The organism is Streptomyces asoensis (genome assembly GCF_013085465.1).
Classification (GTDB): Bacteria; Actinomycetota; Actinomycetes; order Streptomycetales; family Streptomycetaceae; genus Streptomyces; species Streptomyces cacaoi_A.
Genome location: NZ_CP049838.1, coordinates 8,181,569 through 8,238,895 on the forward strand (window position 1 = coordinate 8,181,569; position 57,327 = coordinate 8,238,895).

The window sequence follows — 57,327 nt, forward strand, 5'->3', positions numbered from 1 at the left end:
CTGGAACCAGGTCACGACCCCGTACTGGGGCCTGCCCCAGTCGAGCGTGGACCGGATCGCCGGCGGGGGAGTGCAGGCGGAGGTGGACTGGGTGCGGGTGGAGCAGAAGGGGTAGCCGCGGTCGATTCCGGACGCGGCGTCGACAGGACGCTTCTGCCACCACGAGCGGTGAGCCGGTGGACCCGCCGGAGGAGGTGCGTCGTGCTGACGAACGCCTGGCCGACGAAGTCGCCGTCCTCGTCGAAGCCGTTCACGATCATGGCGTAGTCGGCCGGCTCGTCGCCCTCGTTCGTGATCTTGCTCCTGGTCGGTGAGGCTGGTGCCGGGGAGTCGGCGGGGGGAGGGGGGTGGTGGATCAGCTGAAGGGGGTGGTCGTCCGGCCTTCTCCGCGCTGCCGCACCTTCCAGCGCAGATGGGCCCCCGTCACGAGCAGTGAGGCGGCGAGGACGGACGTGACACAGGCGACCAGGAACACGTCGGACTTCTCGTCCGCGAACATGCCGGCGGCGGTGAGGGCGAGAAACACCCCGGAGGCTTGCGGGCCCGTCCCGGAGGGCATCGGGCTCGGCGTCCGCCAGTTCCTGCGGGGGATCCACAGGCGCAGCAGTTCCGCGGTGGCCGCGAAGGCGAAGAGCCTGGAGCAGATCATCAGCGCCGGGGGAGCGGTGTTGTCGCCCAGTTCGCCCACGCCGACGAGGGTCGTGAAACCGAAGTAGAGGATCGGCAGCAGCCAGCCGAGGCTTGCCCGGGTGCCGGGGGTGGGCGGCGTGGCCGTGCTCATGGCCGTGCCCATGCGCGTGCCCGTGCCCATGCGCGTGGCCATGCGCGTGGCCGTGCCCGCCTTGGTGAGGTCGACGGGTGTACGCGGAGCCGGGATCACTGCGGGGATGGGCGCGCTCTCCGGGAGAGGACGCAGCGCTCGCGTCTGGGCGCGGCGGATGCGGCGGCCGGCGTCGCCGTGCTGGTCCATGTGGGCGGACAGTTCGGCCTGGAGGGTGAGCAACTGCTCCGCCATCGCGTCGAACTCGGCTCGGCGTTCGGCGGCGAGGTGCGCGGCCTCGCGTTCGGCGTCGGTGAGGCGTTCGACGGCCTCGGCGTGGAGCTGTGCGGCCTCCGCGCGGGCGGCCTCTGCTGTGCTGGGCGCCTGGGCCAGTTCGCCTTGCAGGCGGGTGCGTTCGGCCTCGATGATCTCGGCGATGCGATGACGTTCGTCCGGCGGGAGCTCGCGCGGGGCGCGGGCCTCGGCGCGGGCGAGAGCGGCTCGGCGCCACTCCATCAGCGGTCGACCCCGGTGCTCGCCGATGCCGTTGATGTGCACCTTACGGCCGTGGGCGCGGTGGATGTAGAGGACCTCACCGCCCTTGCCGTTGGGCGCCTTGCCCCAGCTGACGCGGGTGAAGTCCGCGGCCGTGGTGATGCCTTGGGCCGCGAGGGCGCGAACGAGGCCGCTGCCGATGCCGTTCACCTCGCTTGCGGTGAGGCGGCTGCCGTTGAGTGTGCGCTGGACGGACTCTCGGCGCAGGACGGCGAGGGCCTGTCTTTCCTGATGGTCACGTTTGCCGTCGAGGCCGTTCAGCCGGCGTGAGAGGGAACGCTCTTGGCGTATCTGCTGCTCGAGGATGCGTTGCAGTGACTTGCCGTGGGTGGCTTCCGCGCGGCCTCGGTTCCTCGCCTCGTGGTTCAGGCGGCGACGGTCGGCGAGCTCGAAGGGGCGGCGCCTGTCGAGGAGGCGGCGGAGGGCACGGATGGCTTCGATCAGTCGGCGTCGGTCCGCACGGACGTCGGGGAGGGCGGGAGGGACGGATGCGAGCCCGTCTCGGTGGGAGTGGTGGGAAGTCGTGCTGTTGATCAACGGGGACTCACTCGGAGGACGGGGCGTCGGGGCCGTGGCCCGCGGCGGGCTGTGCGGTCGGGGCGAGTCGGCCCGCAGGGGCCTGCCTGTTCAGGACGTGCGCGTACATATAGACGCGGACTCTCCGGATGTGGGAAAGGTTGCATGAAACCGTGAAGGAAATGCGTGCATGTGTGCGAGCGGGGTCTCGGCTTCGAACGGTCGAATCCGCTTGTTCCGCGCTCACCGCCCTGAAACGCTCCGGCGCATGGTCACCTTCACCGCCCGCGACGGAACCCGCCTCGCCTACCACGAGTCGGGAGACGGGCCGCCTCTGGTCTGTCTGCCCGGCGGGCCCATGCAGTCCGCCGCCCACCTGGGTGACCTGGGCGGGCTCACCTCTCACCGCCGACTGATCGGGCTGGATCCGAGGGGCACGGGGGAGTCGGCGATTCCGAGGGACACGTCTCCGCGGGGCTGACCCCCGCCGGGCCGACCGTCGCCGGGCCGACCGTCGCCGGGCCGGCCGCCGCCGGACCGACCGTGAGGGGGATCCGGTCGGCCCGACGGCTGGGCGAATCAGCAGTCCCGCAGTTCCGCCGACTGGTTCAGTACCTGCGCCCGCGTCGAGGTGAACCGCGCGTACGTGGACCCGCTTCGTGCCTCCGGGCGGAAGGCCGCCACCCGGTGGCAGTTCTGGAAGGCCAGGGTCACGTCGAAGTGGCGTTCCAGGCTGCCGCGGATGGCGTCGCTGGCGAGGGCGCGCAGGAGTTGGCCGCGCTCCTGCTCGGACGGGGGAGGAGTCTGATTGTCGGTGAACTCGCCGATACCGGCGTGCAGTTCGGTGGCGAGACCGGCGATGAGGCCGTAGGCGTAGGGGAGGGATGCGCGGATCGTGTCCACGAAGTCCTCTTCGCGGATGTCACCGGCCTCGGCCTCGGAGAGGAGCTTCGGGGAGACGTCGAGAGACATGGGTGTCCTGTTCCTGTGGAGGGTGGGGTTCTTGTGGAGGGTGGGGCAGGGGCCGCGCCCGCCTCGACGCGCGCGGGGTCTTCTCAGGTCAGTGACACCGGGCCCGGGACGAACTCCGGGTCCACCTGGGCGGCCAGGTCCTGACCGGTCGCCGCGTCCGCCCAGGCGCCGGCGTTGCGGAGGTGGAACTCCACGGCGTGGCGGTGGAGGGCCGGCCAGTTCTTCTCGCGGGCGTCGACCGTCTCGCGCAGGAGGTTGAGGGCGTGACGGTTGGCTTCTTCCAACTCACCCTGGGGATTGCCCCGTTCGGCCGAGCGGACCCAGGGGGAGAGGCCGAGGTGGGTGAGGAGGTCGTCGCCCACCTCCTCCTTGAGGAAGAGCAGGTCGTCCTCGCCGGTCACCTTGTTGCCGACCACGGCGAGAGGGATGCCGAACTCGCGGGCGTGGTCGCGGTACTGGCGGTAGACGGAGACGCCCTTGCGGGTGGGTTCGGCCACCAGGAACGTCATGTCGAAACGGGTGAACAGGCCGGAGGCGAAGGCGTCCGCGCCGGCCGTCATGTCCATCACCAGGTATTCGCCGGGGCCGTCCACCAGGTGGCTCAGATAGAGCTCCACCGCGCCCAGTTTGGAGTGGTAGCAGGCCACTCCCAGGTCGCTCTCGTCGAACTCGCCCGTCACCATCAACGGCACGCCACCGACCCGCTGGACGTGACGCGTGTGCAGTTCGTCGTCGCCCAGCAGGCGCAGCAGCCGGGAGCCGCGGCCCGGTGGGGTCGTCTTGACCATCGCCTCGCGGGAGGTGATCCGCGCGTTGGTGCCGCGCAGCAGGTCCTTGATGTCGCCCAGTCGCGCGGCCAGGGGCGGGGCCGTGAAGGGCGTCGTGCCCGCCGTGGGGTCCAGGGCCTCGGACAGATGCTGGTTGATGTCGCCGTCCACGGCCAGTACCGGTGCGCCGGATCGCGCCAACTGCCGGGCGAACAGGGCCGACAGAGTCGTCTTGCCGCTGCCGCCCTTCCCCACGAACGCGACGCGCATCACAGCACCCCCTTGTTGAAAATGAATGTCATGTGGCTAGATTTAGGGGCGCGCTGCGATCTCTGTCAAATCCGGGAGTGGTGGTTAAGTGATCAACTTGTTTCGCTTAATGCATATGATGCGCAAGTGCGTGACTACTGCATCAGGCCCGCGGGCCCCGAGGACCTCGACGGCGCCCGAGCCGTCATGCTCGACACCGTCTACCGCGATTTCGGTACCGGTTACGTGCCTCGGTGGCACGGCGACATCATCGATCCCGTCGCCGCCTACCTCGCCCCGGCCCGCCACACCCTGCTGGTCGCGCTCGACGGCGAGGACGGCGAGGTCGTCGCCACCGCGGCCCTGGACTCCCGGGGTCCCGCGCACCCGCCGAACCCGCGCCATGTCGCCGAGCGCTACCCCTCCGGCACGACCGCGCAACTGCGCCGCGTCTACGTCCGCCGGGAGCACCGCCGGCGCGGCCTCGCCCGGCGGCTGGTGGCCGAACTCCTCGCCTTCGCGGCCGCGGACGGCGGCTATCGATCCGTCTATCTGCACACGGACCCGGCCGTGGAGGGGGCCGAGGGGTTCTGGCGGTCGCTCGGCACGGTCGTGCACGACGAGCGGGAAGAGGCGACCGGTGGTCAGGGCATCGTGCACTTCGACGTCTCCCTCGACGTCTCCCTCGTCGTCCTCCTCCCCGCCGCTCCCTCCCTTTTTGCTCCGTCCGTCCCCTCCGTCCCCTCCGTCCCCTCCGTCCCCTCCGCCCCTTCCTCCTCCCGCTCTCGTCCCACAGGCCGGTAACTCCATGCGCTTCCCCCGCCGTCCCCGCCGTCCCCGTCCTCCCCGGCTTCTCGCCGCGGTCCTCCTCACCCCGCTGCTCGCCGGCTGCTTCGCCTCCTCCGGTGGCGACGGCGGTGCGGCCTCCGGCGCCGACGACGGCTCCCGGCTGCGGGTCGTCCTCGCCTTCCCGCCCGCCGAGAACCTCTCCCCCCACGGCGCCGACGCGACGATCCTCAGTCGTCTCGGGGTCACCGAAGGGCTGACCGCCCTCGACGCCAACGGCGCCGCCGCCCCCGCACTCGCCGCGTCCTGGCGCCGCGAGGACGACCGCAACTGGTTGTTCACCCTGCGCGAGGCCGTATTCCAGGACGGTACGGACGTCACGCCCGCCGCCGTAGCCGCCTCCCTCACGCGCGCCACCGAGGCCGAGCCGGTCCCGGCCGCGCTCTCCGGTGTCACCCTCACGGCGAAGGCGGAGGGCAGTACCGGCGTACGCGTCACCACCGCCGCCCCCGACCCGGTCCTGCCCCTGCGGCTGTCCAGCCCCGGCCTCGCCGTCCTCGCCCCGAAGGCCTACAAGAAGAAGGGCGCCGTCGACCCGGTCGGCACCGCCACCGGACCCTTCGAACTCACCGAGGTCACCGGCGCCACAGCCGCCGATCTCGACCGTTTCGACGACTACTGGGGCGGCCGGGCCCAGGCCTCCGGCGTCGATGTGCGCTTCATCGCCGACGGCACCGCCCGCGCCAACGCCCTGCGCACCGGACAGGTCGACCTCGCCGAGGCGATACCCGTCGCCCAGGCGGCCACCCTCGACGCGGACACCCGCCGCGAGACCGCCACGACCCGCACCACAAGCCTGCTGCTCAACGTGAAGTCGGGCGTCTTCAAGGACCCGGCCCTGCGCGCCGCAGCCCGCGCGGCCGTCGACACCTCCGCCCTCGCCACGGGCGTCTACGAGGGTCACGCGGACGCGGGCGCCGGTATCTACGGCCCCGCCGTCACCTGGGCCGAGGGCAAGCGCGTCCGGCCCGCCGGGCGAGCGAGGGCCGGTAGTCCCGGCGGCGCCTCGCTCACCCTGGCCACCTACGACAACCGGCCCGAACTCCCGGAAGTCGCCCAGGTGTTGAAGCAGCAGTTGGAGAAGGCCGGATTCAAGGTGAAGCTGGAGGTGCGTGAGTACTCGAGGCTGGAGAGCGACGCGCTCGCGGGGAAGTTCGACGCCTTCGTCGGCGCCCGCAACAGCCTCCTCGACACCGGCGACCCCGTCTCCCTCCTGGCCGGCGACTTCACCTGTGACGGCGGCTACAACCTCGCCCTGCTGTGCGACAAGGGCGTCGACCGGGCGGTCGCCAAGGCGCAGACGGTGGCAGACACCGGCGAGCGACAGGACGCCGCCCTGGCCGCCGAGGCCGCGATCCTCGGCACCGACGCCGTCGTCCCGCTGGTCCACCAGCGCGTCATCACCGGCGTCGGCGCCAAGGTCAGCGGTGTGCTTCTCGATCCGTACGAGCGCACGCTCGTCGGCACCGGGACCCGGCGCTGACGGCATGAGGAGCAGGCTGGGCGCGCTGCTGTGGCGTGCCGTGCTGGTCGCGCTGCTGGTGTGCGGCATCGGGCTGCTGCCCTGGCTGTCGCACACCGACCCGGCGCTGACCGTGTTGAAGGCGCGGTCCGCCGACCGTGACGCCACGCCCGAGGTGCTGGCCGACATCCGTGCCCAACTCGGTGTGGACGACGGCCCGTTGCACCTGCTCGGGCAGTGGCTCGCGGGGTTGCCGCGCGGGGACGCCGGACGGTCGTGGATCTCCGGAGCCGACGTCCTGCCCGGCGTCCTCGAGGCACTCGGCGCGTCGCTGCTGCTGATGGTGGTGGCGTTGGCGGTCGCCCTGGTCACCGCCGCCGGCGTGTGCGCCCGCACCCTGTACCTCGGCGCGCGGCGGCGGCTGGAGGGCCGGCCCGCAGGCGGCTCCGGTTCCGCAGTGCTCGCCGCGCTGCCCGAGTTCCTGACGGCTTCCGTGCTCGCCACCGTCGTCGGTGTGCAGTGGGGATGGCTGCCCGCTCTCGGCTGGTACGGCCCGCAGTGGACGGTGCTGCCCGCGCTCGCCCTGGGCCTGCCCGCCGGTGCGGTGCTCGGGCGCCTTCTCGACGACCAGTTGCCGGCCGCCTTCGTCGAGCCCTGGGCGCTGGCCGCCGCCGCGCGCGGACTGCCCGGCCGGAGCATCGCCCGCAAGGCGCTGCGCCGCTGTGTGCCCGGACTGCTGCCCAACCTCGGGCTGTTCCTCGTGGGGCTGACCGGCGGGTCCGTCGCCGTGGAGCAGATCTTCGACATTCCCGGGCTCGGCCGGACCACCCTCCAGGCCGCGATCGCGCAGGACCTGCCCGTCCTCCAGGCCGGCACCCTCGTCCTCGTCGCCCTCGCGGCCGTCACCACCGGCGGCGCCCGGCTCGCCGCCCGGCTGCTCATCGGCCCCGCGCTGCGCGACGGCGCATTGCATACACTCCACCGGCCATCGCCGCCGGTCCGCAGGATCCTGCCTATTGCATACGGTCTTCTGCTGTCCGTGGTCATCTCCCTCGGGCTGCCCCGTGATCCGCTCGCCCTCGACACCGCGGCCCGCCTCCGACCCCCCTCCACCGCCCACCCGTTCGGCACCGACGCGCTCGGTCGCGACGTCCTCGCCCGGGTCGCGCACGGCGCCCTCGACACCCTGCTCCTCGCCCTCGCCATCAGCGCGATCGCACTGACGGCCGGCGTACTGCTCGGGCTGCTGCCCCGGTTGTCCGGGCCGCTCGTCGACACCGTGAACGCCGTACCGCCGGTGCTCGCCGCGCTCCTCGTCGCCGCGGTCTGGGGCAGCGGGCCCACGACGCCCGTTCTCGCCGTGGCCGTCGTGGCCTGGGCGCCGCTCGCCGCGCACACCTCCGCGCTGCTGCGGCAGGAGCGGGCCACCCTCCATCTGACCGCCACCCGCGCCCTCGGCGCCGGCCCCGGACATCTGCTGAGGAGCGAGCTCCTGCCCGCCGTCCTCCCGCCCGTGGCCCGGCACGCCCTCCTGCGCCAGCCCGGCATCGCCCTCGCCCTGGCCTCCCTTGGCTTCCTCGGTCTCGGAGCCCAGCCGCCGTCCCCCGAGTGGGGCCTGCTCCTGGCCGAGAACCAGCCCTACGCCGAACGCGCCCCCTGGGCCGTCCTCGCTCCCGCCACCGTCCTCGCCGTCCTCGGCGCACTGGCGGTGACCGCGGCGGGCGGACTGCGACGACCGCGGCCACGGCGACCTCGTACGGCAGACCCGCTCGCCGACGATCAGCCGTCCACACAACCGGAGTTGGTGGGCGCCCGATGACGGTGACGCACCTTTCCCCGCGCCGCAGCCCGCAGGGGGCGCCTCCGCTCCCGCCGCTCCTGCGCCTGCTGATCCTCACTCAACTCGCCTTCAACATCGGCTTCTTCGCGGTCCTGCCCTTCCTCGCCGAGCATCTGGGCGACGCGGTCGGCATGGCAGGCTGGCTGGTCGGGTTCGTGCTGGGGCTGCGGACCTTCAGCCAGCAGGGGCTGTTCGTGGTCGGCGGAGCGCTCGCCGACCGCTACGGCGTCCGGCCCGTCGTCCTCGCCGGATGCGCGCTGCGCATCGCCGGGTTCGGCTGGCTCGGTTACGCCGAGCGGACCTGGACGGTCGTCGGGGCGGTGCTGCTGACCGGGTTCGCTGCCGCGCTGTTCTCACCCGCCGTCGAGTCCGAGGTGGCGCGACAGGCCGTCGTGCACGAGGAGTCGGGCGGTGGGCCGCGGACCCGGGTGCTCGCGCTGTTCACGGTCGCCGGGCAGGCCGGGGCGTTCGTCGGGCCGGTGCTCGGCGCGCTGCTCCTCGCCGTCGACTTCCGCGCGGTGTGTCTGGCCGGAGCCGGCGTCTTCGTCCTCGTCCTCGCCGGTCACGCCTGGCTGCTGCCACAGCACATCCCCGGCCGCTCCCGGGTCCATGTACGCGGCGGTGTCGGCCCGTTGCTCCGCAACCGCCGCTTCCTCGCCCTGTGCTGCGCGTACGGCACCTATCTCCTCGCCTACAACCAGCTCTACCTCGCCCTGCCCGCCGAGGTGGAGCGGGCGGCCGCCTCGCAGGCGTCGTTGGCCTGGCTGTTCGCGCTGTCGTCGCTGCTGGTCGTGACGGCCCAGTTGCCGGTCACCCGGTGGGCGGGGGAGCGGCTCGGCCCCCGCCGCTCCATGGCGGCCGGGCTCGCGCTGATCGCCGCGGGATTCGCCGTCGTGGCCGTCGCCCTGCCCGCCGGGCGGACCGGGACGGCCGGGCTGCTGCCCGCGGCCGGCTTCGTCCTGCTGCTCACGCTCGGTCAGATGCTCGTCGTGCCCGCCGCCCGCGCCTGGTTGCCCGACCTCGCCGAGGAGGGCCGGCTCGGCCTGTACACCGGGGCACTGTCCTCGGTCTCCGGGCTGATCGTGCTGCTCGGCAGCGCGGCCACCGGGAGTCTCCTGGACGCCGGGCTGCCCCCGGCCGTCCCCTGGCTCCTCCTGGCCGCCGTGCCGGCCGCGGCTGTCGCGCTCCTTCCCGGCAGGGGGAACGCGGGAGCGCATGGACACGGGAGCGCATGGACACGGGAGCGCATGAGCGCGGGAGAACGTGAACGCGGGAGCGGCGGTCGACGTATCAGTCGCACGTGGGAGGATCCGTCACCATGAGTGCGTCCCCGGCCGTCCGGAGTCTGCGCGCCGCGGTGTTCGCCGCGGTGTGCGTGCTGCTGGCCGCCGCCGGGCACGGGCTCGCCACGGGTGACACGCCGCCGCCATGGGCGGACGGCGCCGGTTTCCTGGCCGTCTTCGCCGCCGGGTGGCTGCTCGGCGCCCGGGAACGCGCACTGCCCGGGATCGGCGCGGCCATGCTGGCCACCCAGGCCGGCCTGCACGTCGCCTTCGACGCGGCCCGCTCCCGTACGGCCGTGCAGACCATGCCCGCGATGCCCATGACGTCCGCGCACGGTATGCATGCGTACGGTATGCACGCGCACAGTATGCACCTGCACGCCCACACCGTCACGGCCATGACGCCGCACGCGACAGCGGCCCATGTCCTCGCCGCGCTGGCCGCCTCCTGGTGGCTGCGGCGCGGAGAGGCCGCCCTGTGGTCGCTGCTGCGCTGGGCGGTCGCCTTCCTGCCGGGCCTCGCGGCCTGGTGGCGGGGGACCCCTGCCCCGCCGCCCGTGCCGTCGGTCCACCCCGCCGCCCCGGCTCCCGTCCCGCTCCGGCAGCTGCTGCTGCGCCACGCGGTGAGCCGCCGCGGACCGCCCGCCCCGATCCCGTACGCGATCTGACCCCGAGCCGGCCCCGAGCCGGACCCCATCCTTCCGGTACGGAGATCACCCACTCATGTCCACGACACACCCCGCCCTGCGCCGCGCCGGTCTCGGCACCGTGCTCGCCGCGGCCGCGGTCCTCGCCGCCGCCGGTGCCGCCTCCGCACATGTCACCGTGCACCCCGAGAGCTACGCCAAGGGCGCCACCGACGGCGTCCTCAGCTTCCGGGTCCCCAACGAGGAGGACACCGCGAGCACCACCAAGGTCCAGGTCTTCCTCCCCACCGACCACCCCGTGCTCGGCGTGCTGGTCCACCCGCAGGACGGCTGGACGGCGAAGGTGACGACCACGAAGCTCAAGACGCCCGTCAAGACCGACGACGGCACGATCACCGAGGCCGTCTCCGAGATCACCTGGACCGGCGGGAAGATCGGCGCCGGCCAGTACGAGGACTTCGACGTCGCCTTCGGTCAGCTCCCCGACGACGCCGGTCAGCTGGCCTTCAAGACCCTCCAGACCTACTCCGACGGGAAGACCGTCCGCTGGATCGAGGAGGCCGAGGCGGGCGCGGACGAACCGGAGAACCCGGCGCCGGTGCTGAAGCTGACGGCGGCCGCGGCGGACGACGGCGACAGCACCTCCGACACGGCCTCGAAGAGCACGGACGGCACGGACGGCACCAAGAGCGGCACGGTCCAGGTCACCGCCACCGACGCCAGTGACTCCACCGCCCGAGGGCTGGGCATCGCGGGGCTGGTCGTCGGTGTGCTGGGGCTCGCGGCCGCCGCCCTCGCCGTCGTACGGACGCGGTCGGCACGGTCGTAACCACGCGGGGAGCCCATGGGGCAGGGCCCGGACCGTGAAACCCGGTCCGGGCCCTGCCCCATGGGAGAGGGGAGCTACACGAGCTCCAGGACCTTCGGCGCCGGAGCCTGCGTCGCGATCCGCGAGGTCCGCCGCAGCCACAGCACGTCCCGGCCGAAGGACCACACCAGCGAGCCCAGCGCCAGCAGGACGACGGCGAAGTTGGCCGCGTACGGCAGCAGGTTCGCGCCCGCCAGCAGCAGCAGGACGCCCTGGAGCGCGGCGACCGTCTTGCGGGCGGTGCTCGGCGGGAGCGGGGCGTTGAGCCAGGGGGCGACGCGGGCCGCCGCGACGAACACGTAGCGCATGCCGCCGATCAGCAGGACCCACGGTCCGAGCGCCATCGAGACGTACACGCTGAGCACCAGGATCAGGAACGCGTCGACCTCCATGTCGAAGCGGGCGCCCAGCGCGGTCGAGGTGCCGGTACGACGGGCGACCTTGCCGTCGACGCCGTCGAGGATCAGGGCCACGGCCGTCAGGCCGACCAGCAGCGTCACCGGAGGCGTGCTCTCGAAGGAGTCCGCGACCAGCGCGGTCACCCCGCCGACCAGGGTCGCCCGGCCGAGCGTGACCCGGTTGGCCGGGCCGAACGAGCGCAGGCTGGAGCGGTGCAGCGCCCGGGAAAGAACCGCCCAGGTGGCGATGGCGAAGACGAGACCGGTCACCCAGCCCGCCGGCCCCAGGCCGATCGCCGAGCCGAGCAGAGCCAGCAACAGGATCTGAACGCCCGCTCCCACAGCGGTCTCCTGCTGGACCAGCCTTGCGTCGTAAGTGTTGTTCAGGGCCACCGCACATTCCTCCGGCCAGATGACAAAGATGATCAGTGCCGCGTACTGTGCGCGGACTGTGCACACCTCGGTACGTGGGCCGGTTGCCGATCGTTCAGGAGGATGCCGATGTCTGTCACCGCTCGTGCGTTCTGGGTCAGCTCTCCGGGTGAGGGGGAGATCCGCGAGGTCGTCGTTCCCGACCCGGCCGGGGACGAGGTGCTGGTGCGCTCGCTGTGGTCCGGCGTCAGCCGTGGCACGGAGACCCTCGTCTTCCGTGGCGGGGTGCCCGAGAGCCAGCACGCGGCGATGCGGGCGCCGTTCCAGGAGGGCGACTTCCCGGCGCCCGTGAAGTACGGCTACCTCAACGTCGGGGTGGTGGAGAAGGGACCGGCGGCGCTGGTCGGGCGCACGGTCTTCTGCCTCTACCCGCACCAGACGCGGTACGTCGTCCCGGCGGCGGCGGTGACGGTCGTACCGGACTCGGTGCCCGCGCCGCGGGCCGTCCTGGCCGGCACCGTCGAGACGGCCGTCAACGCGCTGTGGGACGCGGCGCCGCTGGTCGGCGACCGGATCGCGGTGGTCGGCGGCGGCATGGTCGGCTGCTCGGTGGCCGCGCTGCTCGCCCGCTTCCCCGGCGTCCGCGTGCAGTTGGTGGACGCCGACCCGGCGCGGGCCAAGGTCGCCGAGGCCCTCGGTGTCGACTTCGCCGCCCCCGAGGACGCCCGCGACGGTCTCGACCTCGTCGTGCACGCCAGCGCCACCGAACAGGGCCTCGCCCGTTCCCTGGAGCTGCTGTCCGCCGAGGGCACCGTCCTCGAACTGAGCTGGTACGGCGACCGGAAGGTCTCCCTCCCGCTCGGCGAGGACTTCCACTCCCGGCGGCTGGTCATCCGCAGCAGTCAGGTCGGCACCGTCTCCCCGGCCCGCCGCTCCAGCCGGACGTACGCCGACCGGCTCGCGCTCGCCCTGGAGCTGCTGGCCGACCCGGCGCTCGACGCCCTCGTCACCGGAGACAGCGCATTCGAGGAGCTGCCGGAGGTGATGCCGAAGCTCGCGACCGGCGAGATTCCGGCCCTGTGTCACCGCGTCAGGTACGAACAAGAGCGCCTGACCTGAGAAAAGAGTGAGATCGGGCTGAACAGGGGGAAGCGAAGAGCCGTACTACACGGCATCCCCCGGCGGCCAACGGCCGGGGGAGCAGAGGCGCCGCACCTGGAGGGTCGTCCGTTGTTCAGTGTCACCGTCCGCGATCACATCATGATCGCCCACAGCTTCCGCGGCGAGGTCTTCGGACCCGCGCAGCGCCTGCACGGAGCGACGTTCCTCGTGGACGCCACTTTCCGCCGCGAGCAGCTGGACGACGACAACATCGTCGTCGACATCGGGCTGGCCACGCAGGAGCTCGGCGCCGTGGTCAGCGAGCTGAACTATCGCAACCTCGACAACGAGCCAGACTTCGCCGGGGTCAACACCTCGACCGAGTTCCTGGCCAAGGTCATCGCGGACCGGCTCGCGGAACGCATCCACAAGGGCGCGCTCGGCGAGGGCGCCCGGGGCATCGCCGCCATCGCGGTCTCCCTGCACGAGTCGCACGTCGCCTGGGCGAGTTACGAGCGTGCGCTGTGACCGATGTGACCCTGGAGAAGGCGGCCGTGTCCAAGGCCCCGCTCGCGTACGTGCCCGCCCAGGCCGCGCTTCCCAAGATCGGCGGGATCATCCCCATGTCCCTGCGCTCCGTACAGTTCGTGATGCCGGGCGGTGTCGACGACCCGGCGAACCCGAGCGGCGGCAACGCCTACGACCGGCGCCTCTGCCTGGATCTGCCCGGCTTCGGCTGGCAGGTGCACAAGCACCGGGTGTCCGGCTCCTGGCCCCGCCCGGAGGCGGCCGCCCGTGCGGAACTGGCGCGGACGCTGCGGGAGTTCCCCGACGGCACGGTCGTCCTCCTCGACGGGATCGTGGCCTGCGGGGTGCCGGAGATCATCGTCCCCGAGGCGGAGCGGCTGCGGCTCGTCGTCCTCGTCCATCTTCCGCTCGGTGACGAGCGGGGCCTCGCGCCCGAGGTGGCGGCCGACCTCGACGCCAAGGAGCGGGCCGTGCTGCGGGCCGTCCCGGCCGTCGTCGCCACCAGCGACTGGGCGGTGCGCCGCCTCGTCTCCCACCACGGTCTCGCCCCCGAGCGCGTGCATGTCGCCGCCCCCGGCGCCGACATCGCCCCCCTCGCCTCCGGCACCGACGGCGTGTCGCGCCTGCTGTGCGTGGCCGCCGTCACCCCGCGCAAGGGCCAGCACCGGCTGGTGGAAGCGCTGGCGGCGGCGAGAGACCTGCCGTGGAGCTGCGTGTGCGTGGGCGGACTCGGGCAGGACCCGGAGTACGTCGCCCATCTGCGCGGCCTGATCGCCAAGTACGGCCTCCAGGACCGGCTGGAGCTTGCGGGTCCGAAGGCCGGCGCCGAGCTCGACGCGGCCTACGCCTCCGCCGACCTGATGGTTCTCACCTCCTACGCGGAGACGTACGGCATGGCCGTCACCGAGGCGCTCGCCCGCGGCATCCCCGTCCTCGCGACGGACGTCGGCGGGCTGCCCGAGGCGGTCGGCCGCGCCCCCGACGGTGGCGTCCCCGGCATTCTCGTCCCGCCGGAGGACCCGGCCGCCCTCGCGGTCGAGCTGCGCGGCTGGTTCGGCGAGGCCGACGTACGACGTCGTCTCAAGGCCGCCGCGCGGGGCCGCCGGGCGGCCCTGAACGGCTGGGCGACGACAGCCCAGAGCCTGGCCGGCGTCCTGGGCCGGCTTCCCAGCGAACCCCGGAGGGCGGCATGAGGAAGACGACGGCGACCCCGGCCGACGTGGCACGACGCGTGGGCGGCATTCCGGCACAGCCGGTCCGCAAGGAGGCTGGTTCCATGGTGGAGTCCCTGATCCCCGACGGCGGCTCCGCGGCACGCGCGGTGGCTACGGGCGTGGAGTCCGCGGCGCAGCCGGTGGGCTCGGGACCGGTGGCGCAGGCCGCGACTTCCGGCACGGGTTCCGGTTCCGCGCCGCGGGCCGGGGCCGCCGGTGCGGAGTCCCTGGTGGAGCCGGTGGGTTCCGGTGCCGACGACGCGATGCTCGGCGTGATCGCCGGCGCCGGACCGGTGAGCCGGACCGGTGAGCGGCCCACCGTGCGGCTGCGGGACGTCGGGCCGGACGAGCAGCCCCGTTACGCCCCCGAGTGGCTGGAGTTGCGCGAGCCCGCCGACGCCGCCGCCCGGGCGATGGAGCTGCTGGACCCGCTGCGGATCCGGCTCGCCAACCTGCCGGGACGCGGCGGTCTTGCCATCCACGACCTGGGATGCGGCACCGGCTCGATGGGCCGCTGGCTGGCCCCCCGCCTGGACGGCGCCCAGCACTGGATCCTGCACGACCGTGACCCCTACCTCCTGCACTTCGCGGCCGTCGCCTCTCCCCGGGCGGCCGCCGACGGCAGCCGGGTCACCGTCGAGACACGGCGCGGCGACGTCGCCCGCCTCACCCCGGACGCCCTGCTCGGCGCCTCGCTGGTCACCGCGTCCGCGCTGCTGGACGTCCTCACCCGCGAGGAGGTCGAGACGCTCGCCGCGGCCTGTGCGGGCGCCGGCTGCCCGGCGCTGCTGACGCTCTCGGTCGCCGGACGCGTCGAACTCAGCCCGCCGGACCCGCTGGACGACGAGATCGCCGCCGCCTTCAACGACCACCAGCGGCGCGGCGGCCTCCTCGGCCCCGACTCGGTGACCGTGGCCTGCGAGGCGTTCGCCGCCCATGGCGCGACCGTCAAGGTGCACCCGAGCCCGTGGCGGCTCGGCCCCGAGAACGTGGGCCTGACCGCCCAGTGGCTGCGCGGCTGGGTCGGCGCGGCCGTGGAGGAGCGCCCCGCGCTGGCCGAGCGCGCCGAGGCCTACCTGGCCGCCCGGCTGGCGGCCTGCGCGGCCGGCGAACTGCACGTCACCGTCCACCACAGCGACCTGCTGGCACTGGCCCGGCCGACGGGCGGGATCTGATGAGCGCGGAGACGGCGGGCCCCCGGGTGACGGTCGCGCCGCCGGTCGTGTGGGCGGAGGGGGCCAGGGCGGTCGCACGCCGGCCCCTGCGCAGCCCCTCGGTGGCCCGCACCGGTGCCGCCGTGTCCGAGGCCCGTATCGGTGTCATCGTGACCGGGCCGCGGGCGGAGAAGCCCTCCCGGCTGCGCGCCCTGCTCGGCAACCGAGCCGTCCGCACGCACTTCGGGACGGTCGCCGGAGTCGTCATCCTCAGTGTGTTGCTGTGGCGGCTGGGCACCGGCGTCTTCATGGACGGGCTGCGCCGGATCGACGGGCCGACACTGCTGGTGGGGCTCGGGATCGGCGCGGTCACCACGGTGTTCAGCGCCTGGCGCTGGGCGCTGGTGGCCCGCGGGCTGCGCATCCGGCTGCCGCTCGGCCCGGCCGTCGCCGACTACTACCGGGCCCTGTTCCTCAACGCGGCCCTGCCCGGCGGCGTCCTCGGCGACGTGCACCGCGCGGTACGGCACGGGCAGAGCGCCGGTGACGTCGGACGCGGCGTGCGGGCCGTGGTCCTGGAGCGCACCGCGGGACAGCTCGTGCTGGCCGTCGCAGGCGTAACGGTCCTGCTGACCCTGCCCTCCCCGGTCATGCAGGACGTACGGCACATCGCCCCGCTGGTCCTGCTGGCCGGCGTGGGCGCGCTCGCCGTCGTCCTCGCCGTCCGGATGAACTCCTCGGCGCCGCGGCGCGGCGGCCGGCTGCGAGCGGGACTGGCCGAGGCACGCGAGGGACTGCTGTCCCGGCGCAACGGACCTGGCGTCGCCGTGTCCTCGGCGGTCGTACTGGCCGGACACCTCGGGATGTTCGTGGTGGCCGCGCAGGTCGCCGGCTCCGACGCCTCCGTCCTCGAGCTGCTGCCGATCGCCGTCCTCGCCCTGCTCGCCATGGGCCTGCCGCTGAACGTCGGCGGCTGGGGCCCGCGCGAGGGCGTCACCGCCTGGGCGTTCGGCGCCGCCGGGCTCGGCGCGAGCACCGGCCTCGCGGTCGCCGTCGTGTACGGCGTGCTCAGCTTCGTGGCGGCGCTGCCGGGGGCGGTCGTACTGGTCGCCCGCTGGTACGCGGGGCTGCGGGCCGGGGCCGCCGAGGAGACGGGCCCCGGGCTCGACGAGCGGCGTCACGACGACGTCGCGGCACCCGCTCCGGAGTCGTCACCGGCGTCGGACGCACCCGTCGCGGCGGTACGGGTTTCGTTTCCCGAAGCCGTCGGATCCCCCGCGGTCAGCAATGAGAAATACGCGCCGAAGGAATCCGCCAGGCTCGCCAGGAGTTCCTTCCCCTTTTCCGCGGACCCCAGGGAAGGACGGCCGATGACGCCCGAATCGGTATAGGCGGACATTCCCAGCGTGAGCAGATGACGGCGGTCGTCCGCGACGAAATCGGCCGACTCATAACCGGGCCGGACGAGTTCGGGGTGGGCGTGCAGCAGGATCGAGGTCTCGATCTCCCCGGCGTGCATGTCGGTGAGCAGCGAGGTCGACACCCCGGACCGCTCCAGCGCCGCCTCCCAGTCCTCCGGGGCCGGGAAGAGCGCCATCCGCTCACCTGCGGCGGAGGACTCCTGGACGACGTTGCCCAGGACGTAGTTCCCGCCGTGTCCGTTGACCAGCACCAAGGCCTCGACGCCCGAGCGGCGCAGCGACGCCGCTATGTCCCGTACCACCGCGTGAAGGGTCACGGAGGAGATGCTGACGGTTCCCGGCCAGGCCGCGTGCTCGTGCGAGCAGGCGATGGTCACCGGCGGGAGGAGGTGCACCGGGTACGCCCCGGCGATCTCCCGGGCGATGGCACAGGCGACCAGTGTGTCGGTGGCCAACGGCAGGTACGGTCCGTGCTGTTCAAAGCTTCCGACGGGCAGGACGGCCACCTGTGTCGAGACGCCGGCGCCCCGGTTCCGTACGTCTTCGGACGTGTCCGTCGGCACCAGTCCGTACGCCGCCGACCGTATTTCCGAACCACTCATTTCTTCCCGGCCCTTCGTCTCTGCTTAGGAACCAGATCATGACAGAAAAAATTGGCGTACTCGGCACGAAGACCCCGCAGCGCACCGGTGTGGAACGCGTGGTGAATGCACCCCTGCCCACCGTGTACGGGAAATTCCAGGCAGTCGGTTACATGGACCACGACCGCGGTGACGAGCAAGTCGCCCTGGTCTACGGCGAGATCGGCACCGAGGACGTGCTGACCCGGCTGCACTCGGAATGCCTGACCGGTGACGCGTTCGGATCCCAGCACTGCGAGTGCGGCGACCAGCTGGCGTCCGCGCTGCGGGCGGTCGTCGCCGAGGGCCGCGGCATCGTCGTCTATCTGCGCGGGCACGAGGGCCGGGGCATCGGGCTGCTCGGCAAGCTGCGGGCGATGGCGCTCCAGGCGGAGGGCCTGGACACCGTCGAGGCGAACGTCGCGCTCGGCTTCCCGGTCGACGCCCGCGACTACAAGGTGGCCGCCGACATCCTGCGCGACCTGGGCGTCGACTCCGTCCGCCTGATGTCGAACAACCCGCGCAAGCGCGAGGCGCTGGTGGACAACGGCATCAGGGTCGCCGAGGAAGTACCGCTGCTGATCGAGCCGTGCGAGAACAACATCACCTACCTGCGCACCAAGCGGGAGCGCCTGGACCACCGGCTGCCCCACCTGGACGCGGTGGCGCACTGGTCCTGATCGCGCTTGGGACCGCCGCCCCGACGGGTAGGGATCACGGCGGCCATGGCGTACGACAGCCCCGGTCCCGGCGTACGGGCCGGTGCCGCCGTGACAAGGAGCCGCTCAGGTGAACACGCATGCCTCGGTAGTCGTCATCGGCGGTGGGGTGATGGGCACGAGCATCGCCTATCACCTCGCCGCCGCCGGCGTCCGTGACGTCCTGCTGGTGGAGCGCGACGAACTCGCCGCGGGCTCGACCTCGAAAGCCGCGGGCGGGGTGCGCGCCCAGTTCTCCGACGAGCTGAACATCCAGCTCGGGGCGCGCAGCCTGGAGACCTTCGGGCGGTTCGAGGAGGAGACCGGGTACGACATCGGGCTGCACCGCGTCGGCTATCTCTTCCTGCTGTCCACGCCCGAGGAGGTCGCCTCCTTCGAGGCGGGCGTGCGGCTCCAGAACGCGCTGGGGGTGCCCAGTCGCATGATCGACCCGGCCGAGGCGCGGCGCCTCTCCCCGCTGATCCGCACCGACGGGTTACTCGCGGCCGCGTTCTCGCCCGACGACGGGCACTGCACCCCGGAGGCCGTCGTCCACGGGTACGCGGCCGCCGCCCGCCGGTACGGGGCGCGCATCCTGCGGCACACCGCGGTCACCGGCATCGAACGGCAGGGTGCCACGATCACCGCGGTGCAGACCACCCTCGGCCGCGTCACCACCGACACGGTGGTCTGCGCGGCCGGCGCCTGGTCCAGGGCCGTCGGCGCGATGGCCGGCGTGGAGCTGCCGGTACAGCCGCTGCGCCGCCAGATCGCGGTCACCGAACCGGTCCCCGGTCTGCCGCCGGACCTCCCCATGACCATCGACTTCACCAGCAGCCTCTACTTCCACAGCGAGGGCCCCGGTCTGCTGGTCGGCATGTCCGACCCCGACGAACGGCCGGGCTTCGCCACCGACACCCACGACCGGTGGATCCCCCGCCTCGCCGCGGCCATGGAGCGCCGCGCCCCCGCCCTTCTCGACCTGCGCCGCACGGGTGGCTGGGCGGGGCTGTACGAGGTCACTCCGGACCACAACGCGCTGATCGGCGAGGCGTCTTCGGTATCCCGTTTTCTGTATGCGACCGGCTTCTCCGGTCATGGTTTCCTCCAGGGACCGGCCGTCGGCGAGGTGGTCCGCGACCTGATTCTCGGCCGCGTACCCTTCGTGGACGTCACCCCCCTGAGCGCCGACCGTTTCGCGGCCGACGCCCCGCGTCCGGAGGTCAACCGCGTATGACCGAACTGCACCTGTGGCTGCGGCACGAGGCCCGCACCACCGAACGGCGCACCCCGGTCGTCCCCGACGACGCCCGCCGCCTCGTCGAGGCCGGCGTGGAACTGACCGTCGAGGACTCCCCGCAGCGCGTCTTCCCGACGCGGGATTACGAGGCCGTCGGCGCCCGGATCGCCTCCGCGGGCTCCTGGGTGTCCGCGCCGTCCGAGGCGGTCGTCCTCGGCCTGAAGGAACTCCCGGACCAGCCCGCTCGACTGAGGCACCGTCATATCTTCTTCGGGCACGCCTACAAGCAACAGCCGGGTGCCGCGGACCTGTTGCGCCGGTTCGCCGCCGGGGGAGGGGAGCTCCTGGACCTGGAGTACCTGGTCGACGACGACGGCCGTCGCCTGGCCGCCTTCGGTTTCTGGGCGGGCTACCTGGGCGCGGCCCTGGCGGTCCTCCAGCATCGAGGCCGGCTGACCGCCCCCCTGCGTCCCACCGGCAAGGACGAGTTGGACGAGACGCTGCGTCCGGCGCCCGGTGACGAGGAGTTCACCGCCCTCGTCGTCGGCGCCCTGGGCCGCAGCGGCCGGGGCGCACGGGCCGCGTTCGCCACGGCCGGAGCCGAACCCACCTGCTGGGACCTGGCGGAGACCGGTGACCTGGACCGCGCCGCCCTGCTGGCCCACGACGTGATGGTCAACTGCGTCCTCGCCACGACCCCGGTGCCGCCGTTCGTCCGTGAGGAGGACCTCGACGACCCGGCCCGCCGGCTGCGCACCCTCTCCGACGTCACCTGCGACGTGGGCTCGCCCCTCAACGTGCTGCCGGTGTACGACCGCACCACCGAGTGGACGGACCCCGTGCGCCGGCTGCGCAAGGAACCCCCGCTCGACCTGATCGCCATCGACAACCTGCCGTCCCTGCTGCCGCGTGAGTCCAGCGTCGACTTCTCGGCGGACCTGACGCCGCAACTGTTGGACTTCGGCGTCGGCGGACCGTGGGGCCGCTGTCTGGACCGTTTCCGTCGAGCCTCCCGCGAACTCGGCGTGACAGAAGAGGAGTTCGGCCGTGCCTGACCTGGTTCCGGCGACCGGCACCGTCCACTGGATCGGCGCCGGCCTCTCCACGGGCAGCGGCCTGGCCGCCCTGTGCGAGCACACCGACGGCGTACGGCTGTGGCACCGCACGGTGGAGCGGGCGGCCGAGGCCCTGGACCGGCTGGGGCTGACCGGACGCGCCGAGCCGCTCGCCTACACCCTCGACGCGCTCACGGAGCGACTGGCGCCCGGGGACGTCGTGGTGTCGATGCTGCCCGCGTCCGAGCACGCGGCGCTGCTGGCGGCGTGCGTGGCCCGGCGGGCCCACTTCGCTTGCTCCAGCTATGTCTCCGACGCGGTGCTGGAGCAGGTGCCCGCGGCCACCGGGGCCGGGATCGTCGTTCTCACCGAGGCCGGCCTCGACCCGGGCATCGACCACCTCTTCGCGCACAGCCTGGTGGCTCGCGCCCGGCAGGCGATCGGCGACGACACGGCGGCCTCGTACCGCCTCACCTCGTACTGCGGAGGCATCCCGGCCGTCCCCAACGACTTCAGGTACCGCTTCAGCTGGGCACCCCTCGGCGTCCTCAACGCCCTGCGCTCGCCCGCGCGTTACGTCGAGAACGGCACCGAGAGCGTGGTCGACCGGCCCTGGGAGGCCACGCGGGAGCACCTCGTCGACGGCGAGACCTTCGAGGTCTATCCCAACCGCGACAGCGTTCCGTTCATCGAGCAGTACGAGCTGCCACGGGCCTGGAAGCCGCTGACCTTCGTACGCGGCACCCTGCGTCTGGACGGCTGGCTGCGGGCCTGGGACGCGGTGTTCGAGCAGCTGAGGACGGGCGACGACGCCGGGATCGCCGCGCTGGCCCAGGAGTTGGCGGCCGCCCACCCCACCACGGACACCGACCGCGACCGCGTGGTCCTCGCCGTGTCGCTGGAGGTGCGGGTGCCCGGGAGCGGCACGGGTGACACGGGGGACGCGGGCGACGTGGACGATCAGGTCGAGGGCGTCGGCAACGGCACGGTGTGGTCCGGGAGTTACCTGCTGGACCTGGAGGGCGACGAGGAGGAGAGCGCGATGGCGCGCTGCGTCTCCCGACCGCTCGCCCTGGGCGTCCGGCACATCCTGGACGGCTCCCTGTCACCCGGGCTGAGCCGGGCGGCCGAGACGGCACCGTGCTCCGAGGAATGGCTGCGCGAACTCGGTGACCAGGGGCTTGAGTTCACGCTGCGGGTCGAGGGCTGACGGGCCGGTCAGTCGGTGATCGCCTCGTGGACCAGTCGCTTGAGTTCGGGGTAGAGCTTCAGGGATTTCCTCGGCCTCAGCTGGGTCAGGAACTGGACGGTCAGATCGCGGCTCGGGTCGACCCAGAACGTCGTCGTGGCGACGCCGCTCCAGCCGTAGGTGCCGAGCCCGGAGGGGGCCTGGGTGCGGCTCGGGTCGGTCACCACGGAGACCCCGAGACCGAAGCCGACACCGTCGTTGCCGGGTTCGTCGTGTGCGGGGCGGCTGCCGAAGGTGCGCAGGTCGGCGCCGCCGGGGAGGTGGTTGCGGGTCATCAGGTCGACCGTCTCGGGCTGGAGCAGGCGTACGCCGTCGAGCTCGCCGCGGCGGCGCAGCAGCTCACTGAAACGGTGGATATCGTATGCGGTCGCCACCATACCGCCGCTGCCCGACAGGAACCGGGGGCGGCCGAACAGCGGCAGGCCCGGGATCCGCTCGATACCGCCGCTGTCGGCGTCGCCGTACAGCTCCGCCAGCCGGCCCGCCTGTTCGTCCGTGACCTGGAAGCCGGCGTCCGGCATGCCGAGCGGGCGGAAGATCCGCTCGGCGATGAACTCGTCCAGCGGCCGGCCCGAGACGACCTCGATGATCCGGCCCAGGACGTTGGTCGCCACCGAGTAGTTCCACTGCGTGCCCGGCTCGAACTGGAGCGGCAGCCGCGCGTACGCCTCCACCGTCCCGGCCAGGTCCGAGCCCGGCAGCACCGCCGACTCCAGACCGGCCTCGCGGTACAGGGCGTCGACGGGGTGGCAGTGATAGAAGGCGAAGGTCAGGCCCGCGGTGTGGGTCATCAGATGCTTCACCAGCAGGGGCTGCCCGACCGGGCGGGTGGTGAGGTCGGCGCCCGAGCCGCCCACGTACACCCGCTGGTCCGCGAAGGCCGGGAGGTGGTCGGCGACCGGGTCGTCGAGGCGCAGCCCGCCCTCCTCGACCAGTATCAGCGCGGCGACCGAGGTGACCGGCTTGGTCATCGAGTAGATCCGGTAGAGGGTGTCGGCCTCGACCGGCAGTCCGGCGGCGATGTCGCGGCGGCCGTGCGCGGTGAGGTGGGCGACCCGGCCGCCGCGGGAGACGGCCACGAGGAACCCGGGCAGGCGCCCCTCGTCGACGAAGTGGGCGACGTGCTGGTCGAGCCGGTCCAGCGCCTTCGCGTCCAGCCCGACCTCGCTCGGGTCGACCTCTTGCCGCAGCAGTGCCATGGTTTTCCTCCGGTGCGTTCGTTCAAGGTGCGGTCCCGGCCTACCCCGCCCGGACGACCTCAGACCTCATGGTCGCGTAGGGAACGCGTGTGCGGACCCCTTTCGGCACCGTGATCGGTGTGCGTTGCGTCGCTTCCACCAGCCGAGGTACCGACGGGAAGGGCGGCCGGGGCGATCCGCGAGCCGCCTGGCAGCGCCCGGCAGACCGGTAGCGCCGCCGCGGCCGCGAACGCCAGTACGACCAGGGGTGAGCGCGTCGCGCCGAGGCCCATGAGCACGGTCGCCGTAGCCACACCCAGCACCGGCCCGACGTTCATCGCGGTCTGCTGCAACCCGCCGGCCACCCCGGCCGACTCCGCGGGGGCCTGCCGTACGACGACATGGGTCGCCGCGACCATCACGGTGCCGAACCCGGCGCCCACCAGCGCGAACCCGGCGCAGAGAGCGACCGGCGCCGAAGCCCGGGCGAGGACGAGGAGACCGGCGGCGAGGACGACCATCGCTCCGGCGACCGTGGCGCGGGCGCCGGACCGGCGCAGCAGTACGGCGGAGGTGGGCGCGGCGGCCACCAGCAGCACCGCCAGCGGGAGGCTCAGCAGCGCGCTGCGCAGCGGGGTCAGTCCCAGGTCGTCCTGGAGCACGTAGACGCAGGTCAGCACTCCGCCGTTGAGGGCCGCGGACGCGATGACGAGCACGCCGAGCGCCGCGCCCACCGCCCGGGAGCCCACGACCTCCGGCGGCAGCAGTGGGGAGCCGGTCCGGCGCTCGTGCCGTACGAAGGCGGCGCCGGCGAGGAGGGCGACCGGCGCCGACCATGTCACGCCGGGGAGGGTGACGAGAGTGTGCACCAGGCAGGCCAGGGCCACGGCGAGCAGCAGGGCGCCGGGCAGGTCGAGCGGGACGCCGGCGGCAGGACCCGAACGGTCCCGTCGGTCCCGGGAGGTGAGGGCGAGCAGGCCGAACACCAGTGCGGGCACGATGTTGAGGAGGAACACGGCCCGCCAGCCGAACTCCGTGGTCAGCGCACCGCCCACCACCGGTCCGGCCGCCGCGGCCACGCCGATGGACGCGGTGCGCACGGCGATCGGCGTGCGCAGCCGCTCGGGCGGGTACGCGGCCCGCAGCATCCCGAGCGTGGCCGGCTGCAACAGAGCTCCGAACATCCCCTGCACGACCCGCAGCCCGATCACCCAGCCGACGTCCGGCGCCAGCGCGATGCCCGCCGAGGCGGCGCCGAAGCCGAGCATGCCCAGGGCGAAGGTGCGCCGGTGTCCGTAGCGGTCCCCGAGCCGCCCGGCGAACACCAACAGGCCCGCCACCGCGACGAGATACCCGGTGCTGGTCCACTGGACCTGGGTGAAGGAGGCGCCCAGGTCGCGGCGCAGGCTGGGCTGCGCGACGGTGAGCACGGTGCCGTCCAGGGCGACCGCCATGGCTCCGGCCACGCTGCTCGCCAGCGTGAGTGGCAGGGAGGGGTGGGAAGGCTTCACCGGCCGGCCTCCGGACCGAGATGAGCGTCCAGGGCGGTTCGCAGAAGGGGAGCGAAGTCGTCTGCGCCCGTTGCGAGTTGAAGGCTTCCCCAGCGCCACAGCTGGGCGATGCCGTGCAGGTTCGCCCACAGTGCGCCCGCGACCGACCGGGCGTCAGCGCCGGGCCGGACCCGGCCGACCAGGTCCACCAGGACGCCGAACAGCGGGAGGCTGGTGTCCCTCAGCCGCAAGTGACCGCTCTCCAGGAGATCATGACGGAACATCAGCTCGTACATGCCGGGGTTGTCCAACGCGAACTCCAGGTAGGTGCGCGCCAGTTCGGTCAGCCGGGTGCGAGGGGCGGCGGTGCCGTCGCCGAGGGTCGTCGTCACTCTGGCGCCCAGCTGGGCGAAGCCGCGGTGGGCGATGGCCGAGAGCAGCTCCAGATGGGTGGGGAAGTGGCGGCGGGGCGCACCGTGCGAGACGCCGGCCCGGCGCGCGATCTCCCGCAGGGTGAGCGCTCCGGCGCCCTCCTGGGAGACCAGGTCCACGCCGACGTCGACGAGACGGGTCCGCAGATCGGGGTCCGGCTTTTCGGAGTCACTCATAGACACTGTCTACCAGGCGGCAGTAGACGGTGTCTACTCGCTGAATGGGGATCAAGGCGGGGGAATGCGACCAGGGGCGCCGCCGGTTGTGTCGACATGACTCAGGACACGACGCAGAACGCGCTGCTCGCACTGCTCTCCGAGGGCCGCGGTGGGGTACTGGTCACCCTCAAGCACGACGGCCGCCCCCAGTTGTCGAACGTCAGCCACCACTACTACCCGGACGAGGGCGTCATCCGGATCTCCGTCACGGACGACCGCGCCAAGACCCGCAACCTGCGGCGCGACCCCCGGGCGTCGTACCACGTCACCGCCTCCGACCGCCGCGCCTACACGGTCGCCGAGGCCACCGCCGACCTCGCACCGGTCGCGAAGGACCCCTACGACGCCACCGTGGAGGAACTCGTCCGCCTCTACCGCGACATCCTGGGCGAGCATCCCGACTGGGACGACTACCGCGCCGCCATGGTCCGCGACCGCCGCCTGGTGCTGCGCCTACGGGTGGAGCGGGCGTACGGCATCCCCAAGGGCACCAACGACGGCTAGGAGCTGTCCGGCATCGCCGACCATGGGGAGGCCCTCGGGCTGGGCATGCCACTGCGCGGCAGGGGTCAGCGCGGCATCACCCAGCCCGGCGCCCAGGTCCCGGCGGCGTCGTGGCCGGCCGCCGTGGCGTCGAGGTGGGCGCGAAGGGTGGCCAGCGCCGGGTGGGGGTTGTCGCGGTGCCAGAGGAGCGAGTGCGGATAGACGGGCGTCGGGTCGGTCACCGGGATGCGGCGCAGGCCGTGGCCGGCGGGCCAGACGAGGCGGGTCTGCCCGCCCATGAAGGTTGCCAGGGCCGGGGTGTCGGCGATGGTGTCGAGGAGGACGTCGGAGCCGAAGTTGGGACCGGTCGCCTCGATGGTGAGGCCGAACTCGGCGATGAGGTCGTCGTAGTAGGCGGTCCACTCGGTTCCGGGAGCGAGGCCGGGCATCCAGATCCGGTGCCCGGCGAGCCGGGCGAGGGGCACCGACCGGGCGCCCGCCAGCGCGTGGGCGGGGCCGGTGAGGAGCTCGAGCGGCTCGTCGAGCACCCGGGCGGACTCGATGTCCTCGGGCAGGGGCCGGCCCGGCGCGGCCACGGCGCGGAAGGACGCGTCGATCGCACCGGACCGGATGGCGGCGATCGCCGTCTCGATGTCGAACAGCATCACCACGTCGAGGTCGATCTCGGGGTGCGCGCGGTGGAAGCCGCGCATCAGGCCCGTCGCCGCGCCGCGTGAGGCGATCACGTCGACGCGGAGCGGACGGTGGCCGGTGCGTACGGACGCGACCGCGCGCTCGGTGACGCGCAGCAGCTCGCGTGCGTGGGGCAGGAACGCCTGCCCGTCGATGGTGAGTTCGGCGCCGCGCGGGGTGCGGGTGAACAGCCGCACCCCGAGGCTGCGCTCCAGTGCGGCGATGCGCTTGGAGACGGCCTGCTGGGTGACCGCCAGCTCGGCGGCGGCCTCCTGGAACTGGCCCGCGTCGGCGGCGGCGACGAAGGTGCGGACGGTCTCGAGGTCCATGTCGACACCCTATGGATACAACCGCCGGTTGTGGCCAGGTGGTCCCGCGGTTGTTTGATCGCCGGGTGGGGTGCTCGCTTTGATGCTTCCGAACGCGGATCGGTTGTGCGGGTGAGTGGCGAGGGGCGGCGGGCATGGGGAGCGGGCACCGGCTGGGCCGGCTGCGCGGACAGCTGCTCGGACATCGGCTGGGGCGCCGGTTCGGGTGGCTCTGGGGAGCGTACGGGACCAGCGCGCTCGGCACCTGGCTCGCCTTCGGCGCGTTCCCGCTGATCGCCATCCAGGTGCTCCACGCCGGACCGGCCGAGGTCGCCGCGCTCGCCTCCGTGGGGGCCGCGGTGGGCGCGGTCGTGGCGGTGCCGCTCGGCCCGTGGGTGGAGTTCCGCCGCAAGCGACCGGTGCTGATCGCGATGGACCTGGTGCGGTTCGCGGCGCTGCTGACGATCCCCGCCGCGTTCGCGCTCGGCGTTCTCACCTTCCTCCAGCTCCTGCTGGTCTCGGTCGTCGTCGCGGCGGCCGACATCACCTTCCGCGCCGCCTCCGGCGCGTACCTGAAGACGCTGCTGCCGGCCGAGGACCTGCTCGTCGCCAACGCCCGGTTCGAGTCCACGGCCTGGACGACGACGATCATCGGACCACCGCTGGGCGGCGCGGCGATCGGGCTCCTCGGTCCGGTGGCGACGGTGGTGGCCGATGCGGTCAGTTGTCTGCTCTCGGCCCTGGGCATCCGCGCGATGGGCGGGCACGAGCCGCCGGCCGGGCGCCGGGAGGCCGCGCGCATGCGGGCCGGGGACCTGCTCGACGGTTGGCGGTACATCCTCGCCGACGCGACGCTGCGCCCCCTGTTCTTCAACACCGCCTTGTTCAACGGCCTGGTGATGGCCGCCCAGCCGCTGCTGGCCGTCCTGATGCTCGGCCGGCTCGGGTTCGCGCCGTGGCAGTACGGCCTCGCCTTCGCCGCGCCCGCGATCGGCGGGCTGCTCGGTTCGCGGCTGGCCCGACCGCTCGTCACCCGGTTCGGGCAGCACCAGGTCCTGGTCGGGTCGGGGGTGCTGCGCGCGATCTGGCCCGTCGGCCTGGCTTTCCTCGGGCCGGGCATCGGCGGGCTGCTGCTGGTGGTGGGCGTCGAGCTCGGGCTCATCTTCTGCTGCGGGGTCTTCAACCCCGTCTACGCCACCTACCGCCTCGAGCGCACCGCGACCGACCGGGTCACCCGCACCCTGTCCGCCTGGGCGGTGACGACCAAGGCATCGACCGCGCTCCTGACGGCCGTCTGGGGCGTCCTGGGCGGCCTGCTCGGCCCGCGTACGGCCATCGGCCTGGCCGGCGTACTCCTGCTGGCCACCCCGCTGCTGCTCCCCCGCCGCGCGGCAACGCGTCTCTCCGAGCCGGAGCCGGAGCCGGAGCCAGCACCGAACCGCGCCACGTGAAGGGCTCGGCCGTCGCTCGCTGCCACAGAGTTCCAAGATCGCCCGGACAGGACCCTAGCCGGTAGGCCCGTTACCGGCGTTACCGGCGTTACCGGCGTTGCTGCGGGCTTCCAGTGCGTGCAGGACGGCGACCATGTCCGCGCCCGCGTGGCCCAGGGCCACGGTCTCCTCGAACAGGGCGTGGCAGGTGTCGAGGAGCGGGGAGGCCAGGCCGCACGCGCGTGCGGCGTCGGCGATGAGACGGTTGTTCTTCAGGACGTCCAGTGCGGCGGCCTGCACGGCGAAGTCGCCGGTCAGCAGCTTGGGCGCCTTCATCCGCGAGACCCCGCTCGCCAGTGGCCCGGCCGCCACGACGTCGAGGAACAGCCGCCGGTCAAGTCCCTGCCGCTCCGCGAAGTGGAACGCCTCGGTGAGGCCGGTCACCTGTGTGATCAGGAACAGGTTCACCGCGAGTTTCATCAGCAGCGCGCCGGGCGCCGGGCCGCAGCGAAACGTCTCGTGACACATCGGGGCGAGCAGCGGCCGTACCGTGTCCACGGCCGCCTCCTCGCCGGCGAGCATCGCCACCAACCGGCCCTGCTCGGCCGGGACCCGCGAGCCGGACACGGGCGCCTCGACGTACCGTCCGCCCGCCGCGCGCACGTCCGCCTCCAGTGCGCGCGAGTACTCGGGTGAGGTCGTGCCCATGGTGACGACCACGCGCCCGGTCACGCGCGCGCCGAAGTCCTGGGTGCCGCGGCCGAGGACGGCGTCGACGGCGGACCCGTCGGCCAGCATGAGGATCACGACGTCGGCGCGCGCGAACACATCGGCGGGGCCCGCCGCGACCTCGGCGCCGGCCGCGCGCAGTGCCTCGGCGGGGGCCGCCGTACGGTTCCACACCACCAGGGGTGTCCCGGCGCGGGCCAGCCGCAGCGCCATGGGGCGGCCCATCACGCCCAGACCGATGAATCCGACCTGCATGGCGGCCGCCTTTCCCTGTGCTCTATGACAGCGGTCATAGTAGCGAGTTCTATGACGCCGGTCATAGGATTCGGCGAGTGCCACAGCCCGGAGGAGGCCGACCATGCCGGTGCACGAACGCGGACCCCGTGAGCGGATGGTCTTCAGCGCGGCCCAGCTCATCCGCCGCGACGGAGTCGGCGCGACCGGGATGCGGGAGGTCGCCGTCCACGCCGGTGCGCCCCGGGGCTCGCTCCAGCACTACTTTCCCGGCGGCAAGCAGCAGCTCGTCAACGAGGCCGTGGACTGGGCGGGCCGCTACGCAGGCAAGCGCGTCGCCTGTTTCCTGGACGAGCTTGCGCATACCGGCGAGCCGACCACTCCCGCCGGGCTGTTCGCCGCGATGGTGCGCCAGTGGACGGACGAGTACGCGGCGTCCGGGTTCGCCGCCGGCTGCCCCGTCGCCGCCGCGACCGTCGACTGCGCGGCCTCCGGCGACACCACCCGGGAGGCCGCGGCCGCCGCGTTCGCCACCTGGACCGGCCCGGTCGCCGAAGCCCTGACCGGCATGGGCGTCCCGGCGGCCCGGGCCGGCTCACTCGCCACCCTCATGGTCAGCGCCCTGGAGGGAGCCATCCTGATCGCCCGAGCGGAACGGGACGTGCGGGCACTGACGACGGTCGTGACGGAGCTGGCTCCACTGCTGGACGCGGCCGTCGAGAGGGGCGTTCCCCAGGGGTGAGTGTCACCCCGCCCCACCGGCGCACATGCGCACATGGCCGAGCCCCCGGCGCCAGGAAGGCGGCCGGGGGCTCGGGGGTGGCGGAGCCGGGAGTCACGGAAATCCGTTTCGCGGAGTTGCGCAGTCACGGAGTACCGGGGCGAGTTCCCGGGGCGGGCACGGGATCAGGCAGTAACCGTTTCCGGCTGTGACGCCTTCCGCACGCCCCGCTCGCCCAGCTGCTCCGTCGGGACCTTCGCGGTCTCCCGGGCCGACAGGGCCGCGATCACCGGCGGGACGCACAGCGCCGCCGTGAAGAGGGCCACCGAGGACCAGCCGTCACCGTCCGGGCCCGCGATCTGCGCGGCGAAGGTGACCGCGAAGCCGGCCACCGCGAAGCCGATCTGGGTGCCGATCGCCATGCCGGACAGCCGGACGCGGGTGGAGAACATCTCGCCGTAGAAGGAGGGCCACACGCCGTTCGCGGCACTGTAGACCACACCGAAGGTGGCGATGCCCAGCAGCATGATCAGCGGGTAGGAGCCGGTGGAGATCGCCCACAGGTAGGCGAACATCATCACCGCGCTGCCGGCCGCGCCGATCAGGTACACCGGACGGCGGCCGATGCGGTCGGAGAGCGTGGCCCACGCCGGGATGGCCGCCAGCGCGACCACGTTGGCCAGCGCGCCCACCCACAGCATGGAGGTGCGGCTCATCCCGACCGAGTCGCTGGTCGCGTACGCCAGCGCCCACACCGTGAAGATGGTGCTGACCGAGGCGACGAGCGCGCCCGCGACCACCCGCAGGACGTCCGCCCAGTGGTCGCGCATCAGTACCGCAAGCGGCAGCTTGACGACCTCACCGGTGGCCTGCTGGGCGGCGAAGGCCGGGGTCTCCTCCAGCTTGCGGCGGATGACGTAGCCGACGACGGCGACCGCGATGCTCAGCCAGAACGGGACCCGCCAGCCCCAGGACAGCAACTGCTCCTCGGGGAGGGCCGCGATCGGGATGAAGACGAGCGTGGCGAGGAGCTGGCCGCCCTGGGTGCCGCTGAGGGTGAAACTGGTGAAGAAGCCCCGTCGCTCCGACGGCGCGTGTTCCAGCGTCATGGAGTTGGCGCTGGCCTGCTCCCCGGCCGCGGAGATGCCCTGGAGGACACGGCACAGCACCAGCAGGACGGGCGCGAGCGTGCCGACCTGCGCGCGGGTGGGCAGGCAGCCGATGAGGAACGTCGAGACGCCCATCAGGATGAGCGTGAAGACCATGATCTTCTTGCGGCCCACGCGGTCGCCGAAGTGGCCGAGGAAGAGCGCGCCGACGGGCCGGGCCGCGTAGGCGACACCGAAGGTGGCCAGCGACAGCAGGGTCGCGGTGGCCGGGTCGGACTCGTCGAAGAAGACCTTCGGGAAGATCAGTGCTGCCGCGCTGCCGTAGATGAAGAAGTCGTAGTACTCCAGAGCGCTGCCGATCCAGGCCGCCGTGGCGGCTTTCTTCGGCTGGCCGGGAGGTGCGGCGGGGACGGACACGGCGTGCTCCTTCGAGGGAACTCCAACGTACGTGGAGTGAGGCAAGGGGAGTAGGGCCGGTTCCCTGGGGTGCGGGGCGGCTGCGCCGGGTGCGTGCCCGGCTAATTAACCCACTGGGTAGTTAGTAGCGGATGGCTACGGATGTTGCGCTGATGTTTCTCCGCTGTCAATAGGCGGCACCGAAGGATCTTTGACGGAGGCCCCACGTAGTTCCACCGGGACCGTGCCGCCCGGTCGGCGCCGCTCGGCACGCCGGGTCGGCGCTCCGGGGTGAGCCCGTCGGGACGGCGCGCCGGAGGGTCCTCGGCCGTACCGGCCGTACCGGCCGCACCGGCCGCACCGGCCGGTCTGGCCGGTCTGGCGCACCGGCCTGCGGCACCGGCCGGCCGGGTCGGCCCGCCGGGTCGGTCCCCGATCAGTCCGTCGCGCGCTCCGCCGTCAGATAGGCGATCACCATGTCGCCGAGCATGGCGCGGTAGTGCTCACGCTGGGCCGGGTCGACCAGGTCGCGGCCGAACAGGGCGCCGAACGTGTGCCGGTTGGCCACCCGGAAGAAGCAGAAGGAGCTGATCATCGCGTGCAGGTCCACGGCGTCCACCTCGGCCGTGAACAGGCCGGACTCCCGCCCGGAGGCCAGGATGCGGCCGATCACGTCGAGCGCGGGGGAGCCGATCCGCCCGAGCTTCTCGGAGGCGGCGATGTGCTCGGCCTCGTGGATGTTCTCGATGCTCACCAGGCGGATGAAGTCGGGGTGCTGCTCGTGGTGGTCGAAGGTCAGCTCCGCCAGTCGGCGGATGGCCGCGACCGGGTCGAGATGCTCGACGTCGAGCTGCTGCTCGGCCTCGCGGATCACGCCGTACGCCCGCTCCAGGACGGCGGTGAAGAGCTGCTCCTTGCCGCCGAAGTAGTAATAGATCATCCGCTTCGTGGTGCTGGTGCGGGCGGCGATGTCGTCGACCCGGGCGCCGGCGTAGCCGACCCGGGCGAACTCCAGTGTCGCCACGTCGAGGATCTCGGCCCGGGTTCGGGCGGCGTCGCGCATGCGCCCGTTGCCGTGGGGTCGTGCCGGTTCGTCGACGCTGGTCATCCGGGTTCCTTCGGGCGGCGTGGGTGCAGTGTCGAGATTCTAGAAGCCCGCCCCCGTCCCGTGACGTGAGAGGGCTTCCCTCGGAGTCCGCCTGGGTGTTATGACTAACTCACCAGTTCGTACATTAGCCAGCCGATCAGGAGGTCCGCCGTGGCCGTCGTCTTCAAGGACTCGTATCTCGTCGGACTGATCGGCTCCGGCATCGGTCCGTCCCTCAGCCCGGCGCTGCACGAGCGGGAGGCCGACCGGCAGGGCCTGCGGTACCTGTACCGGCTCATCGACATCGACGTGCTGGGTCTTGGGCCCGAGGCGGTGGGCGACCTGGTGCGCGCCGCCCGTGACCTCGGCTTCGACGGACTCAACATCACGCACCCGTGCAAGCAGCTGGTCATCCCGCACCTCGACGCGCTCGCCCCGCAGGCCGAGGCGCTCGGCGCGGTCAACACCGTGGTCTTCGAGGAGGGCCGGGCCGTCGGCCACAACACCGACGTAACCGGTTTCGCCGCCTCCTTCGCGCGCGGGCTGCCCGACGTGCCGCTGGAGCGGGTGGTGCAGCTGGGCGCCGGAGGCGCGGGCGCGGCCGTCGCGCACGCCACCCTCACCCTGGGCGCCGGCCAGGTCACCGTCGTGGACGCGCTGGCCGACCGGGCCGCTGATCTGGCCGGTTCCCTCAACCGTCACTTCGGACCCGGCCGGGCCGCGGCCGCCGGGCCGGACCGGCTGGCCGATCTGCTCGCGCGGGCCGACGGCGTCGTGCACGCCACCCCCACCGGCATGGCCGCCCACCCCGGCCTGCCCTTCCCGGCCGGGCTGCTGCGCCCCGACCTGTGGGTCGCCGAGGTCGTCTACCGTCCACTGGAGACCGAGCTGCTGCGCACCGCGCGCGCGGTCGGCTGCGCGACGCTGGACGGGGGCGGCATGGCCGTCTTCCAGGCCGTGGACGCTTTCCGTCTGTTCACCGGCCGCGAGCCGGACAGCGTCGGCATGCTGGCCGACTTCGCGGACATGGTCCGTGGTGCGGAGCGCTCCGCGGGCCACCCCGTATGACAGCCGCGGGCCGTCCGTGGCCGGCCGCGCCCGTGCGGCGGAGCCGCAGGATGTCACGCCCCGCACCCCTGACGGGGTGCGGCACAGCCCTCGAAGGAGCATGACCGTGCGTACGTCCATAGCCACCGTCTCCCTCAGCGGATCCCTCACCGAGAAGCTCACGGCCGCCGCCCGGGCCGGTTTCGACGGCGTCGAGATCTTCGAGAACGACCTGCTCGCGAGCCCCCTCACCCCGGAGGAGATCCGCGCCCGCTGCGCCGATCTCGGCCTCACCATCGATCTCTACCAGCCGATGCGGGACATCGAGGCGGTGCCGGCCGAGGAGTTCGCGCGCAACCTGCGCCGCGCCCGGCACAAGTTCGAGCTGATGGACAGGCTCGGCGCGGACACCGTCCTGGTCTGCTCCAGCGTCTCCCCGCTCGCGGCGGACGACGACGCCCTCGCCGCCGGGCAGCTGAGCCAACTCGCCGACCTGGCACAGGACTTCGGCATCCGCGTCGCCTACGAGGCGCTTGCCTGGGGACGCCACGTCAGCACCTACGACCACGCCTGGCGCATCGTCGAGGCGGCCGGCCACCCCGCGCTCGGCACCTGCCTGGACAGCTTCCACATCCTGTCCCGCAGCTCCGATCCGAAGGACCTCGAAGGCATCGAGGACATCCCCGGCGAGAAGATCTTCTTCCTCCAGCTGGCCGACGCCCCGCTCCTCGGCATGGACGTCCTCCAGTGGAGCCGCCACCACCGCTGCTTCCCCGGCCAGGGCGGCTTCGACGTCGCCGGGCTGGTGAAACACGTGCTGCGCACCGGTTACGACGGACCGCTCTCGCTCGAGGTCTTCAACGACGTCTTCCGGCAGGCCGAGGCCGGCCCGACCGCAGTGGACGCCCGCCGCTCCCTGCTGATCCTCCAGGAGGAGGTCGGTATCCGAGCCCTGCCCGAGCCCGCCGCCCCCACCGGGGTCGCCTTCGCCGAACTGGTCACCCACGACGCCGAGCCCGTCGCCGCCCTCCTCGCCGGCCTCGGCTTCGCCCGCACCGCCCGCCACCGCGGCAAGCCGGTCGAGCTGTGGGAGCAGGGCGAGGCCCGCGTCCTGGTCAACACCGGTCCGGCGGCCCGCCGTGACGGCACCAGTCTCACCGCGCTCGGCCTGGAGTCACCGGACCCGGCGGCGGCCGCCCGCCGCGCCGAGGCGCTGCTCGCCCCCGTCCTGCCCCGCCGTCGCGCCGCCGAGGACGCCCCGCTCGACGCCGTCGCCGCCCCCGACGGCACGGAACTCTTCCTGTGTGCGACGAACCGGCCCGGACTGCCCAACTGGCGAGCCGACTTCGCGGACGTACCGCACGCCCCGGCCGCCTCGGACGCCGTCCGCATCGACCACGTGGCGCTCACCCAGCCCTGGCACCACTTCGACGAGGCGGTGCTCTTCCACCGTGGTGTCCTCGGCCTCGACGCCCAGGAGAGCGTCGACGTCGCCGACCCCTACGGGCTGCTGCGCAGCCGCGCCGTCACCAACGCCGACGGCAGCGTCCGCTTCCCGCTCACCGTCGGCGCGGCCCCCGGCGACGACACCGCGCACGCCCGGCACATCGCGCTGGCCACCGACGACGTGGTCGCCGCGGCCCGCCGGTTCACCGAGGCCGGCGGACGCCTGCTGCCCATCCCCGCGAACTACTACGACGACCTCGCGGCCCGCTTCGAGTTCGCCGACGGCGAGCTGGAGACCTACCGTGACCTCGGCATCCTCTACGACCGGGACGCGCACGGCGTCTTTCGGCACTGCTACACGCACACCGTCGGCCGGGTCTTCCTCGAACTCGTCCAGCGCGACGGCGGCTACCAGGGGTACGGCGCCGCCAACGCGCCGGTGCGGCTGGCCGCCCAGCACGCCGCGCGCTGACCTACTGCCGGCTGACCGTCCTGGTCACACCGGCGACGACCGTCGTGGCCAGGATCCAGCCGGTCACGATGAGGACGTACGACAGCGTCTGGTACCAGTCCCTCGGCGCGAACGCGCTCTCCTGCCCGAAGGAGATCACGGGCAGCAGCAGGTCGAGGGTGTAGAAGACCGGGTTGAACTCGGGTGCCTCGCCCGCCTTGAGCGGGGGCGGGTGGTGCCCGGCGTACGCGATCGAGCCGACGGCGAGCAGGGACAGCAGCCAGACGGCCGCGCGCAGCGGGCGGAACCCGTAGCCGACGGCCGCGTCCTGGAGGTGGCCTCACACCCGGCCGTACCAGGGCAGGGTGCCGCGATGCCGGCGCTGCTTGGCCAGCTGCACCACCCGGGCCGCCCGGTCGTCGCCGATGCGGCGGTAGGCGGCCGTCAACTGCTCGTAGGCGTGCGGGTCGAACGCGCCGTCGTCGCGCTCCAGCATCGGCAGCCGCCGCTCGGCGGGCTCGTGCGGGGTCAGGAAGGTGTAGGTGAGATCCAGCAGCCGCACCTGGTCGGGCAGCATCTCCGGCGACAGCTGGAGCTGGCCCACCTCGGCGCGCCGCAGATTGAGCCGGCCCTCGATCGGCGTGCCCTCGCGCAGCCAGAGCTCCCCTATGACACAGCTGCTGGCCCGCAGTGCGGTGCCGCCGGGGTTGGACAGCGAGCTGCGCAGCAGGTCCACCCGGCCGGGGATGCGCGAGCCGCGCAGATCGATCCGGCCGTCCGCGCGCAGCCGCCGGCCCAGCAGGTTGGCCCCCACGTCGAGGGACTCCGCGTTCAGCACATGCGCGCCGGGGTTGTTCAGTTCGGCGTCCTCCAGGTCGATCGAGCCGGTGACGGAAGCGCCGTCGAGCCGGATCAGCCCCTGGGTGCGCAGACCGCGGGCGCAGAGGTCGTCGTCGATGAAGACCTGGTTGAGCTGGAGGACGGGTTCCGTGGGGTCCGTCGCGGCGACCTCCGCCCCGTCGAGGTACAACGCGCCCGAGATCTGCGCCCTGCTGAGGTGCACCGGGCCGCCGACACGGCAGCGGGTCAGCCGTAGCCCCCCGTCGATCCGGGTGTGCGACGCGTCCAGACCGGGCAGCTCGGAGTCGCGCAGGCTGACGTAGTTGAGCTGGGCGCCGACCAGCCGCGGGGCCTCGTCGAAGCGGCAGTGGACCAGGCGGATCATGCTGTCGACGACCGCGTACCGCAGGTCGAGGAGTCCGGTGACGCGCGCGCCGGCGACCTTGAGGGCGGCTATCTCCCCCGGTTCACGGGGGCCGTTGAGGAGCAGCGCCCGCAACACGGGTGCCCGCACGCTGCGTTCGGGACCGTTCTCCTCGCCCTGTGCCCGGAAGTCCACGGTCTCCCCCGTGGCGAAGGCCCGCCAGAGTCGCTGTTCGGCCGGTGTCAGATCGTTGATCTCCATCAGCCGCGACTCTGGCGGGCCTTGCCGAGCGGTGTCAACCGGCTATGCCCGTACGTTCCATTCGGCGATCACGGGCCGCCCGTGCTCCGTCGACAGACGGCTCATCGTGGCCGTGGCCAGCTGGAACAACCGCCCCTCGGCGGGCGGCAGTCCGAGCCGACGGGCCGTCAGCACCCGCAGGAAATGGGAGTGGGCGACGAGGACGACGTCACCGTCGTCGCGTGCCAGCGCGGTGTCCACCCGGGCCAGCACCCGGTCGGCGCGCCGTCCGATCTCCTCGGGCGACTCGCCGGGGTGACCGTCCGGGCCGGGCGGTACGCCGTCGGTCCACAGGTCCCAGGTGGGACGGGTGCGGTGTATCTCGTCGGTGGTGACGCCCTCGTAGTCGCCGTAGTCCCATTCGTGCAGGTCGGGTTCGGGCCGGGCGCCGGTGATGCCGGCGAGTTCGGCGGTGCGTGTCGCGCGGTGCAGCGGGCTGGTCAGGGCGAGCGAGAGGGTCCGGCCGGAGAGGAGCGGAGCGAGCGACTTGGCCTGTTCCTCACCGTGTTCGGTGAGGGGCAGGTCGGTGAAGCTGGTGTGCTGTCCCGACACGCTCCACTCCGTCTCCCCGTGGCGGACCAGCAGCAGATCCCCCACGGCCGGGCCTACTTCTTCGCCGACTCGACGGCGTGGCCGCCGAACTGGTTGCGCAGCGCCGCGATCATCTTCATCTGCGGCGAGTCCTCCTGGCGGGAGGCGAACCGGGCGAAGAGGGACGCCGTGATGGCGGGCAGCGGTACGGCGTTGTCGATCGCGGCCTCGACCGTCCACCGGCCCTCGCCGGAGTCCTCCGCGTAGCCGCGCAGCTTGTCGAGGTGCACGTCCTCGTCGAGGGCGTTGACGGCCAGGTCGAGCAGCCAGGACCGGATGACGGTCCCCTCCTGCCAGGACCGGAAGACCTCGCGCACGTTCTCCACGGAGTCCACCTTCTCGAGGAGCTCCCAGCCCTCGGCGTACGCCTGCATCATGGCGTACTCGATGCCGTTGTGGACCATCTTGGAGAAGTGCCCGGCACCGACCTTGCCCGCGTGGACGTAGCCGTACGGGCCCTCCGGCTTGAGCGCGTCGAAGATCGGCTGCACCTTGGCGACGTGCTCGGCCTCGCCGCCGACCATCAGGGCGTAGCCGTTCTGGAGGCCCCAGACGCCGCCGGACACCCCGGCGTCGACGAAGCCGATGCCCTTGGCGCCGAGCTCCTCGGCGTGCTTCTCGTCGTCCGTCCAGCGGGAGTTGCCGCCGTCGACGACGGTGTCGCCGGGCTGGAGCAGGCCGCCGAGCTCGTCGATGACGGACTGGGTGGCCGCGCCGGCCGGGACCATCACCCAGACGGTGCGCGGCGCTTCGAGCTTGTCGACGAGTTCGGCCAGCCCGCTGACGTCGGAGACCTCGGGGTTGCGGTCGTAGCCAATGACGGTGTGGCCGGCGCGGCGGATGCGCTCGCGCATGTTGCCGCCCATCTTGCCGAGACCGATCAGGCCCAGCTGTATCGATGTCATGTCAGTTCACTACTTCCTGAGTTCGCGGTAGGCGGCGACGAGAGCGGCGGTGGAGGGATCGAGGCCGGGCACCTCGGCACCCTCGGTGAGGGCGGGTTCGACACGCTTGGCGAGCACCTTGCCGAGCTCCACGCCCCACTGGTCGAAGGAGTCGATGTCCCACACCGCGCCCTGCACGAACACCTTGTGCTCGTAGAGCGCGATGAGCTGACCGAGCACCGACGGGGTCAGCTCGGGGCTGAGGATCGTGGTGGTGGGGTGGTTGCCCTGGAAGGTGCGGTGCGCCACCTGCTCCTCCGGCACACCCTCCGACCGGACCTCCTCGGCGGTCTTGCCGAAGGCGAGGGCCTGCCCCTGCGCGAACAGGTTGGCCATCAACAGGTCGTGCTGCGCCTTGAGTTCACCGCTCAGCTCGTCCAGCGGCCGGGCGAAGCCGATCAGGTCGGCCGGGATCAGCTTCGTGCCCTGGTGGATCAACTGGTAGTAGGCGTGCTGCCCGTTGGTGCCCGGAGTGCCCCACACCACCGGGCCGGTCTGCCACTGCACGGGCCGGCCCTCGCGGTCCACCGACTTGCCGTTGGACTCCATGTCGAGCTGCTGGAGGTAGGCGGTGAACTTCGAGAGGTAGTGGCTGTAGGGGAGTACGGCGTGCGACTGCGCGTCGAAGAAGTTGCCGTACCAGATGCCCAACAGGCCGAGGATCAAAGGTGCGTTGGACTCGGCGGGCGCGGTGCGGAAGTGGTCGTCGACGATCCTGAACCCGTCGAGCAGCTCCCGGAACCGCTCCGGGCCGATGGCGATCATCAGCGACAGGCCGATCGCCGAGTCGAAGGAGTAACGACCGCCGACCCAGTCCCAGAACTCGAACATGTTGGCCGTGTCGATGCCGAAGTCGGCGACCTTCTCGCCGTTCGTGGACAGCGCGACGAAGTGCTGGGCGACCGCCTTCTCCTCGCCGCCCAGCCCCTCCAGGAGCCAGGTGCGGGCCGAGGTGGCGTTGGTGATCGTCTCGATCGTGGTGAAGGTCTTGGAGGCGACGATGAACAGCGTCTCGGCGGGATCCAGGTCGTGGACCGCTTCGTGGAGATCGGCGCCGTCGACGTTGGAGACGAACCGGAAGGTCAGCGAGCGGTCGGTGTAGGCCCGCAGTGCCTCGTAGGCCATCGCGGGACCCAGGTCGGAGCCGCCGATGCCGATGTTGACGACATTGCGGATACGGCGGCCCGTGTGACCGGTCCACTCACCGGAGCGCACCCGCTCGGCGAAGCCGCTCATCCGGCCCAGCACGGCGTGGACCTGGGGGACGACGTTCTCGCCGTCGACCTCGACGACGGCGTCCGCGGGGGCCCGCAGCGCGGTGTGCAGGACCGCGCGGTCCTCGGTGATGTTGATCCTGTCGCCGCGGAACATGGCGTCGCGCAGCCCGAACACGTCGGTGGCGGCGGCGAGTTCACGCAGCAGGGCGAGCGTCTCGTCGGTGACCAGGTTCTTGGAGAAGTCGATGCGCAGGTCGCCGACGCGCACCACGTACCGCTCCGCGCGCTCCGGGTCCGCCGCGAACAGCTCCCGCAGGTGGGCCTGCCACCGGGCGCGGTGGTCCTTCAGCGCGGTCCACTCGGGCCGCTGGTCGAGCCGGGGGGTGTCAGACATGGGAGGGGGTCTCCTTGGTGCCCTCGCCGCGCAGGGCGACGGCGTACATCTCGTCCGCGTCGAGGCGCCTGAGCTCCTCGGCGATGAGTTCGGAGGTGGCCCGGACCTTCAGCGCGAGGGTGCGCGAGGGCTGGCCGGGCAGCGTGAGCGTGGCGAGCGGGCCCTCGGGGCGGTCGATGACGATCTCGCCGTTCCCGGTGCCGAGCCGGACGGCCGTGACGACGGGTCCCGCGGTGACGACCCGGTCGACCACGACGTTCAGCCGGGCCTCCAGCCAGCGCGCGAGCAGCTCGGCGCTGGGGTTGTCGGCCTCGCTCTCGACGGCCGCCGAGGTGATCGGCACCTGGGCCTGGTCCAGGGCCGCCGCGAGCATCGAGCGCCACGGGGTGAGCCGGGTCCAGGCGAGGTCGGTGTCGCCGGGCGCGTACGACTTCACGCGCGCCTCCAGGGCCGTCAGCGGCCGCTCGACGGCGTACATGTCGGTGATCCTGCGCTGCGCGAGAGCGCCCAGCGGGTCCTTGGCGGGGTTCATCGGCGCGTCCACCGGCCACCACACGACGACCGGCGCGTCCGGCAGCAGCAGCGGCAGGACGACGGAGTCGGCGTGGTCGGACACCTCGCCGTAGGTCCGCAGGATGACGGTCTCGCCGGTGCCCGCGTCGGCACCCACCCGGACCTCGGCGTCGAGGTGGGCGTTGGTGCGGTCGCGCGGGCTGCGGGCGTGCCGCTTGATGACGACCAGGGTGCGCGAGGGGTGCTCGTGCGAGGCCTCCTCGGCCGCCTTGATCGAGTCGTAGGCGTTCTCCTCGTCCGTGACGATGACCATCGTCAGGACCATGCCCACGGCCGGTGTGCCGATGGCGCGGCGACCCTGCACCAGCGCCTTGTTGATCTTGCTTGCCGTGGTGTCGGTCAGGTCGATCTTCATGGCCTGCGCCAGCTCCGTCCGTCTCGTGCGAGCATCTCGTCGGCTTCCTCGGGTCCCCAGCTGCCCGAGGCGTACTGCGCGGGCTTGCCGTGCCGTGCCCAGTACTCCTCGATCGGGTCGAGGATCTTCCAGGACTCTTCCACTTCCTGGTGGCGGGGGAACAGGTTGGCGTCGCCGAGCAGCACGTCCAGGATGAGGCGCTCGTACGCCTCCGGGCTGGACTCCGTGAAGGACTCGCCGTAGGCGAAGTCCATCGTGACGTCCCGGATCTCCATCGAGGTGCCCGGCACCTTGGAGCCGAACCGCACCGTGATGCCCTCGTCGGGCTGGACGCGGATGACGATGGCGTTCTGGCCGAGCTCCTCGGTCGCGGTGGAGTCGAAGGGGGAGTGGGGAGCGCGCTGGAAGACCACCGCGATCTCGGTGACCCGGCGGCCGAGGCGCTTGCCGGTCCGCAGGTAGAACGGCACGCCCGCCCAGCGGCGGTTGTCGACGTTCAGCTTCACGGCGGCGTACGTGTCCGTCGTGGAGACCGGGTCGATGCCGTCCTCCTCCAGGTAGCCGAGCACCTTCTCGCCGCCCTGCCAGGCGCCCGCGTACTGTCCCCGCACGGTGTGCTTGCCCAGCTCGTCGGGCACCTTCACCGCCTTGAGCACCTTGAGCTTCTCGGTGAGCAGCGCGTTCGCGTCGAAGGCGGCCGGCTCCTCCATGGCCGTGAGGGCCATGAGCTGGAGCAGGTGGTTCTGGATGACGTCACGGGCGGCGCCGATGCCGTCGTAGTAGCCGGCCCGGCCGCCGATGCCGATGTCCTCGGCCATGGTGATCTGCACGTGGTCGACGTACGACCGGTTCCAGATCGGCTCGAACATGGTGTTGGCGAAGCGGAGCGCCAGGATGTTCTGGACGGTCTCCTTGCCGAGGTAGTGGTCGATGCGGAAGACCTGGTCCGGCTCGAACACGTCGTGCACGACCGCGTTCAGTTCCTGCGCGCTGGCGAGGTCGTGCCCGAAGGGCTTCTCGATGACCGCCCGCCGCCAGGACCCCTCCGGCCCCTTCGCCAGCCCGTGCTTCTTGAGCTGCTCGACGACCTTGGGGAAGAACTTCGGCGGTACGGAGAGATAGAAGGCGAAGTTGCCGCCCGTGCCGCGGGAGGAGTCCAGCTCCTCGACGGCGTCCCGCAGCTGCTTGAACGCCGTGTCGTCGTCGAAGTCGCCGGGGACGAACCGCATGCCCTCGGCGAGCTGCTGCCAGACCTCCTCGCGGAACGGCGTCCGGGAGTGCTCGCGCACCGCGTCGTGGACGACCTGCGCGAAGTCCTGGTCCGCCCAGTCGCGGCGGGCGAAGCCGACGAGCGAGAAGCCCGGCGGGAGCAGACCGCGGTTGGCGAGGTCGTAGACCGCCGGCATCAGCTTCTTGCGGGACAGGTCGCCGGTCACGCCGAAGATGACGAGGCCGGAGGGGCCCGCGATGAGGGGCAGGCGCCGGTCACGGGCGTCCCTCAGGGGGTTCTCCCAGGCCGCGCCGAGACTGCTGGTGCTCATTCCGCGTCAACTCCCTTGCTCATCAGCGACTTCGTGACCGCGTCCAGAAGGTCCTGCCACGCCACCGCGAACTTGGCGACACCCTCGTCCTCCAACCGGGTGACGACCTCGTCGTAGGAGATGCCGAGCGCCTCGACGGCGGCGAGGTCGGCATGCGCCTGGGCGTAGCCGCCGGTGACCGTGTCACCCGTGATGTCGCCGTGGTCGGCGGTGGCGTTCAGCGTGGCCTCGGGCATGGTGTTGACCGTGCCCGGTGCGACCAGATCGTCTACATACAGCGTGTCCTTGTATGCAGGATCCTTCACACCGGTGGATGCCCACAGCGGACGCTGCTTGTTCGCCCCGGCGCCGGCGAGCGCGGTCCAGCGGTCGCCCGCGAAGACCTCCTCGTAGGCCTCGTAGGCCAGCCGCGCGTTGGCGAGCGCCGCCCTTCCCTTCAGCGCGAGAGCCGCGTCGGTGCCGAGCACGGTCAGCCGCTTGTCGATCTCGGAGTCGACGCGGGAGACGAAGAAGGAGGCCACCGAGTGGATCGTGGAGAGGTCAAGGCCCTTGGCGGCGGCCTTCTCGAGGCCCGCCAGATAGGCGTCGATGACCTCGCGGTAGCGCTCCAGCGAGAAGATCAGCGTGACGTTGACGCTGATGCCGAGGCCGACGACCTCGGTGATCGCCGGGAGACCGGCCCGCGTCGCCGGGATCTTGATCATGACGTTGGGGCGGTCGACGAGCCAGGCGAGCTGCTTGGCCTCGGCGATGGTGGCGGCGGTCCGATGGGCCAGACGGGGGTCGACCTCGATGGAGACCCGGCCGTCACGACCACCCGTCGTTGTGTATACAGAATGCAGGATATCGGCTGCGGCACGCACATCGGCCGTCGTCATCATCCGTACGGCCTCGTCCACCGTGACGCCCCGCACCGCCAGGTCGGCGAGCTGCTCCTCGTACCCCTCACCGGAGCCGATCGCGGCCTGGAAGATGGACGGGTTGGTGGTGACGCCGACGACGTTCTTCGTCTCGACGAGTTCGGCGAGGTTGCCGGAGACGATCCGCTTGCGCGACAGGTCGTCCAGCCAGATGGAGACGCCCTCGTTCGACAGGCGGTCCAGTGCTCCCGCGATCGCGGTTGCTTCGGTCACTTCGATCATCTTCTTTCTGGCGGTCGGATCAACCACGCGCTGCGGCGAGGGATTCCCTGGCCGCGGCGGCGACGTTCTCGGCGGTGAAGCCGTACTCGGTGAACAGGGTCTGAGCGTCGGCGGAGGCGCCGAAGTGCTCGAGGGAGACGATGCGTCCGGCGTCCCCCACGAACCGGTACCAGGTGAGGCCGATGCCCGCCTCGACCGCGACGCGGGCCTTCACCGACGGCGGCAGGACACGGTCGCGGTACTCGCGCGGCTGCTCCTCGAACCACTCCACGGACGGCATCGACACCACCCGGACGCCGATCCCCTCGGCCTCCAGCGCCTCGCGCGCGGCGACGGCCAGCTGCACCTCGGAGCCGGTGGCGACGAGGACGACCTCGGGGGTCGCGGTCGAGGACTCCACCAGGACGTAACCGCCCTTCGCCGCGTCCGGGTTCGGCGCGTAGGTCGGAACGCCCTGACGCGTGAGGACCAGACCGTGCGGGGCAGGCCGGGTGGCGTGCCGCTTAAGGATCTCGGCCCAGGCGATCGCCGTCTCGTTGGCGTCGGCCGGGCGGACGACGTTCAGGCCCGGGACGGCACGCAGCGAGGCCAGGTGCTCCACCGGCTGGTGGGTCGGGCCGTCCTCGCCGAGGCCGACGGAGTCGTGCGTCCACACGTACGTCACCGGCAGCTGCATCAGCGCCGACATCCGGACGGCGTTGCGCATGTAGTCGGAGAACACCAGGAAGGTGCCGCCGTAGATGCGGGTGTTGCCGTGCAGGGCGATGCCGTTCATCTCGGCGGCCATCGAGAACTCGCGGATACCGAAGTGGACCGTGCGGCCGTACGGGCTCGCCTCGGGCAGCGGGTTGCCCTCGGGGAGGAAGGAGGAGGTCTTGTCGATGGTGGTGTTGTTGGAACCTGCCAGGTCCGCGGAGCCGCCCCACAGCTCGGGCAGGACCGCCCCGAGCGACTGGAGCACCCTGCCGGAGGCGGCGCGGGTGGCGACCGCCTTGCCGGGCTCGAACACCGGCAGCGCGTCCTCCCAGCCCTCGGGCAGCTGACCTGCGAGGACCCGGTCGAACAGCTGGGCGCGCGCGGGGTCGGCGCCGCGCCACTTCTCCAGCTGCTTGTCCCAGGCCGCGTGGGCCTCGGCGCCCCGGTCGAGGGCGGCGCGGGTGTGCGCGAGGACCTCGTCGGAGACCTCGAAGCTGCGCTCCGGGTCGAAGCCGAGGAGACGCTTGGTGGCGGCGATCTCCTCCGCGCCGAGGGCCGAGCCGTGGGAGGCCTCGGTGTTCCGGGCGTTCGGCGCGGGCCAGGCGATGATCGTGCGCAGCGAGATGATCGACGGGCGCCCGGTCTCGGCCCGCGCCGCCTCCAGGGCCGCGTACAGGGCGGGGACGTCGACGTCGCCGGCCTCGGTCGGCTCGACGCGCTGCGTGTGCCAGCCGTAGGCCTCGTACCGCTTCAGCACGTCCTCGGAGAAGGCGGTGGCGGTGTCGCCCTCGATGGAGATGTGGTTGTCGTCGTAGACGAAGACGAGGTTGCCGAGCTTCTGGTGGCCGGCGAGGGAGGAGGCCTCGGCGGAGACGCCTTCCTCCAGGTCGCCGTCGGAGACGATGCCCCAGACGGTGTGATCGAACGGCGACTCGCCCTGCGGGGCGTCGGGATCGAACAGGCCGCGCTCGTAGCGGGCGGCCATCGCCATGCCGACGGCGTTGGCGACGCCCTGGCCGAGCGGTCCGGTGGTGGTCTCGACACCGGCGGTGTGCCCGTACTCGGGATGACCGGGCGTCTTCGAGCCGTGCGTACGGAAGCTCTTGAGGTCCGCCAGCTCCAGCTCGTAGCCGGAGAGGAAGAGCTGGGTGTAGAGGGTCAGCGAGGTGTGGCCGGGGGACAGGACGAAGCGGTCACGGCCCGTCCACTCGGGGTCCGCCGGGTCGTGTCGCATCACCTTCTGAAAGATCGTGTACGCGACGGGGGCCAAACTCATGGCGGTTCCCGGGTGGCCGTTGCCCACCTGCTGCACGGCATCCGCTGCCAGAAGGCGCGCGGTGTCGACGGCACGCCGGTCAAGTTCGGTCCACTCGAAGTTGTTCGGTGTCTGCGTGCTCATCTTCAAGAAATCCTCGATAGGAGCGGGTCATCTGCTCTGTTGTGTTCAAACCTAAAAGTCTGACTTTTACGAAGGAAGGTCTCCCTGTGTCAGCCTGTGGTGAAAGTGGGACACCCGCCGGCGACACATGAGCGCCATGGAGCGGCAACTGGGCGGTGCGAGAAGGACATGGTGGACACAAGTACCCAAGACGGCGCCGGTGAGGGCATCAGAACCTTTCCCTTTCCCGTCGAACTCAGCGTCGGCGGCGTCGGCATGCAGGTGGGCCCCATGGGCACCGGTCGCACCTGGCACACCGACGCGCCGCTGGACCGTGTGCACCGCATCGACTTCCACGTGGTGATGCTCTTCGACGACGGTCCCGTCCGCCACATGATCGACTTCGCCGAGCACGAGGCGACGGCCGGCGACGTGCTGTGGATCCGCCCGGGCCAGGTCCACCGTTTCTCGAAGTCGAGCGAGTACCGCGGAACGGTCCTGACCATGCAGCCCGGCTTTCTGCCGCGTGCCACCGTCGAGGCCGCGGGGCTGTACCGCTACGACCTGCCGCCGCTGCTGCACCCGGACGCGCCGCAGCTCGCGGGCCTGCGCGCGGCACTGACGTATCTGCGCGGTGAGTACGACGACGGCGGTGCCGACGGCACGCTGCCCCTGAGTCTGCACACGGCGGTGCTGCGGCATTCCCTCACCGCGTTCCTGCTGCGGCTGGCGCACCTCGCGGCGAGCAGCGCGGAGGCGGCGCGCAGCCGGGCCGACACCACGTTCACGCTCTTCCGGGACGCCGTGGAGCGGGACTTCGCCACCAACCACAGTGTCAGCGCCTACGCCGACGCGCTCGGTTACTCCCGCCGTACCCTCGTGCGCGCGGTCCGCGCCGCCACCGGCGAGACGCCCAAGGGCTTCATCGACAAGCGGGTCGTCCTGGAGGCGAAGCGGCTCCTGGCCCACACGGACCTGCCGATCGGCCGGGTCGGTGCGGCGGTGGGCTTCCCCGACCCGGCGAACTTCTCCAAGTTCTTCCAACTGCACACGGGAAACACCCCGGTGGCCTTTCGCGCGGAACTGCGCTGAGGCGACCGGGGTGTGCTTGGACCGAAGCGGGTGTCAGACCCGGGCGGCACCCTGCTCGAAGTAGTGGCCCTCGTCCAGGTCCGCGAGGAGACCGGGCTGTTCGGGCTGCCAGTCCAGCAGCTTGCGGGTCACGGCGCTGGACGCGGGGATGTCCCGGCCGACGAGCCCGCCGAGCCAGCCGAAGTGGGCGCCCGCCTCGGCGGCCGGGATCGCGGTGACCGGCAGGTCCAGATGACGGCCGATGGCGGCGGCGATGTCGCGGAACGGCACGTTCTCGTCGTCGACGCCGTGCAGACGGCTGCCCGCCGGGGCCGACTCCAGGGCCAGCCGGTACAGCCGGGCCGCGTCGAGCCGGTGCACGGCGGGCCAGCGGTTGGCGCCGTCGCCGACGTACGCCGAGACGCCCCGCTCGCGGGCGAGGTCGATCAGCCGCGGCACGAAGCCGTGGTCGCCCACGCCGTGCACCGAGGGCGACAGGCGGACCGCGCTGACCCGCACGCCGCGCTCGGCGAGCGAGAGGGCCGCCGCCTCGTTGGGCATCCGCGCCGCCGCGGGCGAGTCGTCGACGAACCCGTCGTCCTCGGTGCCCACCCGGCCCGGCGGCAGGCCCGCGGTGCCGGAGGTCACGACGAAGGGCCGGCCGGAGTCCGAGAGCTCCTCGCCCAGCCTCTCGATGGCCCGCCGTTCCGTGCGGGCGGAGGCCTCGAAGTCCGCGAAGTCGTGCTGGAAGGCCAGGTGGATCACGCCGTCGGCGGTGGCCGCCCCGCCCCGCAGCCCGTCGGGGTCGGTGAGGTCACCGCGGTACACCTCGGCCCCGGCGGAGGCGAGGAACGCGGCGCCCGCGTCCGAGCGGGCGACACCCACGACCTGGTGTCCGGCGCCGATGAGCTCCCGGACGACGGCGGAACCGATGAAACCGGTCGCTCCGGTGATGAAAACGCGCACAGTGCACTCCTCGAGGGATGTCGGCAAGGGGTTTCGGCAAGGCCGCCGGGCCAGAGCCGGGCGATGGCTCCATCGTCGGCAGGGGGAGCCGTCCAGGTCCAAGGCCTGTTCCGCATGGCGCAATACGTTCTAGGCATCACCCCAGGTCAGGCTCCACTGTTGCCCGACCGGCCTATGACCGGGCGGATACCCTTGCCGCATGCCCGACCGTGCCCGAGAACCCGAACCCGAACCCGATCCCGTCCCCGCCCAGATGACCGATCTCGACCTGCGGCTGGTGCGCTACTTCACCGTCGTCGCCGAGCACGGGCACTTCGGTCGCGCCGCCCACGCCCTGCACCTCACCCAGCCGTCGCTGAGCCGCCAAGTGCAGCGTCTGGAGCAGCAGTTGGGCGTACGTCTGCTGGACCGCACCCCACGGGGCACGCGGCTCACGGAGGCGGGGGAGGTGTTCCTGCCCCGCGCCAGGGCGCTGCTGGGCTCGGCCGCCGAGGCCACCGCCCGGGCCCGCGCCGCCGCCGAGCCCAGCCGGATCGTCGTCGGCTACCTGACGGCGATCATCGTCACCCCCGCCGTACGCGAGCTGCGCCGCAGGCACCCCGACGCCGACGTCCGCAGCCTGCACCTGACGTGGCACGAGTCCCGCCAGGCCCTGCTCGACCGCAGGGTGGACGCCATGGTCGCCCGGCTGCCGTTCCCGACGGACGGGCTGCACGTCACCGTCCTCTACGACGAGCCCCGTGTGCTGGTCGTCCCCCTCGACCACCGGCTGGCCGGCAAGGAGTCCGTCACCGTCGACGATCTGGCCGGCGAACCCATGCCCCGGGTGAGGGGCTCGGACCCTGCCTGGAGCGCGTTCTGGCGCCTCGAACCGCGCCCCGACGGGCTCCCGGTGCCGGACGGGCCGTACGTGGACGAGGTCGAGGACAAGTTCGAACTCGTCGCGGCGGGACAGACGGTGCTGGTGTCGGCGGCCGCCTCCGGATTCGCCCTCCGTCCCGACCTCACCAGTGTTCCCCTCGTCGGCGTCGAGCCGAGCCATGTCGTCCTGGCGACCCGCGCCGACGACCGCGGCCGCCTGGTGACCGCCTTCCGCAAGGCCGCCAGGACACACCTCACGGGCGGCTTCGTGCCACCGGAGCGGGCCGGCCACTGAACGCGTCGCGCTCGTCGCACACGCGGCGCCGGGAGTCGACCTCTGCGCACAGGTCGACCGCCCAGCGCCGCGCGGCCGTCGGTCAGTGGCCGAAGGTGAACCAGTTGACGTTCACGAAGTCCGCCGGCTGGCCGCTGGTGAAGGTCAGATAGACGTCGTGGGTGCCGGTGACGGAGCTGATGTTCGCCGGGATCGTCCGCCACGACTGCCAGCCACCGGTGTTGGCCACCGCGAAGCTGCCGACGGGCGTGGCGGTACGGCTGTCGAGGCGCACCTCGACCAGTCCGCTGACCCCACCGGCCGCACCACTGGCGACCCGTGCGCTGAACTGGGTCGCCGCCGTGGAACCGAAGGTGACGCCCTTGTAGAGCGCGTAGTCGCCGTTCGCGAGGGAGCCGATGTCCTGGCCGCCGCCCGTGTCGGTGGTCGTCTCGGCGACCGTGCCGGAGTGGCTGTCGTACGACTCGGCCTGGATCGTGCCGTAGGCGTCACGGCTGCCGGACGGCGGGGGCGTGGTACCGCTCCCACCGCCCGCGGCCTGGAGCACCTGCACATAGTCCACCACCATCGGGTGGCCCGGCTGGGTGTCGCCGTCCAGACCGCCGCCGAAGGCGTCCGGGAAGCCGCCGCCCATCGCGACGTTCAGGATCACGAAGTAGCCGTGGTTCGTCGCGTTGGTCCATGTCGTCGCGTCGACCTGGTTCGCCGTGACGGTGTGGTAATTGACGCCGTCGACGTAGAACCGGATCGCCTCGGGGCTCACCGAGCGGTCCCACTCCATGCTGTAGGTGTGGAAGCCGGACTGGCAGGTGGTGTTCGGACACGCGACGGAGTTGCCGATGCCGGTGGTCTCGTTGCACGGGCCGCCCGGGTTGGTGCCGCAGTGCATCGTCGACCAGACCTTGTTCAGGCCCTGGACGTTCTCCATGATGTCCAGCTCACCGACGCCCGGCCAGTTCTGGTAGTTGCCGCGGTAGGGCGCGCCGAGCGCCCAGAACGCGGGCCAGTAGCCCTCGGCCGCCGTGCCGGTCACGTTCGGCATCTGGATGCGGGCCTCCACCCGCAGCTTGCCGCCGGACGGGGGCTGGAAGTCGGTGCGGTTGGTCTCGATGCGGCCCGAGGTCCAGCGGCCCGCGGAGTCGCGCAGCGGGGTGATGCGCAGGTTGCCGTTGCCGTCGAGCGAGACGTTGCTGGTGCTGTTGGTCATGGTCTCGACCTCGCCGGTGCCCCAGTTGGCAGGCCCGCCCGGATACGAAGTCCCGGTGCTGTACTGCCAGTTGGAGGTGTTCACCCCGGTGCCCGCGGCGCCGGTGAAGTCGTCGACGAAGACCTGCGTCCAGCCGGTCGGGGGCGTGGGCGCGGAGGCGTTCGCGGGCAGGGTGACGGCCGCCGCGGCGGCGGCGGCCAGGCCGAGGGTGCTGAGCACGGCGACGAGCGCGCGTCGCCGTCTGGGTATGCCGGAGGTTGCACTCATGGCGGGTGCCTCTCGGGTACGGAGTGATGGGCGCGGGTGACTTCGAGAGTGTTTGAGAGCGCTCTCAAAGTGGGCCCAATGTGCTCTCCGTCCCGGAGGCCGTCAAGACTTAAAGCAAGGAAAGTCCTTTCGTGGAAAGGAAGTTCACGGCTTGAACCACGCAAACGTGCTAAAGCGCGCTGCCCGCCGTCCAGTCCGCCCAGGAGAGGTTCCAGCCGTTGAGGCCGTTGGCCGCGTCGACGGTCTTCTCGCCGGAGTTCTTGACGATCACCACGTCGCCGAGCATCGAACTCGCGTAGAACTCGTAGCCCGCGACGGAGCTGTCGTTCGCGCCCTTGGTGTCGTGCAGGCCGACGCAGCCGTGGCTGGTGTTCCGGCTGCCGAATATCGAGGTCGAGGCCCAGTAGTTGCCGTGGATGAAGGTGCCGGAGGTGGTCAGGCGCTGGGCGTGCGGGACGTCGGAGATGTCGTACTCGTCGCCGAGGCCGACCGTGGAGGACTCCATCCGGGTCTGCTTGAACCGCTCGCTGATCACCATGATCCCGGACCAGGTGGTGTGGTCGGAGTCGCCGCCGGAGACGGGGTAGGTGGCCAGGGTCGCGCCGTCCCGCTCGACCACCATCTCCTTGCTGGACAGATCCACGGTGCTGATCTGTGCGCGGCCGATGTGGAACGTGACGTCCTTCGACTGCATACCGTATACACCATTCGTTCCCTCGACGTCCTTCAACCGCAGACCGAGGGTGATCGTCGTGCCGGCCGCCCAGTACGTCTTCGGCCGGAAGTCCAGCCGGGTGTCGCTGAACCAGTGCCCGACGATCTCCACGGCCGGCTCGGCGGTCACCGTGATCGCCTTCTCCACGGCGGCCTTGTCGGACACGGCGTGCGAGAAGTTGATCGAGACCGGCATGCCCACGCCGGAGGTGGAGTTCGCCTCGGGGGTGAAGTAGCCGACGAAGGTCTCGCCCGGGGACTTGGTGGTGAAGGTGGCCGTCTGCGCGGCGGCGCCCTCCACCTGGGCGGTGACCGTGTACTTCGTCCCGGAGTACGGGTTGGCCGTGGATGTCCACGTGGTCCCGGCCTCGTCGAGGGAGCCCGCGAGCGTCGAGCCGTCGTTGCCCGTCACCTTCACGGAGGCGAGCGTGCCGTCGGTCACGGTCACCTCGACGGGGCTGGTGAAGGCCGCCTTCTTGGTGCCGTCGGCGGGAGTGACTGAGATCACCGGCTGCTTGGCGGCCGGCGAGGCCTTCGTGGACGCGGAACCCGACGTCCCGGTCCCGGTCGTCGTGTTCTCCGAGGCGTCCGCCGACCCGGAGCTGCACCCCGTCAGTGCGACGGCCGGGACGGCCCCGAGCACGCCCAGGATCCCGCGCCGGGACCAGCCCCCCGGCTGCTGTTCGGACCGGTTCGATATGTGCGAGACGCCCACGGCACGCCTTCCTGAGTTGTCCACCTTTGCGCCTGCATCCTGCGCCTTCCAGATGGGGCGATCCTTTGGAAGAGTGCTGCGCAGACTGAGATTTCCGTGAGGATGTGCTCGCGCCGACCTGCCGCGATCACGTCCCGCTCACGGCCCGCCGCACGCGGGTGGGGGAGTGTCACGGACGGACCGGGCCCCTGTGTGTCGCCGGGCGGCCGCACTCACCGCGGTGTCTGTTTCCTACGGTAGAAAGCGCTTGTGGGCCCCTCGTGAGTGTGTCAGGCTACATGGCGCTCGATCTTGTACGGCCGTGACAACTCACTGAGGTGTGGAGCCCATGGTCCAAGGAAGTGTCCGGTCCGGACGTACGGGTGCCGGGCGACGGTGGACGATCGGGTGCCCTCCCGCGAGCACGCCGGGACAGCCTCACTCACCTGTGCAGGGATGAGGCCGCGCAAGAGCGGGAGACGCCTCCCCTGTGGAGCCGCGCCGGAGGTGTGCCGCGCGCCGCGGACCCTCGCGGGGAACCCGCGGCGCCCGCCCGAGTGGTCCGGCGGCTCGACCGGTGGGCCGGGGACACATCCGCCGCGGGACGGCCGGGCGGAGGGCGCCCCCGCCCACCGCGGGGCCGCCGTCGGCAGTCGCTCCGTGTGGCCCCCGCGGCGAGCGAACGCCTTACGGTGCCTCGAACCCACGCACCTCGCTCGCACCGTCCTCGCAGACCGCGCGACGAGGCATGGAGACCACGATGACTGACACCCCCGTCCGGCACGGCCCCCTCCAGTACGGCATAGCCCAGCAGGAATGGCTGTACTACCGGAAGCACGGAAGGGCACGTCACCCACGTCAGTGCCTGTGGCTGGATCTGCCCGCCGGTCTGCCCTTGGAGGACGCCGGTGGGGCCGTCGACCTCATGGTGGAGCGGCACGAGGTGCTGCGGACGATTTTCCCCGCCGACGCCAAGGGAGATCCGACACAGCTGGTCCGGCCTCCGGCTCCCGTCCCCCTGCGGCGGTTCGACCTCTCCGGTGACCACCCCCGGACCGCGGGACTGGACGCCTTCTGCGATGCCCCGTTCGACGTGTTCACCGCGATGCCCCTGCGGGCCGCTGTGATCCTGCGGGACGAGGGGCGTCGGCAACTCCTGCTGGTCATCGCCCACATCGCGATCGACTACCGGGGACAGGAGGTCCTTCGCGAAGAGCTCACCGAGGTCCTGCTGGCGGCGGCGTCAGGCCGACCCGTGGCGCTTCCGCCCGTCGAATGCCAGCCGCTCGACCATGCCCTGGCGGAAGCGGCCGCCGACGACGGCAGGTGTCTCGAACACTGGCGGAGCGTCATCTCCGCCGCACCGGCGGGTGTCTTCCCCACCGCCGTCATACCGGAGCGGGTCCGCTACACGAGGGCGCGACTGCTGTCGCCGGCGCTCGGGGAGGCCCTCCACGTCATTCACCGCAAGCACCGTCTGCCGCTGGCGCCGGTATTCCTCACGGCTCTGACCGTCTGCCTCGCCGCCGTCTGCCGGCAGCCGGTCATCCCTGTGTCGTACACCTGGCCGGCACGCGAGCCCGAGCGTACGAGGAGACTCGTCGCGTCGGTGATGCGGGACATCATCCTGAACATCGACCTCTCGGACGCCCCCTCCTTCGAAGAGGCCGTGCACAGGACCCACGAGGCGATGCGGCTGTGCGCGCGGCACAGTCAATACGATGTCTACGCCCTCTTGCAGGCGGACTCCTTGATCAACCGTCAGCGCGGCACATGGCGCCGATCCGCCCTCTTCGTGAACCTCGGGCCCGACCCGGACGCGGCATGGTCCCGTCCGGCGCCCGAACCGGCCGCCGCCGATCTGCGGGGGCTGCTCCGCGGCAGTTCGGTGACGGTGGAGACGGGACCCGAGGAACACTACGACGACTTCAACCTGTACATGTCCCTGTCCGTGGGAGAGCGGGGCTGCCCCGAGATCTTCCTCGCGGCGCACGAGGCGATCCTCGCCGAGCCCGAGGTCGTCGGCATCACCCGGGGTATCGAGGCGATCCTCGTGGAACTCGCGTCGGCCGGCGACCTGTCGGCGGCCGAGGCACGGCGGGCGAGCGGTCTGACGCCACGGCCCGTCGGCGAGGGCTGGATCTCCCGCGGGGGATCGTGGTTCCACCGCGGGCTCACCGAGGACATTCTGCGCAGCCATGAGGGGGTGGCCACCGCGAGTGCGCGCGTGGAGCCGGACGGGACGACGGCCGCCTACGTCGACACCCGTCCCGGGGGCCCGACGTCGGCCGAACTCCGCGAGTTCCTCCTGGCGCACCTGGACTTCCGGCGTGCCCTGCTGGTGCCCGAGCGCGTCGTCGTCTCGGAGCGCGCCGGGGCCCGGGAGCGGATCGCCCGGGAGGCCGTGGAGAACGCGGTGGAACGAGCCGTCAGGGCGTCGGTGGAGGCGGCCAACGACCTTGACGGCGTGGACATGTCCCTCAGCTATGTGGAGGCCGGCGGCCTGCTGAGGCGCGTCCCCGTGGTTCTCGCCCGATTGCGGCAGCAGGGTGTGGAGGGCTTCGTCGCCGGTGACTTCCTGCGGCCGTGCAGCTTGCGCGCGCTCGCGCTGCTGCGACCGCCGAGCCAGGTGCTCGCCCGGGAATGAGCGAACGGCTCCGGTTCCCGGGTCACAACCCCCTGTTCCCCTCCGACGAGCCATGGGAGAACCGAGATGTGGATCCTTGGTGTGAACGCCCCACCCGCCGGCTGGCACGACGCGGCCGCCTGCATCGTGGACGGCGGCGGAAACGTCATCGCCTACTCCGAGCAGGAGCGCCACAACAGAGTCCGCCATGCGATCGGTGACGGTTTCAACAAACCCGTCGGGGCCGCGCGGTTCTGTCTCGAGCAGGCGGGAATCACGATCGACGACGTCGACGTGATCGCCATCGGCTGGAACATCGACCAGATGTTCCCAGGGTTCTTCGCGGACGAGCGCGAGCTGGCCACGCACGCCACCGGCCTCGACTTCCCCGGACGGCTTCCCGAGATCGTCCGCGTCCCCCATCACCGGGCGCATGCCGCGTCCGCCTTCTACGCTTCGCCGTTCTCCGAGGCGGGCGTACTGGTCATCGACGGAAACGGCGAGAACGAGTCGACCAGTATCTGGTCGTTCTCCTACGGCCGCGAGCCCGAACCGAAGCGCGACTGGCCGCGCACCGCCTCCCTGGGGTACGCGTACGACGGCGCCTCGGAGTGGCTCGGCTTCCACCACCTGAACGCCGGCAAGACCATGGGGCTGGCCGCCTACGGACGGGCGCTGGGGCTTTCCGTGGAGACACTGGTCGACACCGACGGCGGTGACCTCCGGCCGGCGATCCCCCCGCTGCCGGAGAGCCGCGACAGCGCGACGATCGACGAGATCGGGCGCCACTACGGAGCCACGGTGTCCTCCTGGCGTGATCTCTACGCCAAGCTCGCCGGGGCCGACGGACCCGGCGTCCCGGCGCACCGGCTGACCGAGGACCCGGCGGCCGTGCTCGTCGCCTACACCGCGCAGCGCCTGATCGAGGACGCGGTGACGTCCCTCGCCGCCACGGCCCGACAACTGACGGGCGTGCCGGAACTCTGTCTGGCCGGAGGCGTGGCACTCAATTGCAGCGCCAACGGCATACTGCCGGGAGCCGTGTTCGTCCCGCCCGTCCCGCACGACGCCGGAGTGGCTCTGGGCGCCGCGTGGACGGTGTGTCCCCCGAGTCGGCCGGGCGAGGCGATGAGTCCCTATCTGGGCGAGGACGTCCGGGCACACGGCGTGGCGGACACGGAGGTGTCCGGTCTGCTCCGGACCGACTTCGACCCGGATCAGGTCACGGACCTCCTGCTCGACGGACAGGTGGGCGCGGTCGCCCAGGGAAGGGCCGAGATCGGCCCGCGCGCCCTGTGCCACCGCTCCATCCTCGCGGTGCCGGACTCGGTGGAGGTGTCCACCCGGGTCAACCGGATCAAGCACCGCGAGCAGTGGCGCCCGTTCGCCGGCGTCACCACCCCCGAGTACGGCAGCAGACTGTGGGAACGGCAGGAGCACCTCAGCCGCTACATGCTCGGCGCGGCCCGCGTCACCGACGAGGCTCGGCGGGTCGCTCCCGGTGTCGTGCACGTCGACGGCACCACCCGCCCGCAGGTCCTGGCTCCCGGTGCGGCCCCGGTGGTCGAGGCGCTGCTGGCGCGCCTCGCCGATCGCGGAGCGCCTCCGGTACTCCTCAACACGTCCTTCAACGACAAGGGCGAGCCCATCGTCAACAGCGCAGCCGACGCCCTCGCGGCGTTCCGCTCCATGGACCTGGACTTCCTCGTCCTGGACGGGACGCTCTACCGGAAGGCGCCCCGGTCGCGATGATCAGCGGCGCTCGGTGTGCCCGGCGGTGACGCGCTCTACGAGGACAGGCGTGCCGCCAGCGCGGAAAGGTCGCAGGGCAGCCGGAAGTCGTCGAACCGCAGCCCGGTGAGCCCCTGCCGGGCGAGCCGTTCCAGCACGTCGGGTACGCCCGCCAGGCGTCCGCCCGCCTCCACGTACCCGTCGTGCATGCTCGCCTCCTCCAGGCCGTTGGCCCGGACCACGGCATCGTGCAGGGCCTGTTCCCGGTCCGTGGCCGGGCAGGCGGAGCGGCGCTCGGATCCGAAGCCGTCCCCGGCGGGTTCGCCGTCGACCAGGAAGCGGTCCGGTACGACCAGGGCGTGCCGCGGCCCCACCTTGGCGAGCAGGAATCCGCGCAGCGCGAGGGCATCGGTGTCCGGACCGGTGACGGTGACGGCGGCACACAGCGAACCGCCGTCATCGGTGAAGGCCCGGGCCCCGGTGACCCCCGGGTGTTCCCGCAGAGCCCTCTCGATCAGTCGGAGATCGGCCCAGGACCCGTCGATCGTCACCCACCCGCCGTCCCGGGAGCCGGGGTTCGGCAGGAACGGAGCGCAGTCGAGACCGGGATCGTCGGCGAACCGGACCAGGACGCGCTCGATCAGCAGCAGTAGGTCGCGGGCACCGTTCGCGGTCAGTACGGCTTCGTTGGCGGACAGGAAGAGCCGTGGACGGCCCCCGGGACCGGGAGCCGCCGACACGTACAGGACGTGCGGCTCGGCCCGGGAAGGCGCCGGCGGAATGTGCGTGTACTCCGTGTGGCCACCGGCGAGCAGCGGGGAGAGGGCGGGCGGCGCGTCGGCGTCGCTGTCCGCGCCCGCCGCCTGCGTGTCGTAGTGGAAGTTGACGAACACTCCCGGGTGGGTGCGCGCCCCTCTGCGGCGCCCCGCCCGCGCCTCGGCCTCCAGCAGCTCCAGGACGTCGAAGTCGCTTCGTCTCGCGGCCCGCAGACTGGCCTGCACCGCCGACCGCGCCACATCCAGGAACCGGCCGTCGCGGGGTACGTCGAGGGCCAGAACGAGGTCCCTCATGACAGAACCCATCATCTGCCGCGTGGGCTTGCTCGCCCGGGACGACCACGAGGTGGCGAGCGCGATACGGTCCTGCCCGGACACCGCGGACACGGCCAGGGCCGTTGCCGCGAGGAACACGGAGGGCACCGGCAGTCGCCGCCTGATGCGGGTGAGTGCGGGGCCGAGCGCCGTCGAGTCCCGGACGACGTGGTGGTAGCCGACGTCCGCAGGGATCACCGGG

47 protein-coding genes and 3 pseudogenes (2 of these 50 only partly in view) are annotated in these 57,327 nt (G+C 72.1%); 26 read left to right on the plus strand and 24 right to left on the minus strand.

The window, feature by feature from the left end; all coding sequences use genetic code 11:
• Positions 1–115, plus strand: the 3' portion of a protein-coding gene (locus G9272_RS36500) for a discoidin domain-containing protein (RefSeq protein WP_171400485.1). Its footprint begins 1,778 nt before the window's first position; only the last 115 of its 1,893 coding nucleotides appear in the window; its start codon lies beyond the left edge, outside the window; its stop codon occupies positions 113–115.
• 240 nt (positions 116–355) lie between these two features.
• Here G9272_RS36500 and G9272_RS36505 read toward each other — a convergent pair whose 3' ends face one another.
• Positions 356–1,852 (minus strand): hypothetical protein, encoded by a 1,497-nt coding sequence (locus G9272_RS36505; RefSeq protein WP_171400486.1) that lies wholly within the window; start codon positions 1,850–1,852, stop codon positions 356–358.
• Between the two features lie 247 nt (positions 1,853–2,099).
• Between G9272_RS36505 and G9272_RS36510 the strand changes: the two are divergent.
• A pseudogene (locus G9272_RS36510) lies at positions 2,100–2,297 on the plus strand (alpha/beta fold hydrolase); the annotation flags it as partial.
• Positions 2,298–2,410: 113 nt separating this feature from the next.
• Here the strand turns inward: G9272_RS36510 and G9272_RS36515 are convergent.
• Both G9272_RS36515 and G9272_RS36520 read right to left on the minus strand, forming a co-directional pair.
• A complete protein-coding gene (locus tag G9272_RS36515) occupies positions 2,411–2,803 on the minus strand; it encodes an SCO5389 family protein (RefSeq protein WP_171400487.1) in 393 nt (130 codons plus the stop codon).
• An 83-nt stretch (positions 2,804–2,886) separates the two neighbouring features.
• On the minus strand, positions 2,887–3,840 hold the full coding sequence (locus G9272_RS36520) for an ArsA-related P-loop ATPase (protein ID WP_171400488.1): 954 nt from the start codon (positions 3,838–3,840) through the stop codon (positions 2,887–2,889).
• Positions 3,841–3,966: 126 nt separating this feature from the next.
• On the opposite strand from G9272_RS36520, the gene G9272_RS36525 reads away from it, so the two are divergent.
• Genes G9272_RS36525 through G9272_RS36550 form a run of 6 tightly spaced genes read left to right on the plus strand, consistent with a single transcriptional unit; the run spans position 3,967 to position 10,726 of the window.
• On the plus strand, positions 3,967–4,623 hold the full coding sequence (locus G9272_RS36525) for a GNAT family N-acetyltransferase (RefSeq protein WP_171400489.1): 657 nt from the start codon (positions 3,967–3,969) through the stop codon (positions 4,621–4,623).
• Positions 4,624–4,627: 4 nt separating this feature from the next.
• Entirely contained in the window at positions 4,628–6,148 is a 1,521-nt protein-coding gene (locus G9272_RS36530) for an ABC transporter substrate-binding protein (RefSeq protein ID WP_171400490.1), read from the plus strand.
• 4 nt (positions 6,149–6,152) lie between these two features.
• Positions 6,153–7,946 carry an ABC transporter permease subunit gene (locus tag G9272_RS36535; protein WP_171400491.1) on the plus strand — a complete coding sequence of 598 codons (1,794 nt, stop codon included), beginning with the start codon at positions 6,153–6,155 and terminating at the stop codon, positions 7,944–7,946.
• Complete coding sequence (locus tag G9272_RS36540) at positions 7,943–9,289, plus strand: MDR family MFS transporter (protein WP_253268057.1); 1,347 nt, start codon at positions 7,943–7,945, stop codon at positions 9,287–9,289. Before G9272_RS36535 ends, G9272_RS36540 begins: the two co-directional genes overlap by 4 nt.
• Positions 9,286–9,918, plus strand: coding sequence for a hypothetical protein (locus tag G9272_RS36545; RefSeq protein ID WP_171400492.1), 633 nt, complete (start codon positions 9,286–9,288; stop codon positions 9,916–9,918). The genes G9272_RS36540 and G9272_RS36545 overlap by 4 nt, the downstream gene beginning before the upstream one ends.
• Positions 9,919–9,973: 55 nt before the next feature.
• On the plus strand, positions 9,974–10,726 hold the full coding sequence (locus G9272_RS36550) for a YcnI family protein (protein WP_171400493.1): 753 nt from the start codon (positions 9,974–9,976) through the stop codon (positions 10,724–10,726).
• 74 nt (positions 10,727–10,800) lie between these two features.
• On the opposite strand, the gene G9272_RS36555 is transcribed toward G9272_RS36550, so the two are convergent.
• Positions 10,801–11,556 (minus strand): CDP-alcohol phosphatidyltransferase family protein, encoded by a 756-nt coding sequence (locus G9272_RS36555; RefSeq protein ID WP_171400494.1) that lies wholly within the window; start codon positions 11,554–11,556, stop codon positions 10,801–10,803.
• Between the two features lie 108 nt (positions 11,557–11,664).
• On the opposite strand from G9272_RS36555, the gene G9272_RS36560 reads away from it, so the two are divergent.
• From G9272_RS36560 to G9272_RS46255, 5 genes and pseudogenes are all read left to right on the plus strand, one after another.
• Complete coding sequence (locus tag G9272_RS36560; RefSeq protein ID WP_171400495.1) at positions 11,665–12,654, plus strand: zinc-dependent alcohol dehydrogenase; 990 nt, start codon at positions 11,665–11,667, stop codon at positions 12,652–12,654.
• Positions 12,655–12,765: 111 nt separating this feature from the next.
• Positions 12,766–13,164 (plus strand): 6-pyruvoyl trahydropterin synthase family protein, encoded by a 399-nt coding sequence (locus G9272_RS36565; RefSeq protein WP_054241489.1) that lies wholly within the window; start codon positions 12,766–12,768, stop codon positions 13,162–13,164.
• A complete protein-coding gene (locus tag G9272_RS36570; RefSeq protein ID WP_171400496.1) occupies positions 13,161–14,357 on the plus strand; it encodes a glycosyltransferase family 4 protein in 1,197 nt (398 codons plus the stop codon). Before G9272_RS36565 ends, G9272_RS36570 begins: the two co-directional genes overlap by 4 nt.
• A 284-nt stretch (positions 14,358–14,641) precedes the next feature.
• A complete protein-coding gene (locus G9272_RS36575) occupies positions 14,642–15,553 on the plus strand; it encodes an SAM-dependent methyltransferase (protein WP_253268266.1) in 912 nt (303 codons plus the stop codon).
• Positions 15,553–16,614, plus strand: a pseudogene (locus tag G9272_RS46255) (lysylphosphatidylglycerol synthase transmembrane domain-containing protein); the annotation flags it as partial. The gene G9272_RS36575 and the pseudogene G9272_RS46255, both read left to right, overlap by 1 nt.
• Before the next feature lie 95 nt (positions 16,615–16,709).
• Here G9272_RS46255 and G9272_RS36585 read toward each other — a convergent pair.
• Positions 16,710–17,555 (minus strand): creatininase family protein, encoded by an 846-nt coding sequence (locus G9272_RS36585; RefSeq protein ID WP_367398569.1) that lies wholly within the window; start codon positions 17,553–17,555, stop codon positions 16,710–16,712.
• 38 nt (positions 17,556–17,593) lie between these two features.
• On the opposite strand from G9272_RS36585, the gene ribA reads away from it, so the two are divergent.
• From ribA to G9272_RS36605, 4 genes are all read left to right on the plus strand, one after another.
• A complete protein-coding gene (gene ribA / locus G9272_RS36590; protein ID WP_171400499.1) occupies positions 17,594–18,253 on the plus strand; it encodes a GTP cyclohydrolase II in 660 nt (219 codons plus the stop codon).
• A 109-nt stretch (positions 18,254–18,362) separates the two neighbouring features.
• Positions 18,363–19,508, plus strand: coding sequence for an NAD(P)/FAD-dependent oxidoreductase (locus G9272_RS36595; protein ID WP_171400500.1), 1,146 nt, complete (start codon positions 18,363–18,365; stop codon positions 19,506–19,508).
• On the plus strand, positions 19,505–20,566 hold the full coding sequence (locus G9272_RS36600) for a saccharopine dehydrogenase (protein WP_171400501.1): 1,062 nt from the start codon (positions 19,505–19,507) through the stop codon (positions 20,564–20,566). The genes G9272_RS36595 and G9272_RS36600 overlap by 4 nt, the downstream gene beginning before the upstream one ends.
• Positions 20,559–21,776: a saccharopine dehydrogenase family protein gene (locus tag G9272_RS36605; protein ID WP_171400502.1), complete on the plus strand. Its 1,218-nt coding sequence runs from the start codon at positions 20,559–20,561 to the stop codon at positions 21,774–21,776. Before G9272_RS36600 ends, G9272_RS36605 begins: the two co-directional genes overlap by 8 nt.
• An 8-nt stretch (positions 21,777–21,784) precedes the next feature.
• Here the strand turns inward: G9272_RS36605 and G9272_RS36610 are convergent, their stop codons facing one another.
• The 3 genes from G9272_RS36610 to G9272_RS36620 are packed head-to-tail and all read right to left on the minus strand — an operon-like array spanning position 21,785 to position 25,091.
• Entirely contained in the window at positions 21,785–23,014 is a 1,230-nt protein-coding gene (locus tag G9272_RS36610; RefSeq protein ID WP_171400503.1) for a serine hydrolase domain-containing protein, read from the minus strand.
• A 59-nt stretch (positions 23,015–23,073) separates the two neighbouring features.
• Entirely contained in the window at positions 23,074–24,447 is a 1,374-nt protein-coding gene (locus tag G9272_RS36615; protein WP_171402331.1) for an MFS transporter, read from the minus strand.
• Positions 24,448–24,500: 53 nt separating this feature from the next.
• A complete protein-coding gene (locus tag G9272_RS36620) occupies positions 24,501–25,091 on the minus strand; it encodes a TetR/AcrR family transcriptional regulator (protein WP_171400504.1) in 591 nt (196 codons plus the stop codon).
• 96 nt (positions 25,092–25,187) lie between these two features.
• Here G9272_RS36620 and G9272_RS36625 point away from each other — a divergent pair, with 96 nt between their 5' ends.
• Entirely contained in the window at positions 25,188–25,637 is a 450-nt protein-coding gene (locus G9272_RS36625; protein WP_171400505.1) for a TIGR03618 family F420-dependent PPOX class oxidoreductase, read from the plus strand.
• Positions 25,638–25,702: 65 nt separating this feature from the next.
• Here G9272_RS36625 and G9272_RS36630 read toward each other — a convergent pair whose 3' ends face one another.
• A complete protein-coding gene (locus G9272_RS36630; RefSeq protein ID WP_171400506.1) occupies positions 25,703–26,638 on the minus strand; it encodes a LysR family transcriptional regulator in 936 nt (311 codons plus the stop codon).
• Between the two features lie 134 nt (positions 26,639–26,772).
• Here G9272_RS36630 and G9272_RS36635 point away from each other — a divergent pair, with 134 nt between their 5' ends.
• Positions 26,773–28,068 carry an MFS transporter gene (locus G9272_RS36635; protein WP_171400507.1) on the plus strand — a complete coding sequence of 432 codons (1,296 nt, stop codon included), beginning with the start codon at positions 26,773–26,775 and terminating at the stop codon, positions 28,066–28,068.
• 54 nt (positions 28,069–28,122) lie between these two features.
• On the opposite strand, the gene G9272_RS36640 is transcribed toward G9272_RS36635, so the two are convergent.
• Positions 28,123–29,193: an NAD(P)-dependent oxidoreductase gene (locus tag G9272_RS36640; protein WP_367398570.1), complete on the minus strand. Its 1,071-nt coding sequence runs from the start codon at positions 29,191–29,193 to the stop codon at positions 28,123–28,125.
• On the opposite strand from G9272_RS36640, the gene G9272_RS36645 reads away from it, so the two are divergent.
• Positions 29,135–29,752, plus strand: coding sequence for a TetR/AcrR family transcriptional regulator (locus tag G9272_RS36645; RefSeq protein ID WP_171400509.1), 618 nt, complete (start codon positions 29,135–29,137; stop codon positions 29,750–29,752). The two genes, G9272_RS36640 and G9272_RS36645, sit on opposite strands and share 59 nt — an antisense overlap.
• Before the next feature lie 164 nt (positions 29,753–29,916).
• Here the strand turns inward: G9272_RS36645 and G9272_RS36650 are convergent, their stop codons facing one another.
• Both G9272_RS36650 and G9272_RS36655 read right to left on the minus strand, forming a co-directional pair.
• Positions 29,917–31,257 carry an MFS transporter gene (locus G9272_RS36650; RefSeq protein WP_171400510.1) on the minus strand — a complete coding sequence of 447 codons (1,341 nt, stop codon included), beginning with the start codon at positions 31,255–31,257 and terminating at the stop codon, positions 29,917–29,919.
• Positions 31,258–31,672: 415 nt separating this feature from the next.
• Positions 31,673–32,344, minus strand: a complete 672-nt coding sequence (locus G9272_RS36655; RefSeq protein ID WP_171400511.1) for a TetR/AcrR family transcriptional regulator — start codon at positions 32,342–32,344, stop codon at positions 31,673–31,675.
• A 150-nt stretch (positions 32,345–32,494) separates the two neighbouring features.
• Between G9272_RS36655 and G9272_RS36660 the strand changes: the two genes are divergently transcribed.
• Positions 32,495–33,391: a shikimate dehydrogenase gene (locus G9272_RS36660; protein ID WP_171400512.1), complete on the plus strand. Its 897-nt coding sequence runs from the start codon at positions 32,495–32,497 to the stop codon at positions 33,389–33,391.
• Between the two features lie 106 nt (positions 33,392–33,497).
• Positions 33,498–35,288, plus strand: coding sequence for a bifunctional sugar phosphate isomerase/epimerase/4-hydroxyphenylpyruvate dioxygenase family protein (locus G9272_RS36665; protein WP_171402332.1), 1,791 nt, complete (start codon positions 33,498–33,500; stop codon positions 35,286–35,288).
• 1 nt (position 35,289) lies between these two features.
• On the opposite strand, the pseudogene G9272_RS36670 reads toward G9272_RS36665, so the two are convergent.
• The 8 genes and pseudogenes from G9272_RS36670 to tkt all read right to left on the minus strand — a co-directional run bounded on the left by G9272_RS36670 (position 35,290) and on the right by tkt (position 45,623).
• A pseudogene (locus G9272_RS36670) lies at positions 35,290–36,732 on the minus strand (membrane-associated oxidoreductase).
• Between the two features lie 42 nt (positions 36,733–36,774).
• Positions 36,775–37,368: a histidine phosphatase family protein gene (locus G9272_RS36675; protein WP_171400513.1), complete on the minus strand. Its 594-nt coding sequence runs from the start codon at positions 37,366–37,368 to the stop codon at positions 36,775–36,777.
• Positions 37,369–37,376: 8 nt separating this feature from the next.
• A complete protein-coding gene (gene gnd / locus G9272_RS36680; protein WP_171402333.1) occupies positions 37,377–38,258 on the minus strand; it encodes a phosphogluconate dehydrogenase (NAD(+)-dependent, decarboxylating) in 882 nt (293 codons plus the stop codon).
• A gap of 18 nt (positions 38,259–38,276) precedes the next feature.
• Positions 38,277–39,917 (minus strand): glucose-6-phosphate isomerase, encoded by a 1,641-nt coding sequence (gene pgi / locus G9272_RS36685; RefSeq protein ID WP_171400514.1) that lies wholly within the window; start codon positions 39,915–39,917, stop codon positions 38,277–38,279.
• Positions 39,910–40,845, minus strand: coding sequence for a glucose-6-phosphate dehydrogenase assembly protein OpcA (gene opcA / locus G9272_RS36690; protein WP_171400515.1), 936 nt, complete (start codon positions 40,843–40,845; stop codon positions 39,910–39,912). The genes pgi and opcA overlap by 8 nt, the downstream gene beginning before the upstream one ends.
• A complete protein-coding gene (gene zwf, locus G9272_RS36695) occupies positions 40,842–42,386 on the minus strand; it encodes a glucose-6-phosphate dehydrogenase (RefSeq protein WP_171400516.1) in 1,545 nt (514 codons plus the stop codon). The genes opcA and zwf overlap by 4 nt, the downstream gene beginning before the upstream one ends.
• Complete coding sequence (tal, locus tag G9272_RS36700; protein WP_171400517.1) at positions 42,383–43,528, minus strand: transaldolase; 1,146 nt, start codon at positions 43,526–43,528, stop codon at positions 42,383–42,385. The genes zwf and tal overlap by 4 nt, the downstream gene beginning before the upstream one ends.
• Before the next feature lie 19 nt (positions 43,529–43,547).
• Complete coding sequence (gene tkt / locus G9272_RS36705) at positions 43,548–45,623, minus strand: transketolase (protein WP_171400518.1); 2,076 nt, start codon at positions 45,621–45,623, stop codon at positions 43,548–43,550.
• Positions 45,624–45,791: 168 nt separating this feature from the next.
• Between tkt and G9272_RS36710 the strand changes: the two genes are divergently transcribed.
• Complete coding sequence (locus G9272_RS36710; RefSeq protein ID WP_054241473.1) at positions 45,792–46,694, plus strand: helix-turn-helix domain-containing protein; 903 nt, start codon at positions 45,792–45,794, stop codon at positions 46,692–46,694.
• A 33-nt stretch (positions 46,695–46,727) separates the two neighbouring features.
• Here G9272_RS36710 and G9272_RS36715 read toward each other — a convergent pair whose 3' ends face one another.
• Positions 46,728–47,639 carry an SDR family oxidoreductase gene (locus G9272_RS36715; protein WP_171400519.1) on the minus strand — a complete coding sequence of 304 codons (912 nt, stop codon included), beginning with the start codon at positions 47,637–47,639 and terminating at the stop codon, positions 46,728–46,730.
• A 199-nt stretch (positions 47,640–47,838) separates the two neighbouring features.
• Here G9272_RS36715 and G9272_RS36720 point away from each other — a divergent pair, with 199 nt between their 5' ends.
• Positions 47,839–48,795 (plus strand): LysR family transcriptional regulator, encoded by a 957-nt coding sequence (locus tag G9272_RS36720; RefSeq protein WP_171400520.1) that lies wholly within the window; start codon positions 47,839–47,841, stop codon positions 48,793–48,795.
• An 82-nt stretch (positions 48,796–48,877) separates the two neighbouring features.
• On the opposite strand, the gene G9272_RS36725 is transcribed toward G9272_RS36720, so the two are convergent.
• Together G9272_RS36725 and G9272_RS36730 are read right to left on the minus strand one after the other, a co-directional pair.
• Positions 48,878–50,269 carry a glycoside hydrolase family 16 protein gene (locus G9272_RS36725; protein ID WP_171400522.1) on the minus strand — a complete coding sequence of 464 codons (1,392 nt, stop codon included), beginning with the start codon at positions 50,267–50,269 and terminating at the stop codon, positions 48,878–48,880.
• A 169-nt stretch (positions 50,270–50,438) separates the two neighbouring features.
• The gene (locus tag G9272_RS36730; protein ID WP_171400523.1) at positions 50,439–51,698 is read right to left on the minus strand and encodes a L,D-transpeptidase; all 1,260 of its coding nucleotides are present in this window, start codon (positions 51,696–51,698) and stop codon (positions 50,439–50,441) included.
• 739 nt (positions 51,699–52,437) lie between these two features.
• Here G9272_RS36730 and G9272_RS36735 point away from each other — a divergent pair.
• Both G9272_RS36735 and G9272_RS36740 read left to right on the plus strand, forming a co-directional pair.
• Positions 52,438–54,324 (plus strand): condensation domain-containing protein, encoded by a 1,887-nt coding sequence (locus G9272_RS36735; RefSeq protein WP_171400524.1) that lies wholly within the window; start codon positions 52,438–52,440, stop codon positions 54,322–54,324.
• A gap of 81 nt (positions 54,325–54,405) precedes the next feature.
• A complete protein-coding gene (locus G9272_RS36740) occupies positions 54,406–56,055 on the plus strand; it encodes a carbamoyltransferase C-terminal domain-containing protein (protein ID WP_253268058.1) in 1,650 nt (549 codons plus the stop codon).
• Positions 56,056–56,090: 35 nt separating this feature from the next.
• On the opposite strand, the gene G9272_RS36745 is transcribed toward G9272_RS36740, so the two are convergent.
• A protein-coding gene (locus G9272_RS36745; protein WP_171400526.1) for a condensation domain-containing protein crosses the window boundary here: on the minus strand, positions 56,091–57,327 show its 3' portion. The gene runs 596 nt beyond the window's last position; 1,237 of the gene's 1,833 nt are visible here — the last part of the coding sequence; its start codon lies off the right edge, out of view — the gene reads right to left on this strand; it ends in the stop codon at positions 56,091–56,093.

Bases quoted from the DNA above. Each gene is read 5' to 3' on its own strand.
- G9272_RS36615 (WP_171402331.1), bottom strand. From the start codon at position 24,447: ATGGCGGTCGCCCTGGACGGCACCGTGCTCACCGTCGCGCAGCCCAGC.
- G9272_RS36630 (WP_171400506.1), bottom strand. From the start codon at position 26,638: ATGGACCTCGAGACCGTCCGCACCTTCGTCGCCGCCGCCGACGCGGGC.
- opcA (WP_171400515.1), bottom strand. From the start codon at position 40,845: ATGAAGATCGACCTGACCGACACCACGGCAAGCAAGATCAACAAGGCG.
- tkt (WP_171400518.1), bottom strand. From the start codon at position 45,623: ATGAGCACGCAGACACCGAACAACTTCGAGTGGACCGAACTTGACCGG.
- G9272_RS36545 (WP_171400492.1), top strand. From the start codon at position 9,286: ATGAGTGCGTCCCCGGCCGTCCGGAGTCTGCGCGCCGCGGTGTTCGCC.
- G9272_RS36520 (WP_171400488.1), bottom strand. From the start codon at position 3,840: ATGCGCGTCGCGTTCGTGGGGAAGGGCGGCAGCGGCAAGACGACTCTG.
- G9272_RS36610 (WP_171400503.1), bottom strand. From the start codon at position 23,014: ATGGCACTGCTGCGGCAAGAGGTCGACCCGAGCGAGGTCGGGCTGGAC.
- G9272_RS36560 (WP_171400495.1), top strand. From the start codon at position 11,665: ATGTCTGTCACCGCTCGTGCGTTCTGGGTCAGCTCTCCGGGTGAGGGG.
- G9272_RS36575 (WP_253268266.1), top strand. From the start codon at position 14,642: ATGCTCGGCGTGATCGCCGGCGCCGGACCGGTGAGCCGGACCGGTGAG.
- G9272_RS36625 (WP_171400505.1), top strand. From the start codon at position 25,188: ATGACTCAGGACACGACGCAGAACGCGCTGCTCGCACTGCTCTCCGAG.
- G9272_RS36640 (WP_367398570.1), bottom strand. From the start codon at position 29,193: ATGAGCTGGGCCGCGCTGAAGACCATCCGCTCACGGGGTCCGCGTTCG.
- G9272_RS36550 (WP_171400493.1), top strand. From the start codon at position 9,974: ATGTCCACGACACACCCCGCCCTGCGCCGCGCCGGTCTCGGCACCGTG.
- zwf (WP_171400516.1), bottom strand. From the start codon at position 42,386: ATGAGCACCAGCAGTCTCGGCGCGGCCTGGGAGAACCCCCTGAGGGAC.
- tal (WP_171400517.1), bottom strand. From the start codon at position 43,528: ATGATCGAAGTGACCGAAGCAACCGCGATCGCGGGAGCACTGGACCGC.
- G9272_RS36720 (WP_171400520.1), top strand. From the start codon at position 47,839: ATGCCCGACCGTGCCCGAGAACCCGAACCCGAACCCGATCCCGTCCCC.
- G9272_RS36540 (WP_253268057.1), top strand. From the start codon at position 7,943: ATGACGGTGACGCACCTTTCCCCGCGCCGCAGCCCGCAGGGGGCGCCT.
- G9272_RS36530 (WP_171400490.1), top strand. From the start codon at position 4,628: ATGCGCTTCCCCCGCCGTCCCCGCCGTCCCCGTCCTCCCCGGCTTCTC.
- G9272_RS36515 (WP_171400487.1), bottom strand. From the start codon at position 2,803: ATGTCTCTCGACGTCTCCCCGAAGCTCCTCTCCGAGGCCGAGGCCGGT.
- G9272_RS36735 (WP_171400524.1), top strand. From the start codon at position 52,438: ATGACTGACACCCCCGTCCGGCACGGCCCCCTCCAGTACGGCATAGCC.
- G9272_RS36655 (WP_171400511.1), bottom strand. From the start codon at position 32,344: ATGACCAGCGTCGACGAACCGGCACGACCCCACGGCAACGGGCGCATG.
- G9272_RS36600 (WP_171400501.1), top strand. From the start codon at position 19,505: ATGACCGAACTGCACCTGTGGCTGCGGCACGAGGCCCGCACCACCGAA.
- G9272_RS36635 (WP_171400507.1), top strand. From the start codon at position 26,773: ATGGGGAGCGGGCACCGGCTGGGCCGGCTGCGCGGACAGCTGCTCGGA.
- ribA (WP_171400499.1), top strand. From the start codon at position 17,594: ATGACAGAAAAAATTGGCGTACTCGGCACGAAGACCCCGCAGCGCACC.
- G9272_RS36710 (WP_054241473.1), top strand. From the start codon at position 45,792: ATGGTGGACACAAGTACCCAAGACGGCGCCGGTGAGGGCATCAGAACC.
- G9272_RS36535 (WP_171400491.1), top strand. From the start codon at position 6,153: ATGAGGAGCAGGCTGGGCGCGCTGCTGTGGCGTGCCGTGCTGGTCGCG.
- G9272_RS36725 (WP_171400522.1), bottom strand. From the start codon at position 50,269: ATGAGTGCAACCTCCGGCATACCCAGACGGCGACGCGCGCTCGTCGCC.
- G9272_RS36645 (WP_171400509.1), top strand. From the start codon at position 29,135: ATGCCGGTGCACGAACGCGGACCCCGTGAGCGGATGGTCTTCAGCGCG.
- G9272_RS36620 (WP_171400504.1), bottom strand. From the start codon at position 25,091: ATGAGTGACTCCGAAAAGCCGGACCCCGATCTGCGGACCCGTCTCGTC.
- G9272_RS36585 (WP_367398569.1), bottom strand. From the start codon at position 17,555: ATGAGTGGTTCGGAAATACGGTCGGCGGCGTACGGACTGGTGCCGACG.
- pgi (WP_171400514.1), bottom strand. From the start codon at position 39,917: ATGTCTGACACCCCCCGGCTCGACCAGCGGCCCGAGTGGACCGCGCTG.